A 55,882-nucleotide genomic window follows, 5' to 3' on the forward strand; every position below is an offset into this window, starting at 1 on the left:
ACCCCCTGTTCTAAATGGCTCCCCGGGTCGGATTCGAACCAACGACCTAGCGGTTAACAGCCGCTTGCTCTACCGCTGAGCTACCGAGGAATGGTTCCTTTGATGCGCCGGAGCGCCTCTACTTGGATGGCGCGCTCGTCGGCCAGTGACGGTCATTCAATCTCACATTTTAATATATAACAAACCGCCTAATGCGGAACCAGTCATTCATTAGCGTATGATTCGGGGCAAATATGGTTAATTCTGAGAAAATTACAATCGTCTGATTGATGTCACTGTATCCGACATTGAAAAACGCCTGCGAGCGACACACGGGGGCCGCGTGCGCGGCGCCAATCCGCGCCGGCGCTGCTCGGCGCTGCGGCTTATGGCGCTGCGCCGGTCACAGCCAAGAGCTGAATTCTTACGGTTCTTTTTCATCCTGTGTTTCAAAACTTTCGCTTTCGGCCAAGCGGCGCTCGGTCAATTCGGTCAGTTCCCCGGCAAGTGCCGGATTGTCCTCCATTAACCGGTTCAGATCACGCGCTTGCAAGATCAGCAATTGGCACTCGGTAATCGAGATGACATTGGCCACTCGCGCGCTACGGTTGACAATGCCCATTTCGCCGAAATATTCGCCCGTCGTTAGGTGAAACGAGCTCGGCGGCAAATCCACTTCAACATCGCCTGAAACGATGAAATACATGCTATCCGCAGCCTCGCCCCGGCGGATAATGGTATAGCGCGCGGGCACTGCCGAAGGTTTCAACAAGGCCGCGATTTCGGCAATTTTCTGGGCGTCGAGACTGCCAAAGAAAGGCACCTTTGCGACCATGCCCCAGGTCACCACGAATTGCCGTTTGCTCAATTCCTGCATGAAGCCGGAGGCAAGGATGGCGGCCGGCAGCGCATACATGCCGAGGCCGAGGATGGTAACGAAGCCACCCAACACCTTGCCGAGGATGGTCACCGGCGTGACATCGCCGTAGCCGACTGTGGTGAGCGTAACCAAAGACCACCACATGGCAGAGGGTATGTCGGCAAATGCTACGGGTTGTGCGTCATGCTCAATTAGGTACATCAGGCTGGCCGAGAGCACGAGCATAATGATCATCAAGAAGCCCGACATATAAAGCGTGCGGCGTTGGCCATAGAGCACCGCCGCGAACAGCGCCCAGGCGCCGGAATATCGGGTGAGTTTCAGGATTCTCAGCAGCCGGAGAATTCGCAGAACGCGCAAATCGATACCGATAATAAAACTGAGATAGAACGGCAGGATGACGATCAGGTCGACCAGCGCCATCGGGCTTGCCATGTAGCGCAGGCGGCCAATCAGCTTGCCGCGGTATTTACCGTCCGCGTTGTCGACGCAAATCCATACGCGCAGAACATATTCGACGGAAAAAATCGCCACCGAAACCAATTCGAACACTTTGAAGTGCGGCTGATAGGCCACAGCGATCGCTTCGATCGATTCGATAATGATCGCGAGCACATTCAGCGTTATCAGCCCGATCAGGCCAAAGTCGATAATGCGGGAGAACAGATCGTCGTTCTCCGACACCTCGAGAGCGTCATGCACTCGATTGCGAAGCTTGGTAATCACGGAAATCACCGACTCCTGCGCCAATTCAGGAGCCATATGTCGCGCTGCCTGACTCCGATTGCAAGAAAAGTTTCTAAAGCCTTCCCTTGCGCTGGCACCCGTTTCTCATTCGCGCAGGCCGGCTTCACGCATCAACGGCAGCACGCGGTCGCCAAAATATTTGAGCTCTTCATGATAATCGAGCCAGGAAATCGCCAATCCTTCAACACCGAGATCGGAGAGATTAATCATCTTATCGACGATTTGTTCCGGCGTTCCGACCAACGGCAGGCCGCCCCAACCCGCAATGAAACGTTCGCCCATGGCACGGATTTCGTCCTTGTTGGAACCGTAGGAATAATTCTCACCGAGCATCAGATCGATTATCGTATTGGTCGCGCCCCAATCGCCTTCATCGATAATTCGTTGGTAGAGAGCTTGAGCTTCTGCCTCCGTGTCGCGGCAACAAACCAGTGCGTAACTCATCGCCCGGCAGTGCCGTCCATGTTCCACCGCTTTCGAGCGGATCTGCGCAATTACGTCCGCCGCCTTGTCGACCGAAGTGATCGAGAGCAAATTGTAATCGGCGTGGCGTGCCGAAAATTTGATCCCCGCCGGCGACGACCCAGCATTGATAACTACCGGATGGGGCTGCTGGACCGGTTTCGGCGAAAGAAAGCCCTGATCGATCTTATAGAACTGGCCTTCATGGTCGAAGTCCTGTTCGGTCCACAACCGTTTGACGCAGGACATCCATTCATCGGCCATCTCATAGCGTTCGTCATGTGGCAGCTGTTTGACGCCGAACATTTCCATTTCCGGCTTGAACCAACCGCACACCACATTGATGCCAAATCTTCCGTTAGAAATATTGTCGATTGTGGCCGATTGTTTCGCTGCAAGAATGGGATGAACCGTGGGCACATGGGAGGTTGCAAATACCATAATGTCTTTGGTGTGACAGGCGATCGCCGCCGCCCAAGTATAAACCTCCAAATTGGTGCCGTTGAATTGCGTCGTGCCGCCAAAGTGGCGCCAGCGACCAACCGGGAGCAAAAGTTCAAAGCCAAGCTTATCCGCGAGTTGGGCAATCTTCACATTGTGTTCAAAAGTTGGCTCAAATGTTGTTTCGGCATGGCTAATCGTGCATCCATGCGAGCAGTTGAGGCCGAACACACCGAGCTTAAATCGGTTCTTGTTGAACATTGGCACGTTGCGTTCGCGCCACTCGGCGGTGTCATCGGGGTGCGAAGTTTGCGCGTCAACAGATGAAGTCATGGTGCCGCCTTCTCATTGTTCCTGTGAATCGCAGTTCCTGTGAATCGCCCGCCAAACTCTTTCCGGTGTGGCCGGCATATCAAAATGCGAAACGCCGACTTTGTATAGCGCATCGAAGACGGCATTCGACATAGCAGCCATGCTCCCAACCGTGCCGGCTTCGCCGGCGCCTTTGATACCGAAAGGCGTATTTTCGCTGGGCACTTCATGTGACTGCAAAGCAATCATCGGCAGGTCGTCGGCGCGCGGCAGGCAGTAATCCATAAAGGACCCAGATATCAATTGGCCGCTAGAGGGATCAAACGCGATGGCCTCACACAGAACTTGCCCAACCCCTTGCGCAACGCCGCCATGTATTTGGCCTTCCAGCAACAGCGGATTCAACACCTTCCCCACGTCTTCAACCACGGCGTAACGCGTCAGCCGCACCTGTCCCGTCTCGCGTTCTATTTCGACCTCACAAATATGACAGGCATTGGGAAAGGTGCAGTTGTCGGGCGCTGCCATCACATGTGCCGTGAGCCCGGCGACCGCGTCCGCAGCGGCGTCAGAAGCTTTGAAAGCACGCGCTGCAACATCCTGCAGAGACACCCTGTAATCGGTTCCGCCGACCACGAAGTGTCCCTCCGAAAACCCGATGTCCGATTCCGAAACTTCTAGCATTTCAGCCGCCAAGGGCTTGGCGATCTCTATGATTTTCTCGGCCGCCTGTTTTAAGGCTGCGCCGCCGATGCCAATCGAGCGCGAGCCGAAGGTGCCAACGCCTTCTTTTACGATCGCCGTGTCACCGAACTGAATGTCGATTTGGCCGGGGGTTAAACCCAGGAAGCTGTGGGCCAATTGGCGAAAAGCAGTTTCGTGTCCTTGACCATGATTGTGCGTGCCGAGAAAAAGCGTCGCATGCCCCGTCGCATCGAAGCGCAGCTCCGCCGATTCTTTCAGAGGCGCATCTTGCGGACCCCCGGCGATTTCAACTGCGTAGGCGACGCCCACGCCATGAATCCAGCCCCTGCTCGCAGCCTCCGCCGCGCGGTCCTCCCGGCCATTAAAATCGGCGAGATCGATCGCCATATCCATGGTTTTTTCGAATTCGCCGCTGTCGAGGCGAAATGCCAAGCCCGTTGCGAATGGCATGGCGGAAGGCGGAATCATATTCCGGCGGCGCAGAGCAATCGCGTCCATGCCGAGTTGGCGCGCGGCGCTATCGACAATACGCTCAATGCACAACGTGGCTTCGGGCCGTCCCGCGCCGCGATAGGGCGCAGTCGGTTGCGTAAGGCTGAATACCCCGCGCACTTCGACATCGAATGCGCCGATGTCATAGGGGCCGCTTAACCCGCCCAGGTTATTGACCGGTATATGGAGGCCGAATGTATCGAGATAGGCACCTAGGTTGGCGATGGTGTGCACCTTGAGCGCCAAGAATTTACCGCTCGCGTCGAGAGCAAGGGATACCTGCGAGACAGTGTCGCGTGCATGGTGGTCGGCGAGGAAGGATTCTGAGCGTTCGGCCACCCACCTAACCGCCCGGCCTGTGCGCCGCGCCGCCCACAGGACAAGCGCCAATTCGCGTTGCATAGAAGCCTTGAGGCCGAACCCGCCGCCCATGTCAGGCGAGATGACACGCAGCGACGCAGGCTCTATGTGCAACACATTGTTGGCAATTTCATTGCGCAGCAGGTGGGGCGTCTGAACACCGGCATAGAGCGTGTAGCTGTTTTCGCCGGAATCAAAGACGCCGATCGCCGAGCGTGTCTCCATCGGACTCGCTACAACACGTGAGATGACATATTCCGCCGCGACGATATGGGCGGCATCGACGAACGCTGCTGCCGTTCGTTTGGCATCTCCAAGACGCTCGACAAAACAAATATTCGAAGGTTCCTCCGGCCATACCGCCGGCGCATCCGGCGCTGCGGCTGCGCGCGTATCCGTCACACAGGCTGTGGGTTCGATGCTCACGTCTATGAGTTCGAGAGCGGAATCGGCCTCGGCCTCACTTTCGGCCACGACCATTGCGATGATGTCACCGACATGACGGACTTCCTCTTTGGCCAGCAGCTCGTATGGCGGCACAAAATTAGGCGTGCCATCGGCTCGTTCGCGGCTGGTGAAAGGCGCGAAACAACCGAGGCCGTCTTTGGCCAAATCGTCGCCCGTGAGGACTGCAATAACGCCAGGCGCGACCAATGCCGCCGTGACGTTGAGCCGGTCGATTCGCCCAGCCGCGTGTTGCGAGCGCAGCATCCGCGCGTGGGCCGTGCGCGGCATTTGGATGTCAGAGGCATACCGGCCTTTTCCGGTTAAGAAGCGCCCGTCTTCAAATCGGCGAACGGGCTGTCCGAAACGGCAGTCGACGGAATTATCCGGCGCGGCGGCTGCCGAAAAAAGGGCCGGAGGCTCTGCTGGGGAGTTTTGCACCGGACCGCGGGCTGTTTGAAGTTATGCGCTGCGCGGAAAGAGAATAATCGGTCGGGACATATGCTTAAAACTGTTACAATTGAGACGGTGGAGGCCGGGGCCGGAATCGAACCGGCATAAAAGGATTTGCAGTCCTCCACATAGCCACTCTGCCACCCGGCCAATGACGCGGCGTTGGGCGTCTTGCGCCCCCGTGGGTGCCCATATACGGTATGGTGCGGGCGCTGGTCAACCGGGTGTGCCGCGACACACGGTGCGCGGTACTCACAGCTTTTCGCAGTTGCGTTGTCATTCGTAGCAGGGCGGATATAAGATGCGCCAGTTTTTTGATTCTGGAGATCGTCGCCAACCCGATGTTCGGTATGCGGTGGCAGTTACGGTATAGTTCTCATGAGCGAATTCGCCGCCGTTCGGCACAATATGGTTGAATGCCAACTTCGCCCCAACAAGGTGACGAATTGGCGCCTCATTGACGCGATGGATGATGTACCGCGCGAGCGCTTTGTGCCCAAGCAACTTGCCGGCGTGGCCTATATCGACGAGGACCTGATGGTGGCGCCTGGGCGCTATTTGATGGAGCCGCGGGTGCTGGCGCGCCTTTTGCAGGCGGCGACCATCACCGAGCAGGACGTGGCTCTGGATGTCGGCTGCGGCACTGGCTATTCATCCGCCGTATTGGGCCGCTTGGCTGGCACCGTTGTTGGGCTTGAGCCGGATGACGCGCTGGCCGCGCAGGCGAGCCAAACTCTGAGCGCAGTCGGCGCTGACAATGTCATCGTTGTTACCGGCAGCGTTGCAGAGGGGTATTCGCGCCAAGGACCCTATGACGTTATTTTACTAAACGGGAGCATTCCTTTCATGCCATCGTCGTTGATCGATCAGCTCGCCGAGGGCGGCCGCATCATAGCGGTGGTGCGCGGCGCCGGCGAGGTGGTCGGCCGAGCAACACTTTGGGTCAGGATTCGGGGCGAAATTTCGCATCGGGTGCTATTCGATGCCGCTGTCCCGCCGCTGCCCGGTATAGAAACGAAACCGGCGTTCGAGTTTTGAATAAGAAGATGAAGCCGATGAGTGGGCGGATCGGAAGGCTGGCGGGTTTCACTGCCGGCGTCGCTCTGACGGCGATCTTGATATCGCCCGCTGCTTTTGCCGAATCGTTGGAGGAAGCGCTGGCGAGCGCCTATCAGAACAATCCTACTTTGTTGGCTGAACGGGCTTCGTTGCGCGCCACCGACGAAGGCGTGGCAACCGCACTTTCCGGCTGGCGCCCGACTGTACAGATCGATGGTGATGCAGGTTTTTCCGAATCTGAAACCACTTCTGTGACTTCAGGTTTCACCACCACCACCACCAAAGACTCACTGCAGCCACGGTCGTTTTCTTTCAGCATTACCGAGCCGTTATACCGGGGCGGGCGTACCCAGGCAGAGACGCAATCAGCGGAAAATTTAGTTGATTCCGGGCGCGCCGGGCTGGCAGAGACGGAACAGCGCGTCCTGCTCGACGCCGTGACCGCCTATATGGATGTATTGAGCAATCATACCGTGGTCCAACTTAATCGAAACAATGAACGCGTTGTTGAGCGCCAGTTGCAGGCAGCGAGGGATCGCTTTGAAGTTGGCGAAGTAACGCGGACCGATGTGGCCCAAGCGGAAGCGCGGGTCGCTCAGGCGAAGGCAGATCGCATCGGCGCCGAAGGAGATTTGATATCTTCTCGGGCCACATATCGTCAGGTTGTCGGCGACTTGCCCGGCAAGCTTGAATGGCCAGCTAGCATCGGCGGCGTTCCTGCCAACGAGCGAGACGCACTGCAGGCCGCCAGTACGGCCAATCCAACAATTGTAAGCGCCAATTTTGCCGAATTGGCGGCGCGCGATGATATCGATGTGGCAACCTCGGATTTGTTGCCACAAGTCTCGCTTCGCGGTGCCTATGACCGGAGTTACGATGTTTCCGCGTTCACTGAGGAATCCGATTCACTGTCCATTTCGGCAGTTGTGACTGTACCGCTTTATCAATCCGGCGCCGAGCATTCTGCTGTACGGCGCAGCAAGCAAGTCGCCAGTCAGCGCCGGCTCGAATACGAAGAGGCGCGCCGCGCTATCTTTGAGGAAGTCACGCGGGCCTGGGAATCGCTGATTACCGCGCAGGCACAGATCACCGCCTTTCATTCGCAAGTCCGCGCCGCTGAGTTGGCTTTGGAAGGCGTGGAGCAGGAAACGTTGGTGGGCCTGCGCACCACACTCGATGTCCTTGACGCTGAGCAAGAAGTGTTTGCCGCGCGCGTCAATCTGGTGAGTGCGGAGCGCGATGCCGTGGTCTCCAGCTATTGGGTGAAAGCAACCATGGGCGAATTGACTGCCGGCGCGCTAGAGCTTCCGGTCGAGCGTTACGATGCCGATGCGCACTACCGCAGCGTTCGCGACAAGTGGTTTGGCCTGTCACCGGATTGACCGGCGAAAGCACTGCTGGCATTCTAAATCGCCTTGCCGTAATCTCTTCAAACCACATAAATATTTGACTTGATACAGGTATCAAATGGCGGACGAACCCTCACAAGAAGAACCGTCCATGGAAGAAATTCTTGCTTCCATTCGCCGAATTATTTCGGAGGACGGGGAGGACGAGGAAAAACCAGACGCGGCTCGGCCCACCGCCGAGGACGGCAGTAACCCGGGGGCGGACGGTCTATCCACCGAGGCGCAGCTTGCCGATTCGGCTGAACTGTCCGGCGCGGGCGACGGAGTGCTTGAGTTGACAAATGAAGTAGACGAAGACGGCAATGTCGTTGAGGCGCAGGCGCTAGAGCAATCTGAACCGGCCGCCGAAACCGCCGAAACCGCCGAAACAAGTGACTTTGCACCGGTACCTGAATCCGCATCCGAGCTTGCACCCGAGACCACACCGGCACCTGCGGCCGCGCCTGATGCTCAATTCTCACCCGCCCCGCCGGTTGTGGCGAGTGACGAGCCTTTGATGGAGACCTTCACCAAAGAAACCGCCGCTGGCGCATTCGCGGCACTCGCTTCACAAATTGGACCGGGATCGGCGGATGAGAATAGCCAGAAAATTACGCCTTCCGGGCGCACCATTGAAGACCATGTGTTGGAAATGTTGCGGCCGATGCTTCGCGAGTGGCTCGACAAACATTTGCCACAAATGGTGCAACGCCTAGTGCAGCGGGAATTAGACCGCATTATTCACCGCTCCGATCCGGTGTAAAATTGGGCCGGGCGCCGCCCGTGCCGTACTTTGATCAATCCCACGGCCCCAACCGCCAAACTGTAGTGAGAGAGTTCAGCAATGCTGGACAAGACCTATCTGCCCGCCGATATCGAGAGTAAGATTTACGACGCCTGGGAGGTGGCGGGTCTTTTCGCCTGCGCGCCCAAATCCGGTCTGCCACCATATTGCGTGATGATGCCGCCACCCAATGTGACCGGCAGTCTGCATATGGGGCATGCGCTGAATTCTACCCTGCAGGATGTGCTGACCCGCTATCGTCGCAAGATGGGGCGGGACGCCCTGTGGCAGCCTGGCATGGATCACGCGGGCATCGCCACGCAAATGGTGGTCGAGCGCCAACTCGCCGAAGAGAATATTCACCGCCGCGATTTGGGGCGAGATGATTTCGTCGCACGGGTGTGGCGCTGGAAAGAGGAATCGGGCGGCGCCATCGCCAATCAATTGCGCCGCCTTGGCGCCTCGCCCGATTGGTCGCGCGACCGTTTCACCATGGACGAGGGGTTATCGCACGCCGTGCGCACGGTCTTCGTCGCGCTCCACGAAGAGGGCCTGATTTACCGGGACAAGCGCCTCGTCAATTGGGATCCTAAATTTCACACTGCGATTTCCGATCTCGAAGTCGAGCCGCGCGAGACAGACGGGCATCTATGGCATTTCCGCTATCCCATCGAGGGCCGCGCGGGCGAATTTATTACCGTCGCGACGACACGCCCGGAAACCATGCTCGGCGATACAGCAGTCGCCGTTCACCCTGACGATGAACGCTGGAAAAATCTTATCGGCGGGTTCGCGGTGCTGCCGCTGGTCGGCCGCCGCCTGATCGTCGTGGCAGATGAGCATGCTGATCCGGAGCTCGGCTCGGGCGCCGTGAAGATCACACCGGCGCATGATTTCAACGATTTTGAGCTTGGCCGCCGGCATGATCTCGAATTGATCAACATCTTCGATGCCAACGCCTGCCTCAACGAGAATGTGCCGGAGCCCTATCGCGGCCTCGAACGCTATGCCGCGCGCGAGAAAATTGTCGCCGACATGGAAGCGCTCGGCCTGGTCGAAAAGATCGAACCGCATCGCCACGCGCTGCCCTACGGCGACCGCTCCGGCGTGGTGGTCGAGCCGTGGCTCACCGACCAATGGTTCGCCGATGCCAAAACTCTTGCCAAGCCAGCCATCGAGGCGGTCGAGACCGGGCGCATCCGGTTCGTCCCAAAACAATGGGAAAACACTTATTTTGAATGGATGCGCAATATCCAGCCCTGGTGCATCTCGCGCCAACTGTGGTGGGGTCACCGCATCCCGGCTTGGTACGGTCCTGATAATACCATCTTCGTCGCAATGGATGCGGCTGGGGCGGCGGAAAAAGCCAAGGCACATTACGGCGAGGACGTGGCGTTGAGGCAGGATTCTGATGTCCTCGACACCTGGTTCTCTTCCGGCCTGTGGCCGTTTTCCACCCTCGGCTGGCCGGAAAAGACCGAAGCGCTCGAGACCTATTACCCCAATGATGATCTCATCACCGGATTCGATATTATTTTCTTCTGGGTGGCGCGCATGATCATGCTCGGCATGCATTTCATGGGCGATGTGCCGTTCCGCACGGTTTATATCCATGCGCTTGTGCGCGACGCCGAAGGGCAGAAAATGTCCAAGAGTAAGGGTAATGTCATCGACCCTCTGGAACTGATCGACAAGTATGGCGCCGACGCCATGCGGTTCACCCTGGCTGCGATGGAGGCCCAAGGGCGAGATATCAAATTGTCGGAGAGCCGCGTTGAGGGCTACCGCAACTTCGCCACCAAATTATGGAACGCCGCACGCTTTTGTGAGGCCAATTCATGCAACCGCGATGCGGCGTACGATCCCGCCGCCTGTACTGGCACCATCAACCGTTGGATTGTGAGTGAGGCGGCGCGCGCCTCGGCTGCCATTGAGGCGGCGCTTGAAGCCTATCGATTCAACGAGGCAGCCAACGCGATCTACCAATTTGCCTGGGGCGTGTTCTGCGACTGGTTCGTAGAATTCTCGAAACCGGTCTTGAACGGGCCGGACGGCGCGGAGAAAGACGAAACCCGCGCCACCGCCGCTTGGGCGCTGGAACAGATTCTCGGCCTCTTGCATCCCTTCATGCCGTTTGTCACCGAAGAGTTGTGGGGTCGCCTTGACGATAAACGCGCCCAGCCGTTGATTTTCCAGCCTTGGCCGGTGTTGGACGATGCCACACTGCAATATGAAGCGGCGTCCGCGGAGATAGGTCGGGTGATTGCACTGGTTTCTGGGGTCCGCGCCGCACGGGCCGAAATGAACGTACCGGCGGGCGCGAAAATCCCGTTGCTGTTGCGCGGTGAAAACGGTTTTCCGGATTGGGCGGAAAATCAACGTGAACAGATCGTCCAACTGGCGCGTTTGGATAGCATGGCTATCCTGGACGGGGCGCCGCCCAAGGGTTCCGTCCAACTGGTGATCGACGGAGATTCCGTGGCCCTGCCGCTAGCTGGTGTTATCGATGTCGCGCAGGAGCGTGCCCGGCTGGAAAAGGAACTGGCCCGCATTGCCAAGGAAATCGTAGGGATCAAGGGCAAGCTCGGCGATAAAAAATTTCTTTCCAAGGCGCCTGGGCATGTTGTGGCCGAACAGCGCCGCCGCAAATCCGAGGCCGAAGCTGCACATCTCAAGATAACCGAGGCGGCAAAGCGCATCGATGCGCTTTAACCGGCTGGGCCGGAGCGCTAAGATCGCGCGACATTCAAGTGGAGAATAAAATGAGTTCCAAGTTCGACAAATCCAAATTGCCCAGCCGTCACATCACGGAAGGTCCCAAGAGCGCGCCGCATCGCGCTTTCTTCTACGCGATGGGCGTCTCCCGCGAGGCCATGAACCGGCCGATCATCGGCGTGGCGACGACTTGGAACGAAACGGCACCGTGCAACATTACGCTCCGGCGTCAAGCGCAAGCCGCCAAAGCGGGTGTCGATGAGGCCGGCGGCACGCCGCGCGAATTCACCACTATCACCGTGACCGACGGCATCGCCATGGGTCATCAAGGCATGAAATCCTCGCTGGTGTCGCGCGACGTCATCGCCGATTCCGTCGAGTTGACGATGCGCGGGCATTCCTACGACGCGCTGGTCGGCATTGCCGGCTGCGACAAATCACTGCCTGGCATGATGATGTCGATGGTGCGGCTCAATGTGCCGTCGGTGTTTCTATATGGCGGCTCCATCCTGCCGGGGCGGTTTCGCGGCAAGGATGTGACAGTGATGGACGTCTACGAATTCTACGGCAAGTTTTCGAGCGGCTCGGTCACGGAAGCCGAATTGGATGAAATCGAAGCCGTGGCCTGCCCGTCGGGCGGCTCCTGCGGGGGTCAGTTCACGGCCAACACCATGGCCTGCGTGTCCGAGGCCATCGGCTTGGCTCTGCCCCATTCGGCGGGTGCGCCGGCGGTCTATGATTCGCGCGACGAGTTCGCGGTGGCCTCCGGCGTCCAAGTCATGAAACTGATCGAGCTTGGCATCCGCCCACGCGACATCGTCACCCGGAAAGCCTTGGAGAATGCGGCGACAATCGTCGCCGCTACCGGTGGTTCGACCAATGCCGGCCTGCATCTCCCGGCGATCGCCAGCGAGGCCGGTATCGATTTCGATTTGGCGGCGGTCGGCGAAGTGTTCCGGCGCACTCCCTATATTGCCGACCTCAAGCCCGGCGGGCGCTATGTTGCCAAGGACCTGTTCGATGTCGGCGGCGTGCCGATCGTCATGAAAGCGTTGCTGGAAGGCGGCTATTTGCACGGCGATTGTCTCACTGTCACTGGCAAGACCATCGCCGAGAATCTGGCCAACGTGAAATTCCCAACAGATCAGGATGTGGTGCTCAGCACCTCGACGCCGCTCTCGCCGACCGGCGGCTTGGTCTGCCTCAAAGGCAATCTCGCACCTGAGGGTGCGATTGTGAAAGTCGCGGGCATGAAAAATTTGCGCCACGTTGGCCCGGCGCTCTGCTTCGACACAGAAGAAGACGCGATGAAAGCCGTGGTAAGCCGGAATTATAAAACCGGTGATGTGATTGTCATCCGCTACGAGGGCCCGAAAGGCGGCCCCGGCATGCGAGAAATGCTGTCCGTGACCTCGCAGATTTACGGCCAGGGCAAGGGCGATGAAGTGGCCCTCATCACTGATGGGCGGTTTTCCGGGGCGACACGCGGCTTCTGCATCGGCCATGTCGGCCCCGAAGCCGCCGTCGGTGGTCCCATCGCCTTATTGCGCGATGGCGATCAAATCACCATCGACGCTGAGACCGGCGAAATGAGCGTCGCTCTCGACGATGCCGAACTAGCCGCTAGACATGCACAGTGGAAGCCACGCGAAAGCGATTACCGCTCCGGTGTATTGTGGAAATATGCCGCGACCGTCGGTCCTGCTTATAAAGGCGCCGTCACCCATCCTGGCGGTGCGGCGGAAACCTCGTGCTATGCAGATATTTAAGCGTCTCGTAAGCGCCGCGTAAGCTTCGACAGCACATTATGGCACGCATCGCCGTTGGCGGGTTTCAGCACGAAACCAACACCTTCGCCCCGGTCCAGGCAGATTACAGCGCCTTTGCCGAGGCCGATGCCTGGCCGGCGCTCTCTCGGGGCGAGGGCCTGTTTGACGCCGTGGCAGGGATCAATCTTCCGATTGCCGGTTTTATTGCGGCGGCGCAAGATGCCGGCCACACGCTGTTGCCGCTTTCCTGGTGCTCCGCCTCTCCCTCAGCCCATGTTACTGAGGACGCGTTCGAGCGCATCTCCGCCATGTTGTTGGAAGACATCGCCGCAGCAAAGCCGGATGCCATCTATCTCGACCTGCACGGCGCCATGGTGACGGAACATTTTGCCGACGGCGAGGCCGCCCTGCTAAACCGCATACGCGCCACAGTTGGCGCCGAGATGCCGATAGTGGTTAGCCTTGATCTGCACGCCAACATCAGTGTCGAGATGTGCGCCGCCGCGTCCGCACTGACGGCCTATCGCAGCTATCCTCATATAGATATGGATGTGACCGGCGCGCGCGCCGCAAAATTGATGGACCATATTTTGCGATCTGATGGTGCTACAGCAAATCATTTCCGCCCCATCGATTTTTTAATTCCGATCAACGCGCAATGCACCATGGAGGAGCCCGCCGGCGGGCTCTACCGCCGCCTCGGTGAATTGGAGGCGGCGCCCGGCGTCTGGCAGTTGTCCTTCGCGATGGGATTTCCGCCCGCCGATATTTCCATATGCGGCCCCTCGGTTTATGGCTGTGGCTCGGATTTGGCGGCCGTGGCGCGCGCAGTAGATACCCTGGCTGATGAAATCGGTGCCTGCGAAGGCGAGTTTACCGAACAATTGTTCAGCCCTGACGAAGCGGTGCGCCTGGCCATGGCCAACAGCGACGCAGGCCCATTCGTCATCGCCGATACTCAGGATAATCCTGGCGCGGGCGGCAACTCCGACACAGTCGGCATGCTCGAGGCGCTGTTGCGCTGTGGTGCCAAAGGCGCGGTCTTGGCGATCCTCTACGACCCGGAAGTCGCTGAGGCGGCGCATCTCGCCGGAGAAGGCCACCGCTTCTCGATCGCGCTTGGGGCCAAATCCGGCCAGCCCGGCCAGCGTCCGTTCGAAGGAAAGTTTCACGTCGAGCGGCTTGGCGACGGCCGATTTACCGCGACCGGCCCAATGTGGCGCGGGGCGCGTATGGAATTAGGCAAAATGGCGCTGCTAAAAGTCGCCGACAAATCCGCCGATGTTCGGGTCATTGTCTCCAGCCGAAAATTTCAGGCGGCTGACCAATCGATCTTCCGCCATCTTGGCCTGGAGCCTATCGAGCAAAAAATACTGGTGCTCAAAAGCTCGGTACATTTCCGCGCCGACTTCCAGCCCATCGCGGCGCAGATCATCACCGCCATCGCACCTGGCCCCAATCTTGCCGATACGCGCAAATTTCCCTACAAAAACTTGCGCCCAGGTCTACGCATCCAGCCCAACGGGCCGCGCGTGCTTGGCCCAGAGACCCACGCGAGCGGAGGATATTGCTCCTACGGTGAGACAGAGTAAGATGCAGCGAATTGTAAGGATTCTGAAAGGGAGGTTCCGCTATGCCGCTGCTTGACCTGCACCATGTGGCGATCAAGAGCAAAGATTTGGCCGCAACCGAGAAATTCTATACCAAGGTTCTCGGCATGAAGAAGGTCGCTCGGCCGGACTTTCCATTTCCTGGCGTTTGGTTGGAAATGGGCGAAACCATGTTCCACATTTATGGCGGCAGCGCCGCCCAAACCCATGCTGGCGACTATGAATATGATCAGGGCGTGGCGCCGGTAGACCATGTTGCGCTGCGCGCCAAAAACTTCGATGAAATGAAAGAAGTCTGCAAGAAGCACCGCTGCGTCTGGCGGCAAATGAATATTCCCGATTTCAAGCTGTGGCAGCTTTTCGTGCAGGACCCAAGCGGCGTTATCGTTGAGCTTAATTTTGACGTCACCAAAGAGCCGCGCGGCAGCAAGGGTCCGAGCGGACGCAATCTGTTCGATGCGGGGCGGCCCTTCGAATAGGGTTTTGTGGCGTTTTCCCTCGCACGCCGGCCGCTCGGCTAATCGACGCGCGCTCTTTCATTCTGCGTTAACATAGCGCCGGTATGGCAAATGAAGACCCCGCCATCGTGCGGCTTGCGCGTTTCTCGGCCCGCTTGCTGCCGGCTCTAAGGCCGCCCGGTCAAGTGATTGACGCCGGGCCGACCGCTGGGCTTGCGGCGGCGCGCGAATCGTCCAATGGCGGTTATATCGCCAGCCCATGGTACGACAATCTGTTCTTTATCTATTCGCCGCTGATTGCCCTGGCGCTCGGTATCGGCCTTTCGTTCACGTTGCTGGGCGAAGGGGGCGTGGGTTTCATGGGCCGAGAAAACAGTCTCATGGCGTGGTTTGTTGGACCCTTTATCATGGCCCACTTGGTGGCTGTGGTGTATCGCAGCCACCTGAACGTTGCAGTGTTTCGGCGGTTTCCGTTGCGCTTCACGGTGGTGCCGCTGGTGCTGTTTCTGGCGATGGGATTTTCGACCACGGCGATCGTCGTTGTCTCGGTCGCGGCGACGTTTTGGGATGTCTATCACTCAGGCATGCAGACTTTCGGCCTCGGGCGGATTTACGATGCTCGCGTCGGCAACAACCCCCGCGTCGGCCGCCGGCTCGATGCGACGTTTAACCTGCTTATCTATGTGGGGCCGATCGCCGCTGGCGCCACGCTCATGGATCATGTCGGAGATTTCAACGAATTCGCAGAGATCGGCGCGGTCTTCTTCACCCGGATACCGGCCCAGGCGGAAGGTGTGGCGGGGGCGCTGACATGGGCGGTGGTCGGCTTCGGCGTGCCGTTCGTTGGATATTATCTGTGGTGGTATTGGCGGGCTGCTGGAGCTGGCTGGCGGGTGAGCCGGCAAAAGGTTGCGCTCTATGCGTCGACGGCACTGTGCTCGGTCTGGGCCTGGGGGTTCAATCCCTACGGCGAAGCGTTTTTCATCATGAATTTTTTTCACGCACTGCAATATTTCGCCATTGTTTGGTGGCGCGAGCAGGGCACGATGATGCGCGTATTCCGGTTGCCTGAGGCCAAGCGCGTCGCCAAACCCGTCGCGCTAACGATTTTTTTGGTTTCGGTATTTGCTTACGGCTTCATCGCCGACTCACTGCCGATCGGCAATAGTTGGTTTTTCGCCGCCGTGATGTGCGTGTCCATTATGCATTTCTGGTACGACGGCTTCGTCTGGTCGGTTCGCCGCCGAGAGGTTTGAAGTGCATTGCCATCTGGCTTTATTCCGTGAGCGTGCACCAGACTGGTGTGTGGTCAGACGCTTTGAGCTTGGCGCGCGGCCCAGAGTCGATTTCACAGGCTTCCAGGCGGTCGGCGGCTTCCGGTGAGAGCAAGAGATGGTCGATCCTCAGGCCCTCGTCGCGTTGCCAGCGGCCTTTCTGATAGTCCCAGAACGAATACATCCCGGTTTCACTGTGCAGCGCGCGGAACGCTTCAGTATAGCCTGAATTGAGGATCGTACGGAAATGCGCACGTGCTTCGGGCTGGCACAGGGCGTCGTCGCGCCAACCTTCTGGGTCATAGACGTCGCCGTCGGCTGGTATGATGTTGTAATCCCCGCCTAAAACTACTGCGTCTTCGTGTGCCAGCAAGGTGGCAGCATGAGCGGCCAGACGCGCCATCCAGGCCAGCTTGTAAGGGAACTTCTCGCTCTCCACCGGATTGCCGTTGGGCAGGTATATCGAAGCAATGCGCACGCCCGAGATCACCGCCTCGATATAGCGCGCCTGTTCATCGCTCTCGTCGCCTGGCAGGCCGCGGGTGATATCCTCGATCGGCCGGTTGCTGAGAATTGCGACGCCGTTATAGCTTTTTTGCCCCAATACAGCGCAGTTGTAGCCGGCGTCGCCGATTTCCAATTCGGGGAAGTTTTCTTCGATGGTCTTGATTTCCTGTAACAACACGACGTCCGGCGCAGTTTCGGCCAGCCACTCCAAAAGATGGGGCAGACGCACTTTGATTGAGTTGACGTTCCAGGTGGCGATTTTCAGCGCAGTACTCCGATCAAGCCGATTTCCCGTCGGAAAGACGGAACAATCTATCTTATGAGCTGAGTTTTTTTAGACCAATGAGAAAGACGTGCCGCAGCCGCAAGACGAAACGGCTTTGGGATTCTTCACTTGGAAGGAAGCGCCAATCAGATCGTTGACATAGTCAATTTCCGAGCCCGCCATGTAGCCGGCGGAAATGCTGTCGACCAACACGGTTACGCCGTCTTGCTCGATGATGATATCACCGTCCTGACGCTTGGCGTCGAACGCGAACCCATATTGAAAACCAGAACAGCCGCCGCCCGAAACGGTGACGCGCAGCGCCTGACCTATGTCCTCTTCATTGCTGAGGAGGCGGGCAACTTGCCGTGCAGCGCTGTTAGAAATGGTGATCGGGCCACTGGCCTCCACCACCATGCTCTCTATCGGTCGAGCCATATTTAAATTCCGTTGTTTAAAGCCGTTCCAGTCTAGCACCTATTTATTAATTAGGCATCTCTTGGTGCGAATCAACATCTATGGCCATTTGTGCGCCTGTGTTCGCCGATATACTCTCAAACGATGAGTACTCCCCCACATAACATCGTCCCATATGCCAGTAATCCGGCAGAAAGCCGGGGCAGGCTCCATCCTGAACCTGAAAGCGCGACGCGCACAGCATTTCAACGCGACCGCGACCGCATAATCCATTGCGCCGCATTCCGTCGTCTTGAGTACAAGACCCAGGTATTTGTCTATCATGAGGGCGACTACTACCGCACGCGCCTGACGCACAGCCTAGAGACCGCGCAAATCGCGCGCTCTATCTGTCGCGTCTTGGGCCTGAACGAAGATTTGGCTGAGGCTTTGGCGCTGGCCCATGATCTGGGGCACACCCCGTTCGGCCATGCCGGCGAGGATGCGCTATCGGAGGCAATGGCCGACTATGGCGGTTTTGATCACAACACCCAGACACTGCGCATCCTCACTCAGCTAGAAGAACGCTACGCCAATTTCGACGGCCTCAATCTCACTTGGGAAACCCTCGAAGGCACGGTCAAGCATAATGGCCCGCTGCTGCCCGCCGAGACCGGCTTGCCGCCGGCTATACAGCGCTATAACGAGAGCCATGATTTGGAACTCGCCATCTATCCTGGGCCGGAAGCGCAGGTCGCGGCGCTCGCTGACGATATTGCCTACAACAATCATGATGTTGATGACGGTCTGAGAGCCGGCCTGTTCGAACTCAATGACCTGGCCGATGTCGCGCTGGTCGGGCCGATTTTTGCCGCCGTGCGCCACAGCCATCCAAATCTCGATCAGAACCGCCTGGTGCATGAAGGAGTGCGCCGCATGATCGGCGCCATGGTCGATGATCTCATTGCGGAAAGTCGCGGTCGGCTGGCGAACGCGGCTTGCACGAGCGCAGACGAGGTGCGCGCCCTCGGCCGCCCAGTGATTGCGTTTTCAAAGGAAATGGCGGCCAATGACCGCGGTCTGAAGAAATTCCTTTATCGCCGCATGTATCGCCACTACAAGGTCAACCGAATGGCCAGCAAGGCGCGCCGGGTCGTACGGGATTTATTCACGCTGTTCGTTGCGGAGCCGGAATGTTTGCCCGACGATTGGCGGGAGCGTTGCGATGCTGCAGGCAGCCACCAAACGGCCCGCGCGGTGGCCGACTATATCGCCGGAATGACCGATCGATTTGCCTTCCTAGAACATCAGCGCCTGTTTGAAATTCCATCATAATAATGAATATATTCAAGGAATTATTAGAATTAGTTAATTCTGAAATTGAGCAACTGTCCAAGGCTGGCGAGCTGCCTAGCGGGCTCGATATGACAGGTGTCTCGATTGAACCGCCGCGAGATCCTGAACATGGCGATATGGCCACCAACGCGGCCATGGTTCTGGCCAAGCGCGCCAGCAAACCACCGCGCGAAATCGCTGCGTTGTTGGCGGCACGTTTGGCCGCTCGGGACGATGTCGCGGCAGCCGATGTGGCTGGCCCAGGGTTCATCAACTTGCGCCTTGAAGCAGCTTATTGGCACACCGCTTTGGCGCGAATTACCGCCTCGGGCACGCGGTACGGCGCCTTCGATGTCGGGCGGGGGAAAAGGATCAACGTAGAATTTGTCTCCGCCAACCCCACTGGTCCGCTGCATGTAGGCCATGCGCGCGGCACGGTGTTTGGCGATGTCCTCGCGGCGCTGTTGGAGCGCGCCGGCTATGTCGTGACGCGGGAGTATTACGTCAACGACGCCGGCGCCCAGGTTGATATCTTGGCGCGCTCAGTCTATCAGCGCTATCTCGAAGCCCTCGGTCGAAAGCTTGGCTCCGACGCCTTCGAAGACGGCTATCCCGGAGATTATCTCGTTCCGGTCGGTGTGGCTCTGGCGGGCGAATATGGCGATAGATTCGCCGATGCGCCAGAATGCGAATGGTTCGAAACCTTTCGTAGCTTCGCCGTCGAGTCGATGCTTTCGCTCATTCGTGACGACCTTGCAGCGCTCGGCGTGCGCCACGATCTATTTAGTTCGGAGAAAGAACTGGTCGATGACGGGCAGGTGCAGGCGACATTTGCGGATTTGCAATCGCGCGACCTGATTTATGAAGGCGTGCTCGAGGCGCCGAAAGGTAAGCCACCGCCCGAGGATTGGGAGCCGCGCCCGCAGCATCTTTTTCGCGCTACGGCTTTTGGCGATGAAGTCGACCGCCCGCTTAAAAAATCGGATGGTAGTTGGACTTACTTCGCCACCGACATCGCCTACCACCGTGACAAGATCAAGCGCGGGTTCGACGACATGATCGACGTCTGGGGCGCCGATCACGGTGGCTATGTCAAACGCATGAAAGCCGCGGTAAGCGCCGTTTCCGGCGATACGGCCGTATTGGACGTCAAGCTTTGTCAAATGGTGAAGCTGAGCGAGGGCGGCAAGCCGGTAGTCATGTCGAAGCGCTCCGGCCAGTTCGTCACATTGCGCGATGTGGTCGACAAAGTAGGCAAGGATGTCGTGCGCTTCATCATGCTCACACGCAAGAACGACGCACCGCTTGAATTCGATTTGGCGCGCGCACTTGAGCAGTCCAAGGACAATCCAGTATTCTACGTGCAATACGCACATGCTCGCATCCGCTCCGTGCAAAGACGCGCCGACGCAGAGATGCCGGAGCTGATGGCGGGCGATTTAGCCGCCATGGCGAATTTGAGCGTGTTGACCGATGCGGCGGAGATTGATTTGATCAAATGTCTTTGCGGTTGGCCGCGCGCCGTCGATTCGGCCGTCCAGTCGCATGAGCCGCACCGCCTCGCTTTTTACTTGCAGGAATTGGCGGCGGCGTTTCACCTGCTCTGGAATAAAGGCAATGAAGACCACGGTTTGCGCTTTATCATACTCGAGGACAGCCGGGTGACGGCTGCGCGCCTGACCCTAATTGGCGCGGTGGCTCAGGTGATAGCGCTCGGGCTCGGTATTTTCGCCGTGCAGCCAGTTGAGGAGATGCGCTGAATGTCGGATACGCGAGAGCCGGATTTCATGGCGGAGGAGGATCAAATCCTTCCCGAGACACCCGATGCGAGCGCGCAGGGTGAGGACGCAGAGGCCGCCCGCCCGCGCGCCCGCCTCCTGCCGATGTGGATATTGATAGCGGCGGTGGTGATCGTTGGCGTCGCCTGGGCAATGAGTGAGCGCTATTTCGGTCCCACAGAGGACAACAAAAGCGTGCCGGTGATCGCCGCCGATGAGACGCCAGTTAAGGTCCGCCCCGAGGAGCCAGGCGGCGTCGACGTGCCGGACCGCGATAAATATGTCTATAAAAGCCTGACCGACGAAGAGCCTGAGGCAGAACAATTGCTGCCGCCGCCCGAAGAGCCGATGGAACGCCCGCCCGTTGAAGTCGTTGAGGTGGCAGGGCCGCAGACGGTCGAGGAGGTGTCCACCGCCGAGACGTCCACCGCCGAAATTTCCGTCGAGAAGACGTCCGCCGGGACAATGAAGCAGGCGGTGGATGTAACGATGCTAGAGATCGCGGAGGAAACGCCCGAACCGCCGCCGCCCGGCGAACTGGCAGTGGTCGAACTGAAAGCGCTGGTGGAAGCGGCCGAGGCGCAGGCGACGGAAACAGCGCCTGAACCCATGAAGCAAGAGGCCGCCGCCCCGAAGGCGCCGAAGGCCGCTCCAATCGAGAGCGCGCCCGCGCCCGCGCCATCTCCGGAGCCAGAACTCACATCCGCCGCGCCGCAGCAGAGTGCGGTATTGAGCGCCGATAGCGGCAGTTTTCTGGTGCAGGTCGGAGCTGCAAAGAGCGAAGCCTTGGCGAACGGCGAAATTGCCCGGCTCGCCAAGAAACATCCGGATGTTCTATCCGGGCTGAGCGGCGTTGTGATTCGCGTTGATCTCGGCGCCAAGGGCGTTTGGTACCGCATGCGTGTCGGCCCGTTCGCCGACCGCGGACAAGCCGAAGGCGTGTGCGGGCAACTGAAAGCCGTGGACGTCGGCTGCTTCGTTGTCACCAACTGAGCCTCTCTCCGCTAACCCGTCCAACAGTCCGCGCGCCGTCATATTCGGCTGCGCGGGGCTACGGCTTGAGCCGGGGGAGTATGACTTTTTTCGTGCAAGCAATCCGCTGGGTTTTATCGTCTTTGCACGGAACTGCGACTCTCCCGGGCAATTGGCGCGGTTGGTGGCGGATTTACGGTCGGCCGTCGACCGACCCGACGCTCCCGTTCTCATCGATCAGGAAGGCGGCAGGGTCATCCGAATGGGCGCACCGCACTGGCGCAAACCGCCTGCGGCTGGCGCTATTGGCGCCTTGGCCGAGCGCGACCGGGGTGCCGGACGCCGCGCCGCCTGGCTCAATGCCCGCCTGATCGCCGCCGATCTCCGGGATGTCGGGATCGATGTTTGCTGCCTGCCAGTTCTCGATATGCAGTTCGAAGGCGCAAGTTCAGTGGTCGGTGACCGGGCGTTTTCCGCCAATGCCGAAATTGTCGCTGACTTGGGCCGCGCCGCTGCTGAAGGATTGATGGCCGGCGGGGTGCTTCCCGCCATCAAGCATATGCCGGGTCATGGCCGCGCCACCATCGACAGCCACCACGCGCTGCCACTGGTTGAGGCGTCCCTCGAAGATCTAGAGAACAGCGATTTTCGCCCCTTTCGGGCGCTAAACGATATGCCGATCGGCCTCACCGCGCATGTGTGTTACCAAGCGCTCGACGTGGATTTTCCGGGGACGCTTTCAGCCAAGGTTATTGCTCGGGCCATTCGCGGTACGATCGCCTTCGATGGTCTATTGCTGAGCGACGATCTTTCCATGGAGGCGCTGTCCGGCACGGTGGGAGAGCGGGCGCGGGCGGCGCTCGCCGCCGGTTGCGACGTTGCGCTGCATTGCAATGGGCAACTTGAGGAAATGGCAGATGTCGCCGACAAAGTGGCGAAACTGACTTCGGCAGCTACGCGTCGCTGGGCCATCGCAAATAATGTATTAAACGAAGTAAAAATACATAAATACAATGGCTTATTAGATGAATTTAATAATTTAATGGAAGTAAATTCTAGAGCATGAATCCTGATTCCAGCATCGTCCTGCAAGCCTCCATCTGGGTGATCCCGGTGCTGTTGGCGATTACCCTGCACGAAGCGGCGCACGGATTTGCGGCGCGTCTGTTGGGCGACGATACAGCCTATCGCCTGGGCCGCGTCACGCTCAATCCGATCAAGCATATCGATCTGTTCGGCACGATCCTGCTGCCGGCAATGCTAATTTTCATGGGGGCGTCGTTTATCTTCGGTTACGCCAAGCCCGTGCCGGTTAATTTTGCCAATTTGCGCAAACCCAAGCGCGACATGTTTTGGGTTGCCTTGGCCGGGCCCGCGGCCAACATCGTTATGGCTGTGGTTTCGACTATCTTGCTCTATGCGACGCCGATCATGCCCGAGAGCTTCGCTTCATGGTGGATCGAGATGCTAAGCGTTAGCATTCACCTCAATATCATCCTCGCGGTGTTCAATTTGCTACCGATTTTGCCGCTCGACGGCGGGCGCATGCTGGTCGGCGTGCTGCCGCGCCCCTACGCCATGCTGTACGCGCGAACCGAGCGGTACGGTTTTTTGGCATTGATCGGGCTTATCTTTATTTTGCCGTTAATCGCCGACGCATTTGGCGTATTCTTTCACCCCATGGCGTCGATTCTCTTGCCTGTCGTCGGTTGGCTAAGCGAATTGCTTTTGGTGACTCTGGGATTTGGCTGAAATCGAAATGAGCGAACAAGCCGAGAGCGGCGCGGAATTGGCGCCGGAGGTGCCCGCGCCCGTAGCGGAAGAATGGGATTTCGAGAGCGGAGACCGCGAATATGCTCTCATTCTCGACCTTGATGGATTCGAAGGCCCGCTCGACATTCTGCTCGCGTTGGCGCGCAACCAAAAAGTCGACCTTGGCAAAATTTCGATCCTCGAACTGGCCGAGCAATATTTGACCTTCATCACGCGGGCGCGTGAAATAAAACTCGAAATCGCCGCAGATTATCTCGTGATGGCCGCCTGGCTCGCCTACATGAAGTCGCGCCTGCTGCTGCCCGCGCCCGAGGCCGATGAAGAGCCGAGCGGGCAGGAGATGGCGGACGCCCTAGCCTTCCGCCTGCGTCGCCTCGAAGCAATGCGCGATGCAGCGAAAAAATTGATGCGCCAGCCGCGCCTCGGCATTGACGTTTTTGGCTGCGGCGCACCCGAGGGTATCGAGGTCATTCGCACCCCCCAATATGAGGCCAGCCTCTACGAACTCTTAAAATCCTATGGCGAGCACAAATTGTCGATGGAGCGCGGTGAAAATCTGCAAATCGTCGGCGCTGAAGGCTATTCCCTGGAGCAGGCGTACCGTCGCCTTGCGGGTATGCTTGCGGTCATGCCGGAATGGGAATCCATGGCGCGATTCTTGCCCCTCGAAGCGCGTAGCGGGTTTGGTTTACGCTCCGCCGTTGCGACGACCTTTGCTGCGAGCTTGGAACTTGCGCGTGAGGGAAAAATGCAGTTGCGGCAATTCGAACCCTTTGGACGAATTTACGTCCGCCGTGCTCCGGAGGAAACATGAATACCGAAAGCGGCGAAGACACTGTGGACATGTCTATCCCATCTACGTCAGACGACGGTTTCACTGATGAATCGGGTCAACATCTCAGAATCCTTGAGGCGCTGCTGTTTGCCGCCGATGAACCCGTGGACCGCCAATCCCTGGTGGAGAAGCTACCCGACAGTGCCGATATCGATGTTTTGATGGCCCGCCTCGCAGAGCGTTACGCCGGTCGGGGCGTTAATCTTATTGCAGTGGCAAATGGATGGGCGTTTCGCACCGCTCCAGATCTGGCGTCCCATCTGACGGTCCATCGCACCGTCAAACGGCGTCTTTCGCGCGCTGCACTCGAAACCCTGGCCATCATCTCTTACCACCAGCCGGTGACCCGAGCCGAAGTCGAGGAAATTAGAGGCGTGACTCTGAGCCGGGGGACGCTCGACCAGCTGCTTGAAGCAGGCTGGGTCAAGCCGAAAGGACGCCGGCGAACCCCGGGCCGGCCGCTTACCTGGGTCACCACGGACGAATTTCTGAACCATTTCGGCCTCGACAATCTGGCCGATTTGCCCGGCGTCGAAGAGTTGAAGGCGGCTGGCCTTCTGCAAGCCCATCACGTCGCCATTGGAGGCACCGACGAATTGCCCTTTGGAGCGGTACCGGAGAACGATGAGGACGAATCAGGTTTAAACGACGATTATGATTCATTGGACGACAATGATGTGCCCGACAGTTTTCTCGGCATCGTTGAAAATGCGCCCTTGCCTGCTGAAAACGGTGACGATGATACCGGCGAACGAGGCGATCCCTTCGCCGACTAATCAGATGAAAAAATCGCGCCGCGCCATTTCTGCGGCCGTTCTGAGGGTCGCATAACAGACCCAATTCAAAATTATTAACCAAAGTGACCCCAACGATAGGGTCAAATCGGCGCGCCGCGAAATCCTTCCGCCTTCCGTCGAATCTGCTGGGGCAGGCGTTATTTTCCGGCTATTGGCCCCACTCCATTGCCCTGAAATCGCTATGGTTCATGGAGTAGACAGGGCGTTTAGCTAGGGATATGCTAAGTCAATTGATAATGATTTGCATTTGCAACTTTATATGCCGGATCTTATTCACCACGACGATGACCCATGAAATTAGGAATTGTGTATCCGCCTGCGGGGCCGGGTGTCTTTGTGCGTCGAGCGTGAGACCGTTGTGCCGGCACTGATTCACGGCGGCGGCGTTCTATCCTTGCGCCGGATCGCTTGGTTGACGCAACGTCGCGGCCGCAAAGGGGGCGGCTGGAGTGCCCTCGCCATATGCGTGGCGCTACTGGTCTCGGTGCCGATATTCGTCGTCTTCGCCTATGTTTTTGTACCCGCCGGAGATGTGTGGCGCCATCTCGTCGACACAGTGCTCGGCGCGTATGTGGTCAATACACTATGGTTGGTATTCGGCGTTGGGATTGGCGTGTTCGTGATCGGCGTTGGCACGGCTTGGCTTGTCACCATGTGCCGTTTTCCGGGCCGCGCCTTACTGGAGTGGGGATTGCTGCTGCCACTCGCTGTGCCTGCCTACGCGATCGCCTACACCTACGGTGGCTTGCTGGATTATTCCGGTCCGGTGCAGTCGGCTTTGCGTGGCTGGTTCGGCTGGTCGCGCGGCGACTATTGGTTTCCGGAAATCCGTTCCGTCGGCGGCGCCGCGGTGGTTCTTGCCTTTGTGCTTTATCCATATGTGTATCTGTTGGCGCGCGCGGCGTTTCTTGAGCAGTCCGTCTGCGTCATCGAAATCGGCCGCACCTTGGGGCGCAGTCCCTGGCGCAGTTTCACTTCCATCGCTTTGCCTCTGGCACGGCCGGCTATCGTCACCGGAATCTCGCTTGCCCTCATGGAGACTTTGAGCGATTTCGGCGCCGTGCAGCATCTCGGCGTGGCAACCTTCACCACCGGCATCTTCCGGACCTGGTTCGGACTTGGCGATCAGGCTGCAGCGGCGCAATTGGCGGCAATTCTTCTGGCTTTTGTATTCCTGCTTATCGTCGGTGAGCGCTTGACACGCGGGCGCGCTCAATTCCACCACACCTCCCGGCGCTACCGTGAACTGCCGCGCTATGTCCTCCGCGGCGGCCCGGCGGCGCTCGCTTTTGTCGCTTGCCTGTTGCCGATCATTCTCGGGTTTCTTCTTCCCGGCGGGCAATTGCTGTCCTGGGTGGCTGAGACCGGAAGCGGCAGCTCAGGCGGCAGGCTGTGGTGGAATGCCGCAAACAGCCTGATGCTTGCTGGCGGCGCCTCAGCCATCGCGGTAGTCGTGGCGCTGTTGCTGGCTTATGGCGTGCGTCTAAACCCCAACCTGGTGACAAAGAGCGCGACGCGATTAGCGGGTTTGGGATATGCCGTACCCGGTTCGGTTATAGCTGTCGGCGTTCTGATTCCCCTGGCGTGGTTCGACAATACGCTGGACGGCTGGTTGCGCGCCTCATTCGGTGTTTCCAGTGGCCTTCTTCTGAGCGGCACGGTTGCCGCGCTCATGTTCGCCTATGTGGTGCGCTTTCTTGCTGTATCTCTCAATACCGTGGATGCGAGCTTGGCCAAAGTGACGCCCAATATGGATGGCGTTGCCCGCACCTTGGGAATGGGGCCGGCGGCGACCGTGGCCCGTGTTCACGTGCCGATCATTGCACCCAGCCTGATGACCGCCGCCTTGCTGGTTTTTGTCGATGTCATGAAGGAATTACCGGCGACGCTGATATTGCGGCCTTTCGATTTCAATACCCTTGCGGTGTATGCGTTTGAATTGGCCTCCGACGAGCAGTTGCGCGAGGCGGCGGCGCCGGCGCTGACCATCGTCGCGGCCGGGCTGATTCCTGTCGCTCTCCTCAGCCTTGCCATTTCGCGCGCCCGCCCCGGCCGAGCCCAGGCGGTGGTGCGGCCATGACGGTGAACGCTGCGGCGCCAGGCCTATTGCTTGCCGGCGTAAGCCATCGGTACGGCCACGAACCGGTGCTTCGTGGCCTTGATCTTGAGATCGCGCGCGGCGAAATCACCTGTCTGCTAGGCCCGTCGGGCTGCGGAAAATCCACGTCCCTGCGCGTTGCCGCGGGCTTGGAGCCAATTCAGGAAGGGCGCGTGGAAATTGCTGGCGTCGAGGTCGCGCGGCCGGGCTTCTCAGTGCCGCCCGAGCGCCGGCGGGTCGGGCTGATGTTTCAGGATTATGCGCTTTTTCCGCATCTTCGGGTCGTCGACAATGTGGCCTTCGGAGTGCGCGAAGGGGACAAAGCCGCCAAGCGCCGCGCCGCGATGGAGCTGTTGGCGCGCCTTGGCGTTGAGCGCTACGCCAAAGACTTTCCGCATGTACTATCGGGTGGCGAGCAACAACGAGTCGCCCTCGCCCGGGCGCTGGCGCCGCGGCCCGTTGTGATGCTGCTGGATGAGCCGTTCTCTGGCCTCGATCGCCGCCTGCGCGACAGGGTTCGCACCGATACATTGGACGTGTTGCGCGAATTGTCCGTCGCGACTCTTCTGGTCACCCATGATTCCGAAGAGGCCATGCTGATGTCGGATCGCATCGCCCTTATGCGCGACGGCGCCATCGTTCAATCGGGAACCGCCGCGGAACTCTATTCCCGGCCGGAAAGTGCGTTTGCGGCCTCGTTTTTCGGCGAGGTCAATGTGATTGAGGGAACCGCACAAGGCGGCGCAGTCGCGACCTCCATGGGCACATTGGCCGCCCCCTTCAAAGACGGCTGCCAGGTGCGCGTGTTCATCCGCCCCGAGGGCTTGAACCTGGATGCCGAACTGGGCGATCAGGCAGCCGGCGCGGTGGCGGAAATTGTCGCGAGCCACATGCTCGGCCCATCCTGGCTTGTCCGACTGAAGTTGGCGGGCAATATCGAACCATTGACGGCACGGGTGAACGAGGGCGGCCTGTGGAAAACCGGGAAAACGGTGCGTATTCGGCTTGACCCGGAGCGTAGTTTTGTGTTCCCTGCAAGTCAGGAAATGTAGTAAATGGCCGCACTTAGCCGCTACCATTGCGGCGGAACGCGAATATTGCGGCGAAAGACGGCCCTCGGTAAATTAGTATCAAGTATTGGGAGTGCACCTGAATGTCGTTTGGAATTTGGCAAATAGTGCTGATTGTTTTGGTGGTCGTGCTGGTGTTCGGGGCCAACAAAATTCCTCGGGTCATGGGCGATTTCGCTAAGGGAATCAAAAGCTTCAAGGCAGGTATGAAAGAAGGGGAAACGGGCGAGACGGAGCCGGCGAACCCTGGAAGTCAACCCGCGCAGAACACCCAGGAAGAGTCCAAGGCGATCAATGCCGAAACCACCGCAGCGGACGCCGGTAGCGTAAAAAAAGACGAAGCCGCAAAAGGTTAATAACAACAACCACGCGTCTTAGGGAGATTTAAGGCCGCGCGTCGTGCGGTGAACGCCATGTTTGATATCGGCTGGACAGAAATCTTAATCGTCATGGGAATTGCTTTGGTGGTGGTTGGCCCCAAGGAATTGCCCAATATCGTGCGCACGATCGGCAAGTGGCGCGGTAAGGCGAGCGCCTACGCGCGCGATTTCCAACGCTCCATTGAGGAAGCGGGCGATATGAGCGAGCTGGACGCGGTAAAAAAGGAAATCGCCGAAGCCAACCGCGAATTGAACGAAGCCAAACGCGATTTGGGCGATCAGGCGGCGGCGATTAAGGGCGATATGGATTCGGCGACCAAAGATTCCACAATCGCAAAGCTCAATTCGGATGGCAGCGTGAGTGAGCCTGGCGCCGGCAGTGCAAGCGCTGCGGCAGTTTCTGAGGCCGCACCGGGCGAAAGCCAAGAGAACAGCGCGAACGCTTAGGCCGTGGCAGAACAAGCAGATCCCATCGAACAAAGCCGTGCGCCGATTATGACGCACCTCGCTGAGGTGCGACGACGCCTCTCCTATGTCGTCATCATTGTACTCGTCGCGTTTATCGGTTGTTTTTTCGTTGCGCCGGAAATCTTCAATTTTCTGGTCGAGCCCCTCCGGGTGGCATTGGAAGACGCAGGCTACGATTCCAAGGTCGTGTACACCCATTTGCTCGAAGCGTTCTTCACTCAACTCAAGATAGCCTTTTACGGCGCGCTGTTCATCACGTTTCCATTCATCGCCATTCAGTTCTGGCTATTTGTCGCGCCCGGCCTCTACCACAATGAAAAGAAAGCGCTGGCACCCTTCTTGGTTCTGACGCCAGTTCTATTTTTCGCCGGTGCAGCGTTGGTCTATTACCTGATCTTTCCGCAGGCCTGGAAATTCTTCATCGGATTTCAGACCGAAGGCGCGAGCGGCGAGATTCCCACCGAGTTGTTGCCGAAGATGAGCGAGTATCTCTCGCTCGTCATCAAGCTGATCTTTGCCTTTGGCATCTGCTTCCAGTTGCCGGTGATGCTGACCCTGATGGGTCGGGTCGGGATCGTTACGGCCGCAGGGCTTCGCGCCAAGCGTAAATATGCCATCATCATCGTTTTCATCGCGGCTGCCGCCTTGACGCCGCCGGATCTCGTTAGCCAGATAGGCCTCGGTATTCCGCTGTTGATTCTCTATGAGATCTCGATTTTTTTCGTCAAGATGGCGGAGAAGAAGCGGGCGGAGAAACAGGCGGCGGAAGACGCCGAAATGGCCGCACTCGATGCCATCCTCGCAAAGGATGACGATACAGACGAGACGGACTTCAATTACGGTCGCTGAGATATTGGCAGGCTTTCGCCTGCTGCGCGCTTCGGTTAAAAGATGCGCAACCATAACCGGCTCATCTCCCACATTCGGCTGAACGATGTTTGACATCAAATGGATTCGCGACAACCCCGAGGCCTTCGATGCTGGCTTGAGCAAGCGCGGCTTGGCGGCAACTGCGGACCAATTGATCGCCCTCGATTCAAGTCGCCGCGCCGCGCAAACCGCTTTGCAGGATTTGCAGCGCCGGCGCAATGAGGCGTCGAAGGCTATCGGCGCGGCCAAATCGCGCGGCGAAGATGCGGTCGAGCAGATGGCGGAAGTGCAGGGCCTGAAAGAGGCGTACCAAAAATTCGAGCACGATGAACGCGAACAGGCGCTAGAACTGAACACCGCGCTCGCCGCTTATCCAAACATGCCCGCTGAGGACGTGCCGTTGGGCGTTGACGAAGAAGCCAACGTCGAAATCAGACGGTGGGGCGAAAAACCCGAACTGTCAGGGGAGCCCAAGCAACATTTTGAGCTCGGCGAGGCCTTGGCCCTGATGGATTTCGAACGGGCGGCGAAAATGTCTGGCGCGCGTTTCGTTGTCCTTTCAGGCGCGCTGGCGCGCTTGGAGCGTGCGCTCGCAGGGTTCATGCTGGACCTACACACCGATGAATATGGCTATACCGAAGTGGCACCGCCTATCCTAGTGCGTGAGAATGCCGCGTTCGGCACCGGCAACCTGCCCAAATTTGCGGAAGATCTGTTCAAAACCGTGGACGATTATTGGCTTATTCCCACTGCCGAGATGCCGCTTACCAACCTCGTAGCTGGCGAAATTCTCGAGGAGATGGAATTGCCGCTGCGGTTCACCGCATATACGCCGTGTTTTCGCGCTGAGGCGGGAGCCGCCGGCAAGGACACGCGTGGCATGATCCGCCAACACCAATTCGGCAAGGTGGAGTTAGTGAGCATCGCCCATCCCGAGCGCTCAAACGAAGAGCATGAGCGCATGACGGACTGTGCCGAGGAGGTGCTGCGCCGTCTCGACCTGCATTATCGCACCATGTTGCTTTCGACCGGTGATATGGGCTTTTCCGCGCGCAAAACCTTTGACATCGAGGTTTGGCTGCCGGGCCAGGATAGCTTCCGCGAGATTTCGAGTTGCTCGAATTGCGGGGATTTTCAGGCGCGCCGCATGAACGGGCGCTTCCGAATAGGCGGCGCTAAGGGAACTCAATTTGTACACACCCTAAATGGCTCGGGCCTTGCGGTCGGTCGCACCCTCGTCGCGATATTGGAAAACTATCAAAATCCCGATGGTTCGATTAGCGTGCCTGAAATTCTACGCCCGCGTATGGGCGGTTTGGAGCGTATTGGCTAACCTTATGCGTATTCTTCTAGTAAATGATGACGGCATTCTCGCGCCGGGGCTCAAGGCTCTGGAGCGCTTAGCGCGGACACTTTCCAAAGATGTCTGGGTGGTGGCTCCCGAAACCGAGCAAAGCGCTGCATCGCATTCGCTCACCTTGCACCGGCCGTTAAGTCTTAGGCGCATATCGGCGCAGCGCTGGGCCGTCAATGGCACGCCCACCGATTGCGTCTATCTTGCCCTTCATAAAGTTTTAAAGGGCAAACGCCCTGATTTGGTTCTTTCCGGGGTAAATCGGGGCGCTAATCTCGGCGAAGATGTGACCTATTCCGGTACGATCGCGGCGGCCATGGAATCAACGCTTCTCGGTGTTCCGTCGATTGCGCTCAGCCAGTATTACGAAGACGGTGAGCACATCAAATGGAAGACGGCAGAACATTGGGGCGTGAAGACGGTTCGCGCGCTGCTGAAGGCCGGATGGCCGGAGAATATTCTGATCAACGTAAATTTCCCTGATCTGCCGGCCGCAAAAGTGCGCGGCATCCGCGCCAGTAAACAGGGCGAGCACGAGATGTTGGACGCCTTTGAAGAGCGCACCGACCCGCGCGGGCGGACCTACTACTGGGTTGGTATGGACCAAGTCGAAGGTGGGCCCGCGGCACCCGGTACGGACCTTTGGGCCGTGAACCAGGGCTATGTCGCGATCACTCCGCTGCATTTGGATTTGACCCACCGACCGACGCTGACCCGACTGAAGAAGATATTTAGTTGAACGGCGACGTTCGCAAGATTCGCCTGCTCATGGAACTGCGCAAGCAGGGAATTTCAGACACTAAAGTACTGTCGGCGATGGAACGGGTGCCGCGCGAATTGTTCGTTCCCGAGGCGTTTCAAGATCAGGCATATGAGAATATAGCTCTGCCGATCGGCGCCGGTCAGACCATCAGCCAGCCCCAAATCGTCGCCGAGATGACAACCGCGCTGGAATTGGGACCACGCCTTAAGGTTCTAGAAATCGGCACGGGATCGGGTTATCAGGCGGCGGTACTGGCCCATCTCTGCCGCCGCCTATACACAATCGAGCGCCATCGCACGCTGGCTGAAGAAGCGGAACGGCGATTTGCTGCGCTCAGGCTCGGCAATGTCGTTGTTCAGATTGGTGACGGCGGCGCGGGCTGGCCCGCACAAGCGCCATTTGATCGTATCATCGTCACCGCTCAGGCTGAGATGCTGCCGGAAATCTTGCTGTCGCAACTGTGTGAAGGTGGAGTGATGATTCTACCCATCGTCGAAAGCGGACGTGGCCAAAAGGTGGTTCGGTTGCGCCGGACAGCAAATGGAGTCGAGCGGGAATCGCTAATGGATGCGCGTTTCGTGCCTTTGTTGAACGGCCTCCCATTTCCCGCTGAAGGCAACTGATAGCGGCGTTCGGCGCATCGCGTAGCATCGCCATTGAAGATGCGACGGCTGCTCGTTTAGAATCCCCAACCATGACATCGAACTGGCGCGCGATCTCCAAAGCTTCGGCAGCGCTCGCTGTTTTGCTCCTCTTGTTGGCTGCCTGTAGTCAACCGCCTGCGCCGGTGGTCATGGGTGGCTCGAACACCAAAAGCACGGCCGTGCCGCCGCGCCCCCTCGTGAAACCTGAATCGCAGATCGCCGTAAATTCCGACGATGCCATGGTGCCTTTGCCGAGAACGAAACCGGCGCCCTCGCGGGAAAGCGCCGATGAAGCCTCTTCCGACCTGGGCGCCGTGCAAGTCCAGGCTGGCGATACAGTCTATGCCCTCTCACGCCGCCATCATGTCGGCGTGCGTGATATCATTCGCGCGAACAGGCTCGAGCCACCTTACAAATTGGCGATCGGTCAATCGATCCGCCTGCCAAGAGCGCAGTACCACGTCGTGCGGGCGGGCGAGACACTGTACGGATTGTCGGAAAATTATGATGTGGATATGAGCGCCATGGTCCGCGCCAACAATATCCCCGCACCGTATCGCCTGGTTGTTGGTCAGCGTCTACGCTTGCCGGGCGCGAGCGCAAAAGTGGCGCAGGACATACCGCCGGCTGCCGTACAAACCGCTGCCGCCGCGCCGAGAAAGCAAGTGCGCAAGGGGATACCCGGCAAGCCGCCGCCGCTCGCCGGAAAATATTTTTTGTGGCCCGCCGAGGGGGCCCTGCTATCGAGTTTCGGCCCGAAGGAAGGCGGTCTTCACAATGACGGCATAAATTTCTCAGTGCCACGCGGCGCGCCCCTGCGCGCCGCTGAGAACGGAATCGTCGCTTATGCCGGCAATGAATTGCCAGGCTACGGCAATCTTCTTTTGATTCGCCATGATGGGGGCTGGATGAGCGCTTATGCCCATAACGACACCCTGTTGGTATCGCGCGGCGATGAAGTGAAGCGAGGTCAAATCGTCTCTCACGCAGGTAGTACTGGAAACGTCGCTTCACCGCAGGCGCATTTTGAATTGCGGCGCAACGGCAAGCCGGTCAATCCGGAGAAATATCTCGCTAAATCATAACGTTGCCGTCGGTAGAATCGTTTAATTCGATCCGCTGCTGAGCATGGTTCCTTTGCGCCCGGCCAAATCCTGCACGAATTGCCAGGCGACGCGGCCTGAGCGCGCGCCTCGGGTCATGCTCCACTCGATGGCGGCGGCTCTGAGCTCTTCCGGTTGAACCTCGATGTCGTGGCGCTTCACATAACCTTCGATCATGTCGAAATAGGTTTGCTGATCGCAGGTATGGAAGCCAAGCCACAAGCCGAAGCGGTCCGACAAGGAAACTGATTCCTCGACAGCTTCGCCCGGGTGTATGGCGGTAGCGCTTTCATTTTCGATCATGTCGCGCGCCATCAAATGCCGGCGGTTCGAGGTGGCGTAGAAAACAGCATTCGCGGGTCTGCCTTCTATGCCGCCTTCGAGCACGGCTTTGAGTGATTTATACGTGGTGTCGTCCGATTGGAACGACAGATCGTCGCAAAACAGGATAGCGCGACGTGTGCTTTCCCGCAGTTTGGTTAGCAGATGGGGCAACGAGGGAATTTCTTCGCGGTGTATTTCAACCAGTGCGAGACTGCCCGGTTGATGTCCATTGACGGTCGCATGTACGGCCTTGATCAGAGAGCTTTTCCCCATACCGCGCGCACCCCAGAGGAGGGCATTGTTGGCGGGCAGTCCGGAGGCGAATCGCTGGGTATTTTCGAGCAGCACATCGCGCACTTGGTCGATGCCCTTCAGAAGGTCCAAATCGACGCGGTTGATATGCGGAATCGGCTCAAAAAATTCGCCTTCCGCGTGCCAAACAAATGCGTCGGCGGCCTCCAGCGAAGCAGTTTCCCGCTGCGGTGGTGACAGGCGCTCAAGAGCTTCTGCCACGCGGCGTAACAACGCTTCTGTGTTGGTATCGGACATTTGGCAACCGCGCTCAAGATAAATGGCTAAATGCCCGCGAAACCTATCACAAGCGTTCCGATGGTCAACGCAGGTGCACGCGCAATATCATTTGCCCGTACAGCCATTTATGCCTATCTTGCGGTTCGTTTTTCGGGGCCTCTATTTGCGCCCAGTTTTGAGGAGAGGAAGAAATATGCCTCGAGTGTTTGCGAGGGCGGGAAATCTCGCCGTGGCTGGAAAAGCAAGTTTGCTCGCCGTAGTTCTGTTCGGTTTGACTGCCTGTCCCCAGGGTCAGGGCGGCGAGGGTGAAGGCGGGTTGGGTGGCATTGGCGCAATTTTGCCATTGGTGCTGATATTTGTTGTTTTCTATTTTCTTTTGATTCGTCCGCAGCAGAAAAAGCAAAAAGCGCACAAGCAAATGCTTAATCAGGTGCATCGCGGCGACGACATTGTGACCAATGGCGGTATTGTCGGCCATGTGGTCAAGGTCGGACGAGATGAAAATCTCCTTGTCGAAATCGCGCCCGATGTGCGCGTTCGCGTCATGCGCAATATGATCTCCGAAGTTATCCGTCGCCCCGATCCGGAATTCGACGAAGAGGAAGAAGACGACGAGGATTACGATGAGGGCCACGACGAGGGTCAAGACGAAGGTCACGACGAGGAGTATGAGGACGATGGCGAATTCGAGGATGAAGAGCCGCAAGATAAATCGTCCGGAGATAAATCCGATAAATAACCGCTCGGGCGTGGCGTCGCCCAGAACGTAGCGCCCGCCGATGCTGCGAATTCGTTTATGGCAGGTTATCGCGGTCGTGCTGGTGTGCGCGGCCTCGGTTCTGTTTGCCATGCCGAACCTGTTCAGCGAGCGTTCGTTGAGCACGTCCTTTCCGGAATGGCTGCCAGGCGACAGAGTCAACCTCGGCCTGGATTTGCAGGGCGGGTCTCACCTCTTGCTCGAAGTGCAGGTCGACGCGGTCGTCGTGGAACGTATGGACGCGCTCGTAGACGATACGCGAAATGCACTCAGGGGCGAGCGTATCGGGTACACCGGCTTAAAAAGGCGTGGCCAAACAGTCGTGCTGCAATTGACCAAGCTGGAAAACCTCGACGCCGCGCAGGACCTGTTGTCTGACCTGGACCGCGAAATAAACGTGACAGCAACCGGAGCCGGGGCTGTCGAGCTTTCTCTGAGCGATAGCGCTATTGCTGCCCGCAAGAGTTCTGCACTCAGCCAATCTATTGAAATCGTTCGCCGCCGGATCGACGAGACCGGCGTGAGCGAGCCCACCATTCAACGTCAGGGCGATGACCGGATCCTAGTTCAGCTTCCCGGCTTGCAAGACCCAGAGCGTCTCAAAAGATTGCTCGGCAAGACGGCGAAAATGTCCTTTCATCTGGTCGATCAAACCGTTACGGATGCGGACTTGGCGCGGGGCCGCGTGCCGCCCGGGACCATGCGGTTGCCGGCGGACGATGAAGTCGACAGCGCCGGCAATCCGCGCCTCTATCCGATCCGCAAGCGGGTGATGGTGAGCGGCGATTCGCTGGTCGATTCACAGGCAACATTTCAAGACAACCAGGCAGTTGTCAGCTTCCGTTTCGATTCCAGCGGCGCCAAAAAATTCGGCAGAGTAACGCAGGAAAATGTCGGCCGTCCCTTCGCCATCGTTCTGGACGGCAAAGTCATCAGTGCACCGGTCATCCGCGAGGCGATCCTCGGTGGCAGCGGCGTCATCAGCGGAAACTTCAATGCGGAGACCGCCAATGACCTGGCTCTCCTGTTGCGCGCGGGAGCCCTGCCGGCGCCAATGAAAATATTGGAAGAGCGCACCGTGGGTCCCGACCTTGGCGCCGATTCCATCGAAGCCGGAAAAATCGCATGCGTGATCGGTTTGCTTGCCGTCCTCATTTTCATGCTGCTGTATTACGGTTTGTTCGGCGTCGTCGCCGATATCGCCCTGATCCTCAATCTGATCATTATCTTCGGACTGCTCTCGCTTTGGCAGGCAACCTTAACGCTCCCCGGCATCGCTGGAATCGTGCTGACTATAGGCATGGCCGTGGATGCGAATGTGCTGATATTCGAGCGTATCCGTGAAGAAGTAAGAGCCGGTCGCTCGCCATTTTCGGCGATGGAGGCGGGCTATAAGAGGGCTTTCACCACGATTTTCGATTCGAACATCACCACGCTCATCGCCGCTGTCATTCTCTATATTTTCGGCTCGGGCCCGGTTCAGGGATTTGCCGTGACGCTCGGCATCGGCATCATCACGTCGATGTTCACAGCGATGTTGGTGAGCCGCTACATTTTAGTTTGGTGGCTCAAGCGCTATCGCCCCAAAACTTTGCCGCTATAGGGTAGGGAACAGACGATGTGGCGCCTCCGCCTAATTCCCGATAAGACCGACATCCCGTTTTTACGCTGGCGCAACGGTCTGTTCGCGTTTTCCGCCGCGCTTGCCATCGTTTCTGTCGTTCTGCTATTCGCAAAGGGCCTTAACTTCGGCATTGATTTCGAAGGCGGCATTCTGATCGAAGTGGGCAGCGAACGGCCTGCCGACATCAGCGACATGCGAGTAACCCTCGGCGAATTGGGCTTGGGCGAGGTCAGCCTGCAGGAGTTCGGCTCCAAAACCGAAGTGTTGATTCGAATCGAACGCCAGCCCGGTGATGCCGACGCCCAGCAAGCAGCCATTACGATCGTGCGCGAGACCCTGGACACAAAATATGCCGGCGGGCTGACCTATCGCCGGACGGAGTTTGTTGGCCCGAAGGTGGGCGCAGAACTGATCCAGGCCGGCATCATTGCCATGGTCCTCTCAATTGCGCTGATGCTGGTCTATATCTGGTTCCGATTCGAACTGCCGTTTGCCATTGGTGCCATAATTGCGTTGATGCATGATGTGCTGCTGACACTCGGCATGTTTGCGCTGTTTGGGCTCGAATTCAATCTATCGATCGTTGCGGCAATTCTGCTGATTGTCGGCTATTCGATGAACGACACCGTCGTCGTGTATGACCGCGTGCGCGAAAATTTACGCAAATTCAAGAAGATGCCGTTAGTCGAATTGCTCAATGTGAGTATCAACGACACGCTGTCGCGCACCGTCATGACATCGCTCACCACGTTACTGGCGCTGGCGGCGCTTTTGATATTCGGCGGTGAAGTGATCCGCGATTTCACCATCGCGATGATTTGGGGCGTCTTTGTCGGCACCTATTCTTCAATTTTTGTCGCCAGTTCGATCCTGGTGCATGTCAAGCCGGGCACCGGAACCAACGTCACCAAGTCAGGTTTCGGCGGCGCAGAACGGACGCAGGCTGTCGACTCGGTCGTCGAAGACGCCGGGCTACAGAAATTTGCCGCCTTGCCGGATTCCGGTGATGAGGAAGATGAGGCGCTAGACGGGCCCCCTGAGACTGCGGGAGATGGCTCGCGCGCCAGTCGGCGGGCCTCCACCTCTCGTGCAAACCGCGATAAACGCCGGCGCAAGAAGCGCCGCTGATTGGGCCCGGGCGGATGGACATCACGCCTGAAATTCCGGCGGACCGGAAATATATTGACCATTACGGCGACGGCGGCTTCCGCGTTGGCGGCGAACGTTATGAAGGATCTCTTATTGTCGCCCCGGAGCAGGTCTGGCCGTGGGCCATTTCCGACATCACGCAATTGACTGCGGAAAGCGTTGCTGTGGTTCTCACCGCCGATCCATCGATCGAATTACTGCTGATTGGCTGCGGCGCGCGGGTAGAGAGGCTTCCGCAAGATGTGCGCGAGGCACTCCGCTCCCACGCAATCATCGTCGACGGCATGGAAACCGGCGCCGCCTGCCGTACTTATAATGTGTTGATGGCGGAAGAACGGCGCGTTGCGGTGGCGCTGATCGCAATCTAATTCACCGCAATAATCGTTCCGGCACAAAGAAAAGCCGGGCTCTACAGGAGAGCCCGGCTTTATTTGATTTGCTCTTTGTTCAATAAATATTCTGCGCCGAGACCATGGCGTAGAGCATCGGAATAGAGAGCAAGGTATTGGTTCGCGAAAACAGCATTGCCGTTCGTGCCGCTTTCTTCTTGGCATCGGCATCCACTACGACCATGCCCAGAGCTTTCTTTTGATTGGGCCAGATAACGCCCCAAACATTGAAGGCCATGATGATACCCATCCACATGCCAATACCGATTGCCGTGTGTTTGAGCACGAAGGCATCTTCCGCCGCGCCGACGATACCGAGCGTGATGGCGTCTAGGATGTAGCCCTGCCAACCAGCCAGGACAAGACCCGTCACCAGCGTAGCGAGCGCCGCCCAGCGGAACCAAAATAGCGCCGAAGGTGCGATTACCTTACCGATGGCCGGCTTTTGTTCGTCCGGAATCTTCGGCATATTGGGAATCTGTACAAAGTTGAAATACCACAGAAGGCCGATCCACATGACGCCGCTGCCAACATGCAGCCAGCGCAACATAAACATGCCCCAGACTTCGTCAAATAGGTTCATATCCATTTTGCGTTCCTTCCGCGATTAAGCGATTGCGGCCAGAACGGCGACCATGATGACGGTGAGAACAACCCCCATCACGACGGTGCTGGACAAAGATTCAAGCGGGTTCTTCATTACAGGATTCCCCAATATGTTATCGTGCTGGGCCAGAATCATAGTGCATTGCTTGGTTGTTTCAATTGCTTTGCTGCGAATTTCTTCGGCAGGCAGGCTTGGCGTCTGTTAATTCCGGCTGACGGCGAGCGCCAGGGCGGCGGCGCGCTGACCCGAAAGAACGGCGCCTTCGATGGTTGCGGGCAGTCCGGTCGCGGTCCAGTCACCGGCTAAAAACAAGTTTTCATATGCCGTACGCGGTACGGCGCGCTTCTCCATGGCGGCTGGAATTTGCGCGAATGTGGCCCTCTTCTCTTTGACGATTCTGACCGGAGGCGGCGCTGACGGCGGCTTTCCAAGGGCAAAGGCGACATCTCGCCACAACAGCTCGGCGATCTGCCCGGCGTCTTTCTCGGCCAATTTATCGGCCGCGCTAACCGTTACCGAGGCGATATCGCCGCGTGCAAACAGCCAATGAGCGGTGCCGCCGATGATTCCGAGCAGCCGATTGCCACCTGGCAATTGTACGTCATGATCGAGACGGAAATGCGCGTTTACGATAGCGCGCGTCGCGAGCGGGGCGGGAATTTCAGGCAGAATTTGAACCAGATTTGCCGGCGGCATTGCCAGTACAACTGAATCGCCGGACCCTAACGGCGTCGACTCGGCGCCGAAATCGAGCGCTTCGATTCGCTTTCCGGCCTTATTCAGCCCACGCAACCGTGCGCCAAAACGCACTTCGCCGCCATGTTCGCCGACGAATTTCACGCCCGGTTCCACAAGGTCCGGGCCGAGCCCGCGGCGCGCGACATAGGCCCGGCACGCAGCCTCGCCCCGGCCGAACGTTAGGCGCAATACTGGCCACAACAACCGGGCCGCGCCTTCCGCGGTCGAGGCGTTCAGAACCGCGACCGTCAGCGGCTCCCAAAGGCGTGTCACCAGTGGTCCCGAGGCCCCAACGCAATCAGCGATGGTCGCCATTTCCGCCGCCCGCGCCAGCTTCAAGCCGGCTAAGTAATCCGTCCATTTCGTGCCGGGCACGCGCCGCGCCGGCGAAAAAATCCACCAGGGGAAAAGACCCGCATTGGGGCGTAATACCCAGCGCTCGCCGCTGGCGATATCGACGAAAGGGAATTCGGCACGCGTTTGCCCGACCAATCCGCTCCGGCCATCCACTGTGTCCAAATAGGAGAAAACCGCCGGATTCGCACCCAGGATCAGATGATTGCCGTTATCGATTACGCGATCGAGCGTCTCGTCGTGAAACGAACGGCACCTTCCGCCGGCTTGCCCGGCTGATTCGTGCAGCGTAACCGCGCGCCCAGAACGGGCGACCTCAACCGCACAGGCGAGGCCGGCCATGCCCGCACCAACAACATGAATCATGGACACGGGCGGATATTCCAGATTGTTCGTGACTGGGTGAATGTGTCCATGGTGCGCCAATTATTGCGTCGGGTCGTTGGTCCGGCTAAAAGCGCGTCCTATATGGCATAGCCGTCCGCGCTCTGGCAAACCGCTGGCAGCAGGATCATTGTTAGAGCGTATGAACCAAAAAAACCCAACTCTCCGTCTCGCTGAGCGTGCTCGCGACGCAGATCCTGATCGCTATATGTGCGCGCTATTCGCGGCGCCGCGCCAGCGTGGGGCGCTGTTTGCGCTCCTGCTCTTCAACACGGAAATCGCTCGGGTGCATGAAGTGGTGAGCGAGCCGATGTTGGGTCAAATTCGATTGCAATGGTGGCGCGAAGCGATTGACGAGATATACCAGGGCCGCGGCCGCCGACATGATGTGGCGGAACCCTTGGCCGCAGCGATCCGCACCCATGGGCTCACGCGGAGTTATTTTGAGCGCTTGATCGACGCCCGCGAAAAAGACCTCGACGGCACGCCACCGGAGAATATGGCGGCACTCGAACAATATGCGGAGGAAAGTGCAGCGCCATTGGTTTCTCTGGCGCTGGAGATTGCCGGCGCTGATGCGAGCGTCCAAGCCGATGTTGCGCGTCATACTGGTATTGGCTGGGCCTTGACCGGCTTGATGCGGGCACTACCCCACCATGCAGCTGCGGGGCGCGTGATGTTGCCGCGCGATGTCATGGCGGCAAACGGTCTCACGGTGCAAACCGTGCGTGGCGGCGAGGCGAAGGCGAATATCGCCCGCGCCGTGGAAAAAGTCGCGGATGTGGCGCGCCAACATTCATACCAAGCGCGGGTCCTTCGTCGGACCCTGCCGCGTGCCGCCAAACGGGCGACCCTGCAGGCGGTTTTGTCGGGCGCTTATTTACGCCGGTTGGCGGCATGCGGTCACGATCCCACTGACCCGCGCACAACTCTTGGCCCATTATATCGTCAGCTCTTACTCACCAGGGCGGCGCTATTCGGCGCTTGATCAGCCGCCAGCCACTTGGCTAATTCGTCGAGCGCGCGGCGCGCCATCGCCGGCTTGCGCTCGCGTTTGTTGACCCGCCCCGCGAGCGGCGGAAACAGCCCGAAATTGACATTCATCGGCTGGAAACTTCCGGCACTCGAAAGATGTCCGCTGGTAATGTGCCTTAGAAGCGCTCCTAGCGCCGTATCGGGCGGTGGCGGCTGGGCTTCAGTGCAGGCGATTTCCGCAGCGATAAATCGCCCGGCAAGAAGGCCGATGGCGGCGCTCTCGATATAGCCTTCGACCCCGGTGATTTGGCCGGCAAATCGGATATTTGGCTGCGCCTTCATCCGCAGCAAATGATCGAGGATGCGCGGACTGTTGAGAAACGTGTTGCGATGAATGCCGCCAAGGCGGGCGAAGCGCGCGTTCTCCAATCCGGGAATAGCGCTTAGCACGCGCTTCTGCTCGCCATGCTTCATCTTGGTTTGGAAGCCGACCATGTTGTATAGCGTGCCGAGCGCGTTGTCCTGGCGCAATTGCACCACGGCATAGGATTTGGCACTGGCATTCGGATTGGTCAAGCCGACGGGCTTGAGCGGGCCGAAGCGGAGCGTTTCACGTCCGCGATCCGCCATCACCTCGATCGGAAGGCAACCCTCAAAATAGGGTGTGTCCTTTTCCCACTCTTTGAATTCGCTGCATTCTGCCGCCAGCAGAGCGTCGATGAAGGCTTCGTACTGCTCTTTGTCCAGTGGGCAATTGACATAGGCGGCAGCATCGCCGCCTGGTCCTTCTTTGTCGTAGCGCGACTGCATCCAGGCGATGTTGAAATCGATGCTGTCCTTGTAGATCACCGGCGCAATGGCGTCGAAAAAAGCCAAGGATTGTTCGCCGCTGCGTGCCAAAATCGCAGCGCTGAGGCTGGGAGAGGTGAGCGGCCCAGTTGCTATTAGGACCGGGCCAGCTTCGCCGTCCGCTAGGTCGTGAACTTCTTTGCGCCGGATCTCAACATTTTTGTGATCTGCCAGCGCGGCCTCGACGGCGCCAGAAAAATTATCCCGATCAACCGCGAGCGCGCCCCCGGCGGGCACTTTGTGCGCATCGGCGGCGTTGAGGATAAGCGATCCCGCACGACGCATTTCTTCGTGCAGCAGACCGACGGCGTTGGTCTCCCAATTGTCGGAACGGAAGGAATTGGAGCACACCAATTCAGCTAGACCATCGGTCAGATGGGCTTCGGTGCCGCGCTCCGGGCGCATCTCATAGAGCGCCACCGGAACGCCGCGCTCCGCAAGCTGCCAGGCGGCCTCGCAGCCGGCCAAGCCGCCGCCGATCACGCGCACGCGCGCTGGTGATTTCTCGGTCATGACGGAAAGTATAGAGGAGGGAAGGGAGGAGTAATACTGGTCAGTCAGGCCTAACCATTGTGGCGGTGACCAAACAGCATAGTGATGTTGGTGCGGCGGTTGATATAGCCTCCGCGGAAATGACAGTCGTCGCTCTTGTGAAATAGGTTTGAGTTAAAAATTACCGCCCGGTTAGAACGGTGTGGAATGGTGATACTGTCGCGGCCTTGTTCGTCAAGGCACCGGTCGATGGCGTCCTGTTGATTGTCGTCGCGGCGAAAATTCCAGGATAGTGGCGCTTCCGCCCTAAACACTTCGAGGCCACCAGATTCGGGCCGGCGATTGGCTTCGTCCGGCGAAATCCAGAAATTTACGTTCACTGCGGCGCGGTCGGCATGGATGCCCATTCCGCCTGATTCCGAATCGCATTTATATGACCACATGTCGATCAACGGATGTTTGGCAAGAATCGCCGGCAGACTCTGACGCAGCTCATGCGCGATTTGCAGAAGGAGAGGCTCGCAAAAGCCGTCGCGCAAAAAGCTTCCAAGATGGCCGGGCTTGACGTCCTTCCATATTGTGGCCTCACGACAAAAGGCGCGCAGGCGGAGGAGCGCTTCGTCGCTCAAGAGATTATCGACAACGGCGAGATTCGGCTTTGAGGCAAAATAGGATTTTTCCACTTGGCTTTGCTGCACGCCTTTGCCGAGCGCCGATAGTTTCAGCATCGGACAGGCGGGCAAGTAATAGGCGCCATCATAGCTTGGGTTGAGTTTTTGGTGCTGCGCCTCATTAAGCGTAAAAAGTGCGTCATGCGGCATATTTCGCGGCAGATTGTCGCGCAGCGATTCATAGCGACCGATGATTTGTTGGATGTCGTTGCCGGCCATCCCGCGGGCATAAAGATGACGCATCTGATCGATGTCGTGACTGAGCTTAAATCGCGCCGAGATGCGTTGCGGCCGGACGGCGAGCTGCGCTGCGCGCCACAAATAAGCATAGGCCTCTTCGACGTAGCCGCCGGCTAGATAACTGAGTGCCAGCTTCGAATGCGCCTCGCTCATGTCCGGCGCGAGTTTTATCGCCGTCTCAAAATGCTTTCGGGCTTCGGAGTTATCGGCAGAGCCAAACAGGGCCCAACCTAAATTGAGATGCGCCGCCGGAGCGTCCGGTTGCAATTCCAAGGCACAGCGGAATGAGTCGAGTGCCATTTCCTTGTCGTCGAGCGCTGCATAGGCGCGCCCGAGATCACCGCGATAAGCCGCATTGCGTGGATTTCCAGCAACCGCGCGGCCGATCAGCTCCGCCGCTTCATCTAGCTGATTGCGTGCCAGGCACAGCAATCCCGAAAGATGTAGCGCGTCGGGAAAGTCCGGATCGACATCGAGCAGCAAGCGGTAAAGCGCGTCCGCCTGGTCTAGGCGCCCTGCCTGGTGATGCTGCACCGCCATGTTGAGGATCTCGCCGCTGTCGGGCGCCGCCTCGACAGGCATTGGCGCCACGCTGTATTCTGATCGTTCTACGCGCTCAACATAAGCCATTCCGCCAGATTAGCGGCTCGTTGGTTAAGAAATGATTAATCATTTTGGCGGAGTCAGGCAGCAGAGCGCTTGGCGGTGGCGCGCCGGCGCTTAGGCTGGGCGCTCCTTGGCGCGAGCGCTTTCGCAAGGTATTGGCCGGTATAGCTTTCCGCGATTTGGGCCAAACCTTCCGGCGGGGCTTCGGCGACCAGCCGGCCGCCGCCGTCGCCGCCGTCGGGGCCGAGATCGATAACCCAGTCGGCGGTTTTAATGATTTCTAGATTATGCTCGATGACGAGTACTGTGTTGCCGGTTTCCACCAGGCTGTGCAGCACTTCAAGTAATTTGCGCACGTCATGGAAATGCAGGCCGGTAGTGGGTTCATCGAGGATATAGAGGGTGCGCCCAGTCGCGCGGCGCGACAGTTCCTTAGCCAATTTCACACGCTGCGCTTCGCCGCCCGAGATCGTCGTCGCCTGCTGGCCGACTTTGATGTAGCCGAGGCCGACGCGTTGCAATGTTTCTAGCTTGTTGCGGATCACCGGTACCGCTTTGAAGAATTCCGTCGCCGCCTCGACGGTGAGGTCCAGCACGTCGGCGATGGATAGTCCCTTGTAATGGATTTCCAGAGTCTCGCGGTTATAGCGGTGCCCCTTGCACTCCTCGCACTGGACGTAAATGTCTGGCAGGAAATGCATTTCAATCTTGATCAGGCCATCGCCCTGGCACGCTTCGCAGCGCCCGCCTTTGACGTTAAACGAGAAGCGGCCCGGCTTGTAGCCGCGCGCTTTGGCCTCCGGCAGGCCAGCGAACCAATCGCGGATCGGGCCGAATGCACCGGTATAAGTTGCTGGGTTGGAGCGCGGCGTACGGCCGATCGGCGATTGGTCGATATCGACGATCTTGTCGATAAATTCTAACCCCTCGATCGCTTTATGCGCGCCGGGTTGCGCTCGTGCACCGTTCATACGCTTGGCCACGGCCTTATATAACGTGTCGATTACCAGCGTCGATTTACCGCTGCCCGACACGCCGGTAACACAGGTAAAGGTGCCGAGTGGTATGTGCACATCGATATTCTGAAGATTGTTGGCGTTCGCGCCGATGACGCTGACAGATTGTCCCTTTTTGCCTTTCCGGCGCTTGTCCGGCACGGCGATTTGCTCCACGCCGGTGAGATATTTCCCGGTTAGGCTCGCCGGCGCCGCCATAATCTCTTTCGGTGTACCTTCGGCGACAATCTCGCCGCCATGTACGCCGGCGGCGGGGCCCATGTCGACGACGTAATCAGCGCTGAGGATGGCCTCTTCGTCATGCTCGACGACGAGCACTGAATTACCGAGGTCACGTAAGTTTTTCAGAGTTGCCAGGAGGCGGGCATTGTCGCGTTGATGCAGGCCGATCGATGGCTCATCGAGCACATAAAGCACACCGGTCAGGCCCGAACCAATTTGCGAGGCGAGCCGGATACGCTGGCTTTCGCCGCCCGATAGCGTGCCTGCCGAGCGCGCCAATGTGAGATATTCGAGGCCGACATCGACGAGAAAGCGCAGCCGCTCATTAATTTCCTTAAGGATGCGCTGGGAGATTTCTTTGTGTTTGGCGCTCAGTTGCGTATCGAGCGCGGTGAACCATTCCGCGGCCTGTAGAATGCTCAGCTTGGTGATCTCAGCGATATGGCGGCCGCCGATCTTCACCGCCAGAGATTCGGGCTTCAGCCGGTTTCCGGCGCAGGATTCGCACGCCGCCGCGCTCTGGAATTTGGCCATTTCCTCGCGCAGCCAAGCGCTGTCAGACTCGCTCCAGCGCCGATCGAGATTCGGGATCACGCCTTCAAAGGCCTTGGTGGTACTGTATTCACGCGAGCCGTCGTCGTAGCGGAATTTTATCCGCTCGCTGCCCGAGCCGTACAGAATTACGTTCCGAATTTTTTCCGGCAGCTCCCGCCAAGCGGTGATTGTGCTTTCTTTATAGTGGCGCGCGATACTGTCCAGGGTCTGGTTGTAATAGGGCGAAGAAGACTTTGCCCACGGCGCGATGACGCCTTCGCGCAGCGCCAAAGCCTCGTCCGGTACCACCAATTGCGGGTCGAAATAGAGCCGCACGCCGAGGCCGTCGCAGGCCGGGCAGGCGCCGAACGGATTGTTGAAGGAAAACAAGCGCGGCTCGATCTCTTCGATGGTAAAGCCCGAAATCGGACAGGCGAATTTGGCCGAAAAAATGGTCCGCTCGCCGCTCTCAGCCTCCTCTGCGATGGCCAGGCCGTCGGTCAAGGAAAGCGCGGTCTCCAGGCTGTCGGCCAATCGGTTTCCGAGATCGCTCTTAACCACGAGGCGGTCGATGACGATCTCGATATCGTGCTTTTTCTTCTTGTCGAGCGCCGGCGCCGAATCGATATCGTGCATCTCGCCATCGATTTTGACGCGGGTGAAGCCACGCTTCATCAGGTCGGCCAATTCCTTGCGGTATTCGCCCTTGCGCCCGCGGATGATTGGAGCGAGCAGCAGCAGTCGGGTCCCAACCTTCATTTGGAGGATGCGGTCAACCATCTGGCTCACGGTCTGGCTCTCGATTGGCAGTCCGGTCGCTGGCGAATAAGGAATGCCAATGCGGGCGTAGAGCAGTCGGAGATAATCGTAAATCTCGGTCACCGTGCCCACTGTCGAGCGCGGATTTTTCGATGTCGTCTTCTGCTCAATGGAAATTGCCGGCGACAGGCCGTCAATCGATTCAACATCAGGTTTCTGCATCAATTGTAGGAATTGCCGGGCATATGCCGAGAGGCTCTCGACGTAGCGGCGCTGCCCTTCGGCATAGATGGTATCGAAGGCGAGCGAGGATTTTCCCGAACCCGAGAGGCCGGTAATCACCACCAGCTTATCGCGCGGTAAATCCACGTCCACGCCCTTGAGGTTATGTTCCCGGGCGCCGCGTACGCTGATGGTGTTGTGCATCTTCTTGAGCTCGGACGATCTCGACGGAGTGGGATGAGTTGAGAGGCAATATAGGCAGCGCCGTGCCTGATTGCGAGCCTGATCGCGGATTTGCACCATCCTCCGCCCTAGGTTTGGATATTGCCCTGTGTGCTCCCCTTCAAAACGGGCACAGCGGCGATTGCGGCAGCCTGGCCGATACGCCAAAATAGCCTTTACGGAGAGTCGACGAACGGACGCAATGAGCGAGTAGGAGAGCGACATGGCTGGCAGCGTGAACAAGGTAATTCTGGTGGGCAATTTGGGACGGGACCCGGAGGCGCGCCAGATGCAGGACGGCAATCCGGTCGTGAATCTGTCGCTTGCCACATCAGAGTCATGGCGCGACAAGAACACCGGCGAGCGGCGGGAGAAAACCGAGTGGCATCGGGTCGTGATATTCAACGATAAATTGGCCGAAGTGGCGCAGAAATATCTCCGCAAAGGCTCCAAGATTTACATCGAAGGCCAGTTGCAAACGCGCAAATGGACCGACCAATCCGGCGTCGAAAAATATTCGACCGAAGTGGTGTTGCAACGTTTCCGGGGCGAACTGCAAATGCTTGATCGCGCCGGGGAAGGTGAAGGCGGTGGTGGAGGTGGCGGAGGCGGCGGCGGCGGAGATTATGACCAAGACCGGCCGTCGCGCGGTGGATCAGGAGGCTCAGACGCGGGCGCCCCTTCCAGTGGCAGCCTTGACGACGACATTCCCTTCTAGCATCCCTAGACATTCACTTTCAGCGTTTGCTGGACAGCGCCTGAGGCGTTGTCCGCTGCCGTCTAATCGATTATAATTAAGCCGAGCGATTCGGGCGCGTGCAGCCCGCACGTTTTCTTTTAAATCAATAGATTAAGATAGGCTGTTGAGCACCACGACACCGCCCATTCCGCCATCTGAGGTGCCGCCGGAAATACCGCCCGGCGAGCCGCCTCACAGCGACGAACCGGTCTCTATCGAAGACGAAATGAAGCGCTCCTATCTCGATTACGCGATGAGCGTGATCGTGTCGCGGGCGCTGCCGGATGTTCGTGATGGCTTGAAGCCGGTGCACCGGCGCATTCTCCACGCCATGAATGAGGGCGGTTACACGGCCGACAAGCCGTACCGCAAATCCGCCCGTGTCGTCGGCGATGTGATGGGTAAATATCACCCGCATGGCGATTCCGCCATTTACGATGCGATGGTGCGCATGGCGCAGGATTTTTCCATGCGCTTGCCGCTTCTAGACGGCCAGGGCAATTACGGCTCGATGGACGGCGATCCTCCCGCAGCCATGCGCTACACCGAAGTACGTATGGCGGCCTCCGCCCATGCGCTGCTCACCGATCTTGACAAAGAAACGGTCGATTTTCAGGCTAACTATGACGAATCCTCGTTCGAGCCGACCGTGCTGCCGGCCGAATATCCCAATCTTTTGGTTAACGGCGCCAGCGGCATTGCGGTTGGCATGGCGACCAATATCCCGCCGCACAATCTCGGCGAAGTTGTCGATGCCTGCCTCGCCTATGTCGACGATCCGGAAATCACCATCGAAGGCCTGATGAAATTCATCGAAGGGCCTGATTTTCCCACCGGTGGCTTTATTTTCGGCCGCGCCGGCATCCACCAAGCCTATCACACTGGGCGTGGCTCGGTGATCGTGCGCGCCCGCGCGGCGATTGAAGAACTGCGCAAGGATCGCGAAGCCATCATTGTCACGGAGATTCCCTACCAGGTTAACAAGTCGCGCATGATGGAGCGCATCGCAGAGTTGGTGCATGAGAAAAAGATCGAGGGTATCAGCGACCTGCGCGATGAATCCGACCGCGACGGCGTGCGCGTGGTGATCGAGTTGAAGCGCGACGCTATCGGCGAGGTGGTGCTCAACCAGCTCTATCGCTATTCCTCCCTGCAGACCAGCTTTGGCGTCAATATGCTGGCGCTGAGCGGCGGCAAGCCGGGCATTATGAACCTGAAGGAGGTTATCGCCGCCTTCGTCGCCTTCCGCGAGGAAGTCATCACCCGGCGCACCGTATATCTCCTCGGCAAGTCGCGTGGCCGGGCGCATATTTTGGTTGGGCTTGCCATCGCCATCGCCAATATCGACCCCATCATAGAATTGATCCGCAAGGCCAAAGATCCGGCCAGCGCGCGTGAAGGGCTGACGGGGCAAGCATGGCCGGCCAAGGATGCGCGCCCGCTGATCGAATTAATTGCCGATCCGCGCCAATCGGTGGCCGAAGACGGCACCTGCCGCCTTTCGGAGGAGCAGGCCAAGGCCATTCTCGAGTTGCGCCTGCAACGACTAACGGCGATGGAGCGCGACAAGCTTAGCGACGAGTTGCACGCAATTGTTGATGATATCAAGCGCTATATCGGCATCTTGCATGACCCGGAAACACTCCGCGACGTTCTGCGCCAGGGATTGCGCGACGCACGTGAGAAATTCGCCGATCCGCGCCGCACGACCCTAGTCGAGCATGAGTTTGAGCATGACGTTGAAGATTTGATTCAGCGCGAGGAGATGGTCGTCACCTTGAGTCATGGCGGCTACATCAAGCGCGTACCGCTTTCGACGTACCGCGCCCAGCGCCGCGGCGGCAAAGGCCGTGCGGGCATGCGCGTACGGGATGAGGATTTCGTCAACCAGTTGTTCGTCCTCAACACCCATACGCCGGTCTTGTTTTTTTCCAGTGCCGGCAAAGTTTATAAGCTCAAGGTCTATCGCCTGCCCCTTGCCGAGCCCCAGGCGCGCGGTAAGGCGCTCATAAATTTGCTGCCGCTGGCCGAGGGCGAGACCATTTCCACCCTTCTGCCGATGCCGGAAGACGAAGAAAGTTGGGCCGATAGCCAGCTTATGTTCGCCACCCGTTCGGGCACTGTGCGGCGAAATAGCGCCGCCGATTTCCGTAGCGTCATGGCCAACGGAAAAATTGCCATGAAGTTGGAAGAAGGTGACAGCATCGTTGGCGTGCGGTTCTGCGGCCACGATGACGATGTTCTGCTCGCCGCCGCGGGCGGCAAATGCGTTCGCTTCCCGGTGCCTGACGTGCGCCTCTTTAAGGGGCGCAGCTCGCAAGGCGTGCGTGGCATGAGCCTCGACAAAGACGACAAACTCATCTCCATGACAATTCTGCATCACACCGGTGTGACGCCGGAGGAACGCGACGGCTATTTTGGCCGTAAGCGCGACGACGAAGTGCCGGAACTTGCTCCCGAGCGCCGCGCCGCGTTGCAGATGGTTGAGCAATTTCTCTTGACCGTGCGCGACGATGGCTATGGCAAGCGCTCATCGGCGCATGACTATCGTGTGACAAAGCGCGGAGGTAAGGGTGTAATCAATATCGATGTCGGAAAGACCGGCAAGGTCGTGGCCGCCTTTCCGGTAGCCGAGGATGACGAGATCATGCTGGTGACCGATGGCGGCCAGCTGATCCGTTGCGCGGTACACGGTATCAGCAAGGTCGGGCGCGGCGCCCGTGGCGTTCGCATCTTCCGCTTGGCCGAGGACGGACGCGTGGTTTCGGTCGCCCATCTGGGCGAGGCCGCAGCTGAGGATGATGAAGCGGGTGATGAGGATGAAGCCGGCGGCGTGGTTGAAACAGGCAGCGCCGGTGAGGCGTTGAGCGAGGCGGATGATGTGGACGAAGGCGCCGAAGCGGACGGCGATGGCGAGGAAGACGCACAAGCATGAGTAAACATCGTATCGGCATTTATCCAGGCACATTTGACCCCGTTACCTCGGGCCATTGCGATATTGTTCGCCGGGCCCTCAGGCTGGTCGATAAACTCGTCGTCGGTGTTGCTTCCAATGCTGGCAAAGGCCCCGCATTTAGCCTCGACGATCGAATCGAAATGGCGCGTGGCGATCTGTCGGCTTTTGATCCGGACGGCGACCGCATAGAAGTGCGCCCCTTCGATCAATTGCTTATGCATTTTGCTGAGGAAATGAATGCCGGGGTCATCGTGCGTGGCTTGCGCGCCGTTTCCGATTTTGATTTCGAATTTCAAATGACCGGCATGAATGCGCGTCTCAATCCGAATGTCGAAACCGTCTTTCTGATGGCGTCGGAAACTCATCAATTTATTTCCTCACGCTTCGTCAAGGAAATCGCGGCGCTGGGCGGGGATATCACCAGTTTCGTTTCGCCGAACGTGGCCACCCGCTTGGTGGCGCGCTATCAAGGCGAAACCTGAGCTCGGCTGGGCGAGCCGCCTAGCCGTTCGCGCGGTCGGTCAACCCTATTATGCAGGTCGATTTATTCGATTTTCAATTGCCGCCGGAGTGCATCGCCGCGCGTCCGGCCTCGCCGCGCGATTCCGCACGGCTTCTCCATGTTGGTCAAAGTGTCGGCCAAAGCGCCCTGGGCGACCATACCGTGCGCGATCTGCCTGCGCTGCTCTCGCCCGGCGATGTGCTGGTTCTGAATGATACCCGCGTGCTGCCAGCGCGATTGACCGGCATGCGCGGCGAAGCGCACATCGAAGTAACACTTCACCACATGGTGGAAGACGGCGTTTGGGACGCCTTCGCGCGCCCGGCCAAGCGCCTCAAGGCCGGCCATGAAATTATCTTTGCGGATGGTTTCTCGGCCGATGTTCTGTCCCGCGAGGGCGCGGAGGTGCGCCTCAAATTCGGGCTGCGCGGCACGCCGCTGCGTACCGCGCTCGAGCGTCAGGGCGTGCCGCCGCTGCCGCCATACATCCCCCGTTCGGATGGCGCGGACGCACGCGACAAGGCTGATTATCAAACAATTTATGCCGCCAAGGATGGCGCCGTTGCGGCGCCTACCGCGGGCCTCCATATGACGCCGGAGCTATTCGCCGCGCTGGATGCGCGCGGCGTGACCTGCGAATTCATTACGCTTCATGTTGGCGCCGGGACGTTTTTACCGGTACGCACGGAGGATACATCGGATCATGTCATGCATAGTGAATGGGGCACCCTTAGCGCCACGACCGCGGAGCGCATCAATGCTGCGCGTGAGAATGGCGGGCGCGTCGTAGCCCTCGGCAGCACCAGCCTGCGCGTCCTCGAACACGCGGCTGATGCTGAGGGGCGCTTGACGCCTTTTTCAGGCGAAATAGACCTCTTTATCGAGCCGGGTTATCGCTTCAAGATCGTCGATCTCCTAATGAGCAATTTTCATTTGCCGCGCTCCACCCTGTTCATGCTGGTCTCCGCCTTCGCCGGCATGACCTGCATGCGGCAAGCCTATGCGCACGCTATCGCATCGGGCTATCGCTTCTATTCTTATGGCGATGCCAGCCTTCTCGCCCCCGCAGATACAGCCGAAGTTGCGGCAGAAGCGGCGGCAATTGCTAGGGCTGGCACATGAGCACCATCCCGTTCGTCATATCGGCCCGGGACGGTGCGGCGCGGACCGGGCAATTGGAACTCGCCCATGGCGTGGTGCGGACACCGGCCTTTATGCCGGTCGGCACCGCCGCAACGGTAAAGGGCATGCTGCCCGAGGCGGTCGCCGCCTTAGGCGCGGATATCCTTCTCGGCAATGTTTATCATCTTATGCTCCGCCCCGGTGCCGCGCGGATTGCCGAGCTCGGGGGCCTGCACAAGTTCATGAATTGGCCGGGGCCGATTCTCACCGATTCCGGCGGCTTTCAAATTATGTCGCTCTCGAAGATCCGCAATCTCGACGAAAATGGCGTCGAGTTTCGCGCCCATACTGACGGTTCGCGCCATCGCCTGACGCCTGCCGCGTCAATCGATATCCAGCGTCAATTGGGCAGCGACATCACCATGGTCCTCGATGAATGCACACCCTATCCGGTGAGTGAGGAGGACGCAGCAAGCTCGATGCGCCGCTCTATGCGCTGGGCCGCGCTCTGCCGCGAGCGCTTTGAGGAACGTCCGGGCCACGCGTTGTTCGGTATCGTTCAGGGCGGCGTATTTGCTGACCTCCGCGCCGAGTGCGCAGCGTCGCTGCGCGGAATCGGCTTCGATGGCTACGCCATCGGCGGCTTGGCGGTGGGCGAGGGCCAGGAACAAATGCTAACGGTGCTCGATGGTCTTGTAGGCGCGCTCCCGGAAGATCGTCCGCGCTATCTGATGGGTGTGGGCACGCCCAGCGATATGGTGAAATCGGTGCTCCGCGGCGTTGATATGTTTGATTGCGTCCTGCCAACCCGATCCGGGCGCACCGGGCGCGGCTATACCGCGCGTGCCACGATCAATCTGCGCAATGCCCGGCACGCCGCCGATCCGCGTCCGGTGGATGAGGAGTGCACTTGTCAGACCTGCGCCGGCTATTCCCGCGCCTATATCCACCATCTATTCCGCTGCCAGGAAATGCTCGGCCCAATTCTGCTGACGCTGCACAATCTCTACTTCTATCAATCCTTGATGCAGGGCATGCGCCAGGCCATTGCCTCTGGCACGATGTGCGAATTTGCCGAACAATTCCTGGCGCATGCGGAGGTGGGTGATATTGAACCGCTATAGCTTGCATTTTCCACGCGAGCGGGCCGGAGCGGTCTGGCCCACCAGCCATTTCTTGACCGCAACAAGGCCAATCCATATGGTGGCGCACCGCCCGGGGGCGCGTAGCTCAGTTGGCAGAGCATCTGACTTTTAATCAGAGGGTCACAGGTTCGAATCCTGTCGCGCCTACCAATTATTTCAATAAGTTAGGCGGACTTTTGTAAAGCACGAATATTTTTAAAAAGCTAATAGGCGACAATTTAGGCGACAAAATGGTATTTCGCTTTTGAGTGCATCTAGACCTGGTCGTGAACATCCGAACCTGTGACCTCTGCCTTCGGAGTGTATCGAAGACGCTATTTTATCATTTACTATCAGTATGTTGCACTACTATAGAGGCAAAATAGTATAGCAGTAGTATACCAGTGTTGGCTGCGAAACGTGTCAACACGATTTAGCCCACAGCCCTCATTTAACGCCCTTTTCGCACCTTTCTGCCAAACGCTGCAAGTGCCTCAATCTGCGTATCCAACTCACCCTCTAATACTGCTTGTTTGAGTGAGGAGAGGGTAGGGGCAACGTCTGCCTCTGACTTGAGCGCGATAGCGGATTTTCCTTTTACAAACTCAATCGGCTTGCTGCCATACCGCAGCGTCAACAACACCCCACCGTCGCTTGAATGTGTCCACCACCGTTTTACACGCTTCGGTGCTGCAACTCTGCTTTCTACGCCGTCGGCACCTTTTACCCACTTTTGTTTGGTTGGCACGTAGTCTGCGTCTGCCGCAATCCGTTCTTGCTCTTCAATCTTTACAGCAAGTTTGCGACGACGATTGAGTGTTGGGTTGCTTGAAGTAGCCTTGTATTCAACGAATGTGAGGGAAGATAACAATGTCATAGCAGCCTCCTTGTTTGTGTCTGCACACGCATAGTGCGTTCAGATTACAAAGGCTGTCTTCTATTACATTTGAATCGCTGTTCTGTTGCAGAAATGCAAAAAACCAGTCCTTACTACGCTTACGTTGTCTGCTCCCAAAGTATGCTTAAGCCAACTTATCTATCTGTTTTACAAAGATAAAAATCCATCTGAAATACTCTGTTATATTTTTAGAACAGTCACTGCTTGACACCCCCCACCCCCCTCGTATCTAATATCAAGAGGATATTTATATCTCTGCTTTCTATCATCTTTCTGTACAGAGGAACATCAGCAATGAAGAATACATACATTGCAGCATTTGCTGCGTCGGTAATAGTGTTAAGCGGCTGCAGTAGTGCTCAAAAAGCATCTGAAGTTCAATCTGTACGTATGCCTATCGCGCCATACTTAAAAATGTCTTGCAAGGAACTGGCATCAGAGCAATCGAATCTTGTCAGAGAAGCGCAAGCCGCTGGCGCAGAAGTTGATGCTGCTTACGATTCGGACAAAACTGCAGAATTAGTTGCTTGGATCTTATTTGCGCCAGCAGCATTGATGCTTGAAGGCAATCAAGCACAGGCCTCACGTCTCGCAAGCACGAAAGGTCAACTTGAAGCAGTACAAGAGGCACAGAAAGTCAATAAATGCACTGACAATGGTTAACAAAAAATAGTAAAAAACCGCGCTTCGGCGCGGTTTTTTTATGTCTAATATATTTGCAATGCGTATCGCATAGTCAGCCTATCTACCAGCACACAACTTCTACGACACACCACAAACCGTGCTCATTTGATTCGTTTTCACACATTCTCTGTATCGCTATGTTGATTTGATAACGGCGGAATAGGCTTGAATGGTTGCAGTTGAGAAGGTGTTGCTGGCTCTTCTGCTTGTTGCTGTTGCTCTGGATCTTTCTGCACAACTTTCTCTTTGGGTATGTAGGCTTTGACAACTTTGGTTTTTGTCTTTGTCTTTGGTGTTGTCAGTTTCTTCGCTAGTGCCACAACACTCTGACTTGTTCCTAACATCAACTGCAACGCTGCCATTTTTGTTTCAGCGTCTGCCTTGTCTGCTAATGCACGTATCGTGTTCAGTGCTTGCTGCACGTCTTTCAAAACTTCGTTATTCATAAACGT

Annotated in this window: 47 protein-coding genes, 3 tRNA genes and 1 pseudogene; 36 read left to right on the top strand and 15 right to left on the bottom strand. The window is 58.2% G+C overall.

The features are described 5' to 3' along the window. Nucleotides 1-15: 15 nt before the first annotated feature. The 5 genes from O3A94_10545 to O3A94_10565 all read right to left on the bottom strand — a co-directional run bounded on the left by O3A94_10545 (nt 16) and on the right by O3A94_10565 (nt 5,425). Nucleotides 16-90, bottom strand: a tRNA-Asn gene (locus tag O3A94_10545). Between the two features lie 313 nt (nt 91-403). Beyond that, a complete protein-coding gene (locus O3A94_10550; protein MDA1356693.1) occupies nt 404-1,621 on the bottom strand; it encodes a cyclic nucleotide-gated ion channel in 1,218 nt (405 codons plus the stop codon). A 69-nt stretch (nt 1,622-1,690) separates the two neighbouring features. Next, entirely contained in the window at nt 1,691-2,842 is a 1,152-nt protein-coding gene (locus tag O3A94_10555; GenBank protein ID MDA1356694.1) for an LLM class flavin-dependent oxidoreductase, read from the bottom strand. 12 nt (nt 2,843-2,854) lie between these two features. Next, complete coding sequence (locus tag O3A94_10560; GenBank protein MDA1356695.1) at nt 2,855-5,263, bottom strand: xanthine dehydrogenase family protein molybdopterin-binding subunit; 2,409 nt, start codon at nt 5,261-5,263, stop codon at nt 2,855-2,857. 88 nt (nt 5,264-5,351) lie between these two features. Beyond that, nucleotides 5,352-5,425: transfer RNA gene (locus tag O3A94_10565), tRNA-Cys, on the bottom strand. Between the two features lie 228 nt (nt 5,426-5,653). Between O3A94_10565 and O3A94_10570 the strand changes: the two genes are divergently transcribed. The 8 genes from O3A94_10570 (at nt 5,654) to O3A94_10605 (ending at nt 16,314) form a co-directional block, all read left to right on the top strand. After that, nucleotides 5,654-6,313: a protein-L-isoaspartate O-methyltransferase gene (locus O3A94_10570; GenBank protein ID MDA1356696.1), complete on the top strand. Its 660-nt coding sequence runs from the start codon at nt 5,654-5,656 to the stop codon at nt 6,311-6,313. Then, complete coding sequence (locus tag O3A94_10575) at nt 6,310-7,716, top strand: TolC family outer membrane protein (protein MDA1356697.1); 1,407 nt, start codon at nt 6,310-6,312, stop codon at nt 7,714-7,716. The genes O3A94_10570 and O3A94_10575 overlap by 4 nt, the downstream gene beginning before the upstream one ends. A 118-nt stretch (nt 7,717-7,834) precedes the next feature. Continuing rightward, on the top strand, nt 7,835-8,485 hold the full coding sequence (locus O3A94_10580) for a DUF2497 domain-containing protein (GenBank protein ID MDA1356698.1): 651 nt from the start codon (nt 7,835-7,837) through the stop codon (nt 8,483-8,485). 81 nt (nt 8,486-8,566) lie between these two features. Continuing rightward, entirely contained in the window at nt 8,567-11,218 is a 2,652-nt protein-coding gene (locus O3A94_10585) for a valine--tRNA ligase (GenBank protein MDA1356699.1), read from the top strand. A gap of 50 nt (nt 11,219-11,268) precedes the next feature. Beyond that, nucleotides 11,269-12,990 (top strand): dihydroxy-acid dehydratase, encoded by a 1,722-nt coding sequence (gene ilvD, locus O3A94_10590; protein MDA1356700.1) that lies wholly within the window; start codon nt 11,269-11,271, stop codon nt 12,988-12,990. A gap of 38 nt (nt 12,991-13,028) precedes the next feature. Continuing rightward, nucleotides 13,029-14,582, top strand: a complete 1,554-nt coding sequence (locus tag O3A94_10595) for a M81 family metallopeptidase (GenBank protein MDA1356701.1) — start codon at nt 13,029-13,031, stop codon at nt 14,580-14,582. Nucleotides 14,583-14,623: 41 nt separating this feature from the next. Then, complete coding sequence (locus tag O3A94_10600) at nt 14,624-15,079, top strand: VOC family protein (protein MDA1356702.1); 456 nt, start codon at nt 14,624-14,626, stop codon at nt 15,077-15,079. An 83-nt stretch (nt 15,080-15,162) separates the two neighbouring features. Continuing rightward, nucleotides 15,163-16,314, top strand: a complete 1,152-nt coding sequence (locus tag O3A94_10605) for a hypothetical protein (GenBank protein ID MDA1356703.1) — start codon at nt 15,163-15,165, stop codon at nt 16,312-16,314. A 19-nt stretch (nt 16,315-16,333) separates the two neighbouring features. Here O3A94_10605 and xth read toward each other — a convergent pair whose 3' ends face one another. Both xth and erpA read right to left on the bottom strand, forming a co-directional pair. Continuing rightward, on the bottom strand, nt 16,334-17,104 hold the full coding sequence (gene xth / locus O3A94_10610) for an exodeoxyribonuclease III (GenBank protein MDA1356704.1): 771 nt from the start codon (nt 17,102-17,104) through the stop codon (nt 16,334-16,336). A gap of 69 nt (nt 17,105-17,173) precedes the next feature. Beyond that, a complete protein-coding gene (gene erpA / locus O3A94_10615) occupies nt 17,174-17,542 on the bottom strand; it encodes an iron-sulfur cluster insertion protein ErpA (protein ID MDA1356705.1) in 369 nt (122 codons plus the stop codon). A 123-nt stretch (nt 17,543-17,665) separates the two neighbouring features. On the opposite strand from erpA, the gene O3A94_10620 reads away from it, so the two are divergent. The 16 genes from O3A94_10620 to O3A94_10695 all read left to right on the top strand — a co-directional run bounded on the left by O3A94_10620 (nt 17,666) and on the right by O3A94_10695 (nt 33,722). Then, complete coding sequence (locus O3A94_10620; protein MDA1356706.1) at nt 17,666-18,835, top strand: deoxyguanosinetriphosphate triphosphohydrolase; 1,170 nt, start codon at nt 17,666-17,668, stop codon at nt 18,833-18,835. A 2-nt stretch (nt 18,836-18,837) separates the two neighbouring features. Then, complete coding sequence (argS, locus tag O3A94_10625) at nt 18,838-20,595, top strand: arginine--tRNA ligase (GenBank protein ID MDA1356707.1); 1,758 nt, start codon at nt 18,838-18,840, stop codon at nt 20,593-20,595. Next, on the top strand, nt 20,596-21,606 hold the full coding sequence (locus tag O3A94_10630; GenBank protein ID MDA1356708.1) for an SPOR domain-containing protein: 1,011 nt from the start codon (nt 20,596-20,598) through the stop codon (nt 21,604-21,606). It abuts the gene before it with no gap. Then, nucleotides 21,593-22,651: a beta-N-acetylhexosaminidase gene (nagZ, locus tag O3A94_10635; GenBank protein ID MDA1356709.1), complete on the top strand. Its 1,059-nt coding sequence runs from the start codon at nt 21,593-21,595 to the stop codon at nt 22,649-22,651. Before O3A94_10630 ends, nagZ begins: the two co-directional genes overlap by 14 nt. Then, entirely contained in the window at nt 22,648-23,337 is a 690-nt protein-coding gene (locus tag O3A94_10640; GenBank protein MDA1356710.1) for a site-2 protease family protein, read from the top strand. The genes nagZ and O3A94_10640 overlap by 4 nt, the downstream gene beginning before the upstream one ends. Nucleotides 23,338-23,344: 7 nt before the next feature. After that, the gene (locus O3A94_10645; GenBank protein MDA1356711.1) at nt 23,345-24,172 is read left to right on the top strand and encodes a ScpA family protein; all 828 of its coding nucleotides are present in this window, start codon (nt 23,345-23,347) and stop codon (nt 24,170-24,172) included. 29 nt (nt 24,173-24,201) lie between these two features. Beyond that, nucleotides 24,202-24,969 (top strand): SMC-Scp complex subunit ScpB, encoded by a 768-nt coding sequence (gene scpB, locus O3A94_10650; GenBank protein ID MDA1356712.1) that lies wholly within the window; start codon nt 24,202-24,204, stop codon nt 24,967-24,969. A gap of 433 nt (nt 24,970-25,402) precedes the next feature. Further along, on the top strand, nt 25,403-27,070 hold the full coding sequence (locus O3A94_10655) for an iron ABC transporter permease (protein ID MDA1356713.1): 1,668 nt from the start codon (nt 25,403-25,405) through the stop codon (nt 27,068-27,070). After that, on the top strand, nt 27,067-28,140 hold the full coding sequence (locus tag O3A94_10660; GenBank protein MDA1356714.1) for an ABC transporter ATP-binding protein: 1,074 nt from the start codon (nt 27,067-27,069) through the stop codon (nt 28,138-28,140). Before O3A94_10655 ends, O3A94_10660 begins: the two co-directional genes overlap by 4 nt. A gap of 101 nt (nt 28,141-28,241) precedes the next feature. Beyond that, on the top strand, nt 28,242-28,514 hold the full coding sequence (gene tatA, locus O3A94_10665; GenBank protein MDA1356715.1) for a twin-arginine translocase TatA/TatE family subunit: 273 nt from the start codon (nt 28,242-28,244) through the stop codon (nt 28,512-28,514). Between the two features lie 57 nt (nt 28,515-28,571). Then, complete coding sequence (gene tatB / locus O3A94_10670) at nt 28,572-28,985, top strand: Sec-independent protein translocase protein TatB (protein MDA1356716.1); 414 nt, start codon at nt 28,572-28,574, stop codon at nt 28,983-28,985. Nucleotides 28,986-29,033: 48 nt separating this feature from the next. Next, the gene (gene tatC / locus O3A94_10675) at nt 29,034-29,855 is read left to right on the top strand and encodes a twin-arginine translocase subunit TatC (protein ID MDA1356717.1); all 822 of its coding nucleotides are present in this window, start codon (nt 29,034-29,036) and stop codon (nt 29,853-29,855) included. An 85-nt stretch (nt 29,856-29,940) separates the two neighbouring features. Next, a complete protein-coding gene (serS, locus tag O3A94_10680) occupies nt 29,941-31,209 on the top strand; it encodes a serine--tRNA ligase (protein ID MDA1356718.1) in 1,269 nt (422 codons plus the stop codon). A 4-nt stretch (nt 31,210-31,213) separates the two neighbouring features. Further along, nucleotides 31,214-31,969 (top strand): 5'/3'-nucleotidase SurE, encoded by a 756-nt coding sequence (surE, locus tag O3A94_10685; GenBank protein MDA1356719.1) that lies wholly within the window; start codon nt 31,214-31,216, stop codon nt 31,967-31,969. Further along, on the top strand, nt 31,966-32,616 hold the full coding sequence (locus tag O3A94_10690; GenBank protein ID MDA1356720.1) for a protein-L-isoaspartate(D-aspartate) O-methyltransferase: 651 nt from the start codon (nt 31,966-31,968) through the stop codon (nt 32,614-32,616). The genes surE and O3A94_10690 overlap by 4 nt, the downstream gene beginning before the upstream one ends. A 71-nt stretch (nt 32,617-32,687) precedes the next feature. Continuing rightward, nucleotides 32,688-33,722, top strand: a complete 1,035-nt coding sequence (locus tag O3A94_10695) for a peptidoglycan DD-metalloendopeptidase family protein (protein ID MDA1356721.1) — start codon at nt 32,688-32,690, stop codon at nt 33,720-33,722. Between the two features lie 21 nt (nt 33,723-33,743). On the opposite strand, the gene O3A94_10700 is transcribed toward O3A94_10695, so the two are convergent. Then, entirely contained in the window at nt 33,744-34,613 is an 870-nt protein-coding gene (locus tag O3A94_10700; protein MDA1356722.1) for an ATP-binding protein, read from the bottom strand. A gap of 211 nt (nt 34,614-34,824) precedes the next feature. On the opposite strand from O3A94_10700, the gene yajC reads away from it, so the two are divergent. From yajC to O3A94_10720, 4 genes are read left to right on the top strand one after another with little or no spacing between them, the layout of a single operon-like run. Beyond that, nucleotides 34,825-35,334 carry a preprotein translocase subunit YajC gene (gene yajC / locus O3A94_10705; protein ID MDA1356723.1) on the top strand — a complete coding sequence of 170 codons (510 nt, stop codon included), beginning with the start codon at nt 34,825-34,827 and terminating at the stop codon, nt 35,332-35,334. 40 nt (nt 35,335-35,374) lie between these two features. Further along, nucleotides 35,375-36,955: a protein translocase subunit SecD gene (secD, locus tag O3A94_10710; protein ID MDA1356724.1), complete on the top strand. Its 1,581-nt coding sequence runs from the start codon at nt 35,375-35,377 to the stop codon at nt 36,953-36,955. A 15-nt stretch (nt 36,956-36,970) separates the two neighbouring features. Continuing rightward, nucleotides 36,971-38,104 (top strand): protein translocase subunit SecF, encoded by a 1,134-nt coding sequence (secF, locus tag O3A94_10715; protein ID MDA1356725.1) that lies wholly within the window; start codon nt 36,971-36,973, stop codon nt 38,102-38,104. 14 nt (nt 38,105-38,118) lie between these two features. Further along, the gene (locus O3A94_10720) at nt 38,119-38,493 is read left to right on the top strand and encodes an Mth938-like domain-containing protein (protein MDA1356726.1); all 375 of its coding nucleotides are present in this window, start codon (nt 38,119-38,121) and stop codon (nt 38,491-38,493) included. Between the two features lie 79 nt (nt 38,494-38,572). Here the strand turns inward: O3A94_10720 and O3A94_10725 are convergent. Beyond that, a pseudogene (locus O3A94_10725) lies at nt 38,573-39,214 on the bottom strand (urate hydroxylase PuuD). A 108-nt stretch (nt 39,215-39,322) separates the two neighbouring features. Further along, nucleotides 39,323-40,579 carry a hydroxysqualene dehydroxylase HpnE gene (gene hpnE / locus O3A94_10730; protein MDA1356727.1) on the bottom strand — a complete coding sequence of 419 codons (1,257 nt, stop codon included), beginning with the start codon at nt 40,577-40,579 and terminating at the stop codon, nt 39,323-39,325. 160 nt (nt 40,580-40,739) lie between these two features. Between hpnE and O3A94_10735 the strand changes: the two genes are divergently transcribed. Beyond that, nucleotides 40,740-41,585: a phytoene/squalene synthase family protein gene (locus tag O3A94_10735; protein ID MDA1356728.1), complete on the top strand. Its 846-nt coding sequence runs from the start codon at nt 40,740-40,742 to the stop codon at nt 41,583-41,585. On the opposite strand, the gene trmFO is transcribed toward O3A94_10735, so the two are convergent. From trmFO to uvrA, 3 genes are all read right to left on the bottom strand, one after another. Continuing rightward, entirely contained in the window at nt 41,546-42,934 is a 1,389-nt protein-coding gene (gene trmFO / locus O3A94_10740; GenBank protein ID MDA1356729.1) for a methylenetetrahydrofolate--tRNA-(uracil(54)-C(5))-methyltransferase (FADH(2)-oxidizing) TrmFO, read from the bottom strand. The two genes, O3A94_10735 and trmFO, sit on opposite strands and share 40 nt — an antisense overlap. 50 nt (nt 42,935-42,984) lie before the next feature. Beyond that, entirely contained in the window at nt 42,985-44,406 is a 1,422-nt protein-coding gene (locus O3A94_10745) for a tetratricopeptide repeat protein (protein MDA1356730.1), read from the bottom strand. Between the two features lie 101 nt (nt 44,407-44,507). Then, nucleotides 44,508-47,387 (bottom strand): excinuclease ABC subunit UvrA, encoded by a 2,880-nt coding sequence (gene uvrA, locus O3A94_10750; GenBank protein MDA1356731.1) that lies wholly within the window; start codon nt 47,385-47,387, stop codon nt 44,508-44,510. A gap of 241 nt (nt 47,388-47,628) precedes the next feature. Here uvrA and ssb point away from each other — a divergent pair, with 241 nt between their 5' ends. The 6 genes from ssb to O3A94_10780 all read left to right on the top strand — a co-directional run bounded on the left by ssb (nt 47,629) and on the right by O3A94_10780 (nt 54,019). Then, nucleotides 47,629-48,123, top strand: a complete 495-nt coding sequence (ssb, locus tag O3A94_10755) for a single-stranded DNA-binding protein (protein MDA1356732.1) — start codon at nt 47,629-47,631, stop codon at nt 48,121-48,123. Nucleotides 48,124-48,316: 193 nt separating this feature from the next. Next, on the top strand, nt 48,317-51,079 hold the full coding sequence (gene gyrA / locus O3A94_10760) for a DNA gyrase subunit A (GenBank protein MDA1356733.1): 2,763 nt from the start codon (nt 48,317-48,319) through the stop codon (nt 51,077-51,079). Continuing rightward, nucleotides 51,076-51,582 carry a pantetheine-phosphate adenylyltransferase gene (gene coaD / locus O3A94_10765; GenBank protein ID MDA1356734.1) on the top strand — a complete coding sequence of 169 codons (507 nt, stop codon included), beginning with the start codon at nt 51,076-51,078 and terminating at the stop codon, nt 51,580-51,582. The genes gyrA and coaD overlap by 4 nt, the downstream gene beginning before the upstream one ends. A 50-nt stretch (nt 51,583-51,632) precedes the next feature. Beyond that, nucleotides 51,633-52,724: a tRNA preQ1(34) S-adenosylmethionine ribosyltransferase-isomerase QueA gene (gene queA, locus O3A94_10770; protein MDA1356735.1), complete on the top strand. Its 1,092-nt coding sequence runs from the start codon at nt 51,633-51,635 to the stop codon at nt 52,722-52,724. Continuing rightward, nucleotides 52,721-53,848, top strand: a complete 1,128-nt coding sequence (gene tgt, locus O3A94_10775; GenBank protein ID MDA1356736.1) for a tRNA guanosine(34) transglycosylase Tgt — start codon at nt 52,721-52,723, stop codon at nt 53,846-53,848. Before queA ends, tgt begins: the two co-directional genes overlap by 4 nt. A 95-nt stretch (nt 53,849-53,943) precedes the next feature. Then, nucleotides 53,944-54,019: transfer RNA gene (locus tag O3A94_10780), tRNA-Lys, on the top strand. Between the two features lie 280 nt (nt 54,020-54,299). On the opposite strand, the gene O3A94_10785 is transcribed toward O3A94_10780, so the two are convergent. After that, a complete protein-coding gene (locus O3A94_10785) occupies nt 54,300-54,725 on the bottom strand; it encodes a hypothetical protein (protein ID MDA1356737.1) in 426 nt (141 codons plus the stop codon). 315 nt (nt 54,726-55,040) lie between these two features. On the opposite strand from O3A94_10785, the gene O3A94_10790 reads away from it, so the two are divergent. Then, a complete protein-coding gene (locus O3A94_10790) occupies nt 55,041-55,409 on the top strand; it encodes a hypothetical protein (GenBank protein ID MDA1356738.1) in 369 nt (122 codons plus the stop codon). Nucleotides 55,410-55,546: 137 nt separating this feature from the next. Here the strand turns inward: O3A94_10790 and O3A94_10795 are convergent. After that, nucleotides 55,547-55,882: hypothetical protein (locus O3A94_10795; GenBank protein MDA1356739.1), on the bottom strand; the 336-nt coding region annotated here is incomplete at its 5' end.

It is taken from the genome of Pseudomonadota bacterium (genome assembly GCA_027624955.1).
In the GTDB taxonomy this organism is placed as follows: Bacteria; Pseudomonadota; Alphaproteobacteria; order UBA828; family UBA828; genus PTKB01.

Excerpts from the sequence above, each read along its gene's own strand:
- O3A94_10790 (MDA1356738.1), top strand. The coding sequence starts at position 55,041 with ATGAAGAATACATACATTGCAGCATTTGCTGCGTCGGTAATAGTGTTA.
- trmFO (MDA1356729.1), bottom strand. The coding sequence starts at position 42,934 with ATGACCGAGAAATCACCAGCGCGCGTGCGCGTGATCGGCGGCGGCTTG.
- serS (MDA1356718.1), top strand. The coding sequence starts at position 29,941 with ATGTTTGACATCAAATGGATTCGCGACAACCCCGAGGCCTTCGATGCT.
- O3A94_10785 (MDA1356737.1), bottom strand. The coding sequence starts at position 54,725 with ATGACATTGTTATCTTCCCTCACATTCGTTGAATACAAGGCTACTTCA.
- O3A94_10570 (MDA1356696.1), top strand. The coding sequence starts at position 5,654 with ATGAGCGAATTCGCCGCCGTTCGGCACAATATGGTTGAATGCCAACTT.
- erpA (MDA1356705.1), bottom strand. The coding sequence starts at position 17,542 with ATGGCTCGACCGATAGAGAGCATGGTGGTGGAGGCCAGTGGCCCGATC.
- O3A94_10735 (MDA1356728.1), top strand. The coding sequence starts at position 40,740 with ATGAACCAAAAAAACCCAACTCTCCGTCTCGCTGAGCGTGCTCGCGAC.
- O3A94_10640 (MDA1356710.1), top strand. The coding sequence starts at position 22,648 with ATGAATCCTGATTCCAGCATCGTCCTGCAAGCCTCCATCTGGGTGATC.
- coaD (MDA1356734.1), top strand. The coding sequence starts at position 51,076 with ATGAGTAAACATCGTATCGGCATTTATCCAGGCACATTTGACCCCGTT.
- queA (MDA1356735.1), top strand. The coding sequence starts at position 51,633 with ATGCAGGTCGATTTATTCGATTTTCAATTGCCGCCGGAGTGCATCGCC.
- scpB (MDA1356712.1), top strand. The coding sequence starts at position 24,202 with ATGTCTATCCCATCTACGTCAGACGACGGTTTCACTGATGAATCGGGT.
- secD (MDA1356724.1), top strand. The coding sequence starts at position 35,375 with ATGCTGCGAATTCGTTTATGGCAGGTTATCGCGGTCGTGCTGGTGTGC.
- O3A94_10595 (MDA1356701.1), top strand. The coding sequence starts at position 13,029 with ATGGCACGCATCGCCGTTGGCGGGTTTCAGCACGAAACCAACACCTTC.
- O3A94_10600 (MDA1356702.1), top strand. The coding sequence starts at position 14,624 with ATGCCGCTGCTTGACCTGCACCATGTGGCGATCAAGAGCAAAGATTTG.
- O3A94_10585 (MDA1356699.1), top strand. The coding sequence starts at position 8,567 with ATGCTGGACAAGACCTATCTGCCCGCCGATATCGAGAGTAAGATTTAC.
- argS (MDA1356707.1), top strand. The coding sequence starts at position 18,838 with ATGAATATATTCAAGGAATTATTAGAATTAGTTAATTCTGAAATTGAG.
- O3A94_10555 (MDA1356694.1), bottom strand. The coding sequence starts at position 2,842 with ATGACTTCATCTGTTGACGCGCAAACTTCGCACCCCGATGACACCGCC.
- tatC (MDA1356717.1), top strand. The coding sequence starts at position 29,034 with ATGACGCACCTCGCTGAGGTGCGACGACGCCTCTCCTATGTCGTCATC.
- secF (MDA1356725.1), top strand. The coding sequence starts at position 36,971 with ATGTGGCGCCTCCGCCTAATTCCCGATAAGACCGACATCCCGTTTTTA.
- ssb (MDA1356732.1), top strand. The coding sequence starts at position 47,629 with ATGGCTGGCAGCGTGAACAAGGTAATTCTGGTGGGCAATTTGGGACGG.
- ilvD (MDA1356700.1), top strand. The coding sequence starts at position 11,269 with ATGAGTTCCAAGTTCGACAAATCCAAATTGCCCAGCCGTCACATCACG.
- O3A94_10700 (MDA1356722.1), bottom strand. The coding sequence starts at position 34,613 with ATGTCCGATACCAACACAGAAGCGTTGTTACGCCGCGTGGCAGAAGCT.
- hpnE (MDA1356727.1), bottom strand. The coding sequence starts at position 40,579 with ATGATTCATGTTGTTGGTGCGGGCATGGCCGGCCTCGCCTGTGCGGTT.
- tatB (MDA1356716.1), top strand. The coding sequence starts at position 28,572 with ATGTTTGATATCGGCTGGACAGAAATCTTAATCGTCATGGGAATTGCT.
- tgt (MDA1356736.1), top strand. The coding sequence starts at position 52,721 with ATGAGCACCATCCCGTTCGTCATATCGGCCCGGGACGGTGCGGCGCGG.
- tatA (MDA1356715.1), top strand. The coding sequence starts at position 28,242 with ATGTCGTTTGGAATTTGGCAAATAGTGCTGATTGTTTTGGTGGTCGTG.
- O3A94_10645 (MDA1356711.1), top strand. The coding sequence starts at position 23,345 with ATGAGCGAACAAGCCGAGAGCGGCGCGGAATTGGCGCCGGAGGTGCCC.
- O3A94_10720 (MDA1356726.1), top strand. The coding sequence starts at position 38,119 with ATGGACATCACGCCTGAAATTCCGGCGGACCGGAAATATATTGACCAT.
- O3A94_10550 (MDA1356693.1), bottom strand. The coding sequence starts at position 1,621 with ATGGCTCCTGAATTGGCGCAGGAGTCGGTGATTTCCGTGATTACCAAG.
- O3A94_10620 (MDA1356706.1), top strand. The coding sequence starts at position 17,666 with ATGAGTACTCCCCCACATAACATCGTCCCATATGCCAGTAATCCGGCA.
- O3A94_10745 (MDA1356730.1), bottom strand. The coding sequence starts at position 44,406 with ATGCCTGTCGAGGCGGCGCCCGACAGCGGCGAGATCCTCAACATGGCG.
- surE (MDA1356719.1), top strand. The coding sequence starts at position 31,214 with ATGCGTATTCTTCTAGTAAATGATGACGGCATTCTCGCGCCGGGGCTC.
- O3A94_10695 (MDA1356721.1), top strand. The coding sequence starts at position 32,688 with ATGACATCGAACTGGCGCGCGATCTCCAAAGCTTCGGCAGCGCTCGCT.
- O3A94_10580 (MDA1356698.1), top strand. The coding sequence starts at position 7,835 with ATGGAAGAAATTCTTGCTTCCATTCGCCGAATTATTTCGGAGGACGGG.
- O3A94_10660 (MDA1356714.1), top strand. The coding sequence starts at position 27,067 with ATGACGGTGAACGCTGCGGCGCCAGGCCTATTGCTTGCCGGCGTAAGC.
- uvrA (MDA1356731.1), bottom strand. The coding sequence starts at position 47,387 with ATGCACAACACCATCAGCGTACGCGGCGCCCGGGAACATAACCTCAAG.
- O3A94_10605 (MDA1356703.1), top strand. The coding sequence starts at position 15,163 with ATGGCAAATGAAGACCCCGCCATCGTGCGGCTTGCGCGTTTCTCGGCC.
- O3A94_10630 (MDA1356708.1), top strand. The coding sequence starts at position 20,596 with ATGTCGGATACGCGAGAGCCGGATTTCATGGCGGAGGAGGATCAAATC.